Source organism: Dyadobacter pollutisoli (assembly GCF_026625565.1).
Taxonomy (GTDB): Bacteria; Bacteroidota; Bacteroidia; order Cytophagales; family Spirosomataceae; genus Dyadobacter; species Dyadobacter pollutisoli.
In genome coordinates this window covers 7,150,042-7,207,712 of record NZ_CP112998.1, presented here as the reverse complement: position 1 = coordinate 7,207,712, position 57,671 = coordinate 7,150,042, and the positions used below count along the sequence as shown (strand labels likewise).

45 protein-coding genes, 2 tRNA genes and 2 pseudogenes (1 of these 49 running past the window's edge) are annotated in these 57,671 nt (G+C 42.3%); 37 read left to right on the top strand and 12 right to left on the bottom strand.

Annotated features, from left to right (window positions below):
- Positions 1-253, top strand: partial view of a DUF6984 family protein gene (locus ON006_RS29955; protein ID WP_244822192.1) — the 3' portion only. 86 nt of this gene lie to the left of the window's left edge; 253 of the gene's 339 nt are visible here — the last part of the coding sequence; the start codon falls outside the window, past its left edge; its stop codon occupies positions 251-253.
- An 11-nt stretch (positions 254-264) separates the two neighbouring features.
- On the opposite strand, the gene ON006_RS29950 is transcribed toward ON006_RS29955, so the two are convergent.
- Together ON006_RS29950 and arfB are read right to left on the bottom strand one after the other, a co-directional pair.
- Positions 265-1,506 carry an MFS transporter gene (locus tag ON006_RS29950; RefSeq protein WP_244822193.1) on the bottom strand — a complete coding sequence of 414 codons (1,242 nt, stop codon included), beginning with the start codon at positions 1,504-1,506 and terminating at the stop codon, positions 265-267.
- Positions 1,507-1,536: 30 nt separating this feature from the next.
- Positions 1,537-1,944, bottom strand: coding sequence for an alternative ribosome rescue aminoacyl-tRNA hydrolase ArfB (gene arfB, locus ON006_RS29945; protein ID WP_244822194.1), 408 nt, complete (start codon positions 1,942-1,944; stop codon positions 1,537-1,539).
- Positions 1,945-2,062: 118 nt separating this feature from the next.
- Here arfB and ON006_RS29940 point away from each other — a divergent pair, with 118 nt between their 5' ends.
- Both ON006_RS29940 and ON006_RS29935 read left to right on the top strand, forming a co-directional pair.
- The gene (locus ON006_RS29940; RefSeq protein WP_244822195.1) at positions 2,063-3,358 is read left to right on the top strand and encodes a DUF6600 domain-containing protein; all 1,296 of its coding nucleotides are present in this window, start codon (positions 2,063-2,065) and stop codon (positions 3,356-3,358) included.
- A 140-nt stretch (positions 3,359-3,498) separates the two neighbouring features.
- Positions 3,499-4,518, top strand: a complete 1,020-nt coding sequence (locus ON006_RS29935; RefSeq protein WP_244822196.1) for a GntR family transcriptional regulator — start codon at positions 3,499-3,501, stop codon at positions 4,516-4,518.
- A gap of 75 nt (positions 4,519-4,593) precedes the next feature.
- Here ON006_RS29935 and ON006_RS29930 read toward each other — a convergent pair whose 3' ends face one another.
- From ON006_RS29930 to ON006_RS29910, 5 genes are all read right to left on the bottom strand, one after another.
- Positions 4,594-5,877 (bottom strand): sugar isomerase, encoded by a 1,284-nt coding sequence (locus ON006_RS29930; RefSeq protein ID WP_244822197.1) that lies wholly within the window; start codon positions 5,875-5,877, stop codon positions 4,594-4,596.
- A gap of 80 nt (positions 5,878-5,957) precedes the next feature.
- Positions 5,958-8,081 carry a bifunctional aldolase/short-chain dehydrogenase gene (locus ON006_RS29925; RefSeq protein WP_244822198.1) on the bottom strand — a complete coding sequence of 708 codons (2,124 nt, stop codon included), beginning with the start codon at positions 8,079-8,081 and terminating at the stop codon, positions 5,958-5,960.
- Positions 8,082-8,353: 272 nt separating this feature from the next.
- Positions 8,354-10,465 (bottom strand): prolyl oligopeptidase family serine peptidase, encoded by a 2,112-nt coding sequence (locus tag ON006_RS29920; protein ID WP_374760226.1) that lies wholly within the window; start codon positions 10,463-10,465, stop codon positions 8,354-8,356.
- Positions 10,466-10,480: 15 nt separating this feature from the next.
- A complete protein-coding gene (locus ON006_RS29915; RefSeq protein WP_244822199.1) occupies positions 10,481-12,367 on the bottom strand; it encodes a CocE/NonD family hydrolase in 1,887 nt (628 codons plus the stop codon).
- 9 nt (positions 12,368-12,376) lie between these two features.
- On the bottom strand, positions 12,377-13,294 hold the full coding sequence (locus tag ON006_RS29910; protein ID WP_244822200.1) for a PE-PGRS family protein: 918 nt from the start codon (positions 13,292-13,294) through the stop codon (positions 12,377-12,379).
- A gap of 92 nt (positions 13,295-13,386) precedes the next feature.
- Here ON006_RS29910 and aspS point away from each other — a divergent pair, with 92 nt between their 5' ends.
- The 20 genes and pseudogenes from aspS (at position 13,387) to ON006_RS29815 (ending at position 36,228) form a co-directional block, all read left to right on the top strand.
- Positions 13,387-15,144 carry an aspartate--tRNA ligase gene (gene aspS, locus ON006_RS29905; protein WP_244822201.1) on the top strand — a complete coding sequence of 586 codons (1,758 nt, stop codon included), beginning with the start codon at positions 13,387-13,389 and terminating at the stop codon, positions 15,142-15,144.
- A gap of 201 nt (positions 15,145-15,345) precedes the next feature.
- On the top strand, positions 15,346-17,697 hold the full coding sequence (locus ON006_RS29900; protein WP_244822202.1) for a polysaccharide biosynthesis/export family protein: 2,352 nt from the start codon (positions 15,346-15,348) through the stop codon (positions 17,695-17,697).
- Between the two features lie 14 nt (positions 17,698-17,711).
- Positions 17,712-18,749, top strand: coding sequence for a GumC domain-containing protein (locus tag ON006_RS29895; protein WP_267609930.1), 1,038 nt, complete (start codon positions 17,712-17,714; stop codon positions 18,747-18,749).
- A 101-nt stretch (positions 18,750-18,850) separates the two neighbouring features.
- A complete protein-coding gene (gene rfbF, locus ON006_RS29890) occupies positions 18,851-19,621 on the top strand; it encodes a glucose-1-phosphate cytidylyltransferase (RefSeq protein ID WP_244822204.1) in 771 nt (256 codons plus the stop codon).
- 6 nt (positions 19,622-19,627) lie between these two features.
- Positions 19,628-20,710 (top strand): CDP-glucose 4,6-dehydratase, encoded by a 1,083-nt coding sequence (rfbG, locus tag ON006_RS29885; RefSeq protein WP_244822205.1) that lies wholly within the window; start codon positions 19,628-19,630, stop codon positions 20,708-20,710.
- Entirely contained in the window at positions 20,703-21,599 is an 897-nt protein-coding gene (locus tag ON006_RS29880; protein ID WP_244822206.1) for an NAD-dependent epimerase/dehydratase family protein, read from the top strand. The genes rfbG and ON006_RS29880 overlap by 8 nt, the downstream gene beginning before the upstream one ends.
- Before the next feature lie 3 nt (positions 21,600-21,602).
- Positions 21,603-22,925 (top strand): lipopolysaccharide biosynthesis protein RfbH, encoded by a 1,323-nt coding sequence (rfbH, locus tag ON006_RS29875; protein ID WP_244822207.1) that lies wholly within the window; start codon positions 21,603-21,605, stop codon positions 22,923-22,925.
- A gap of 4 nt (positions 22,926-22,929) precedes the next feature.
- Positions 22,930-23,949, top strand: coding sequence for a GDP-mannose 4,6-dehydratase (locus ON006_RS29870; protein WP_244822208.1), 1,020 nt, complete (start codon positions 22,930-22,932; stop codon positions 23,947-23,949).
- Positions 23,950-23,986: 37 nt separating this feature from the next.
- Positions 23,987-25,102 (top strand): glycosyltransferase, encoded by a 1,116-nt coding sequence (locus ON006_RS29865; RefSeq protein WP_244822209.1) that lies wholly within the window; start codon positions 23,987-23,989, stop codon positions 25,100-25,102.
- 35 nt (positions 25,103-25,137) lie between these two features.
- Positions 25,138-26,589 (top strand): lipopolysaccharide biosynthesis protein, encoded by a 1,452-nt coding sequence (locus ON006_RS29860; protein WP_244822210.1) that lies wholly within the window; start codon positions 25,138-25,140, stop codon positions 26,587-26,589.
- A gap of 26 nt (positions 26,590-26,615) precedes the next feature.
- Positions 26,616-27,575, top strand: a complete 960-nt coding sequence (locus ON006_RS29855; RefSeq protein WP_244822211.1) for a glycosyltransferase family protein — start codon at positions 26,616-26,618, stop codon at positions 27,573-27,575.
- Between the two features lie 643 nt (positions 27,576-28,218).
- A pseudogene (locus tag ON006_RS32385) lies at positions 28,219-28,527 on the top strand (acyltransferase); the annotation flags it as partial.
- A gap of 141 nt (positions 28,528-28,668) precedes the next feature.
- Positions 28,669-28,821: pseudogene (locus ON006_RS32380) on the top strand (DapH/DapD/GlmU-related protein); the annotation flags it as partial.
- Positions 28,822-28,837: 16 nt separating this feature from the next.
- Entirely contained in the window at positions 28,838-29,731 is an 894-nt protein-coding gene (locus ON006_RS29845) for an NAD-dependent epimerase/dehydratase family protein (protein WP_244822212.1), read from the top strand.
- Complete coding sequence (locus ON006_RS29840; RefSeq protein ID WP_244822213.1) at positions 29,713-30,846, top strand: glycosyltransferase family 4 protein; 1,134 nt, start codon at positions 29,713-29,715, stop codon at positions 30,844-30,846. The genes ON006_RS29845 and ON006_RS29840 overlap by 19 nt, the downstream gene beginning before the upstream one ends.
- A gap of 42 nt (positions 30,847-30,888) precedes the next feature.
- Positions 30,889-31,698 (top strand): glycosyltransferase family 2 protein, encoded by an 810-nt coding sequence (locus ON006_RS29835; protein WP_244822214.1) that lies wholly within the window; start codon positions 30,889-30,891, stop codon positions 31,696-31,698.
- A gap of 35 nt (positions 31,699-31,733) precedes the next feature.
- A complete protein-coding gene (locus ON006_RS29830) occupies positions 31,734-32,315 on the top strand; it encodes an acyltransferase (protein ID WP_244822215.1) in 582 nt (193 codons plus the stop codon).
- Complete coding sequence (locus ON006_RS29825) at positions 32,312-33,076, top strand: glycosyltransferase family 2 protein (RefSeq protein ID WP_267609929.1); 765 nt, start codon at positions 32,312-32,314, stop codon at positions 33,074-33,076. Before ON006_RS29830 ends, ON006_RS29825 begins: the two co-directional genes overlap by 4 nt.
- A 300-nt stretch (positions 33,077-33,376) precedes the next feature.
- A complete protein-coding gene (locus ON006_RS29820; RefSeq protein WP_267609928.1) occupies positions 33,377-34,348 on the top strand; it encodes a hypothetical protein in 972 nt (323 codons plus the stop codon).
- Between the two features lie 2 nt (positions 34,349-34,350).
- Positions 34,351-36,228, top strand: coding sequence for a right-handed parallel beta-helix repeat-containing protein (locus ON006_RS29815; protein WP_244822218.1), 1,878 nt, complete (start codon positions 34,351-34,353; stop codon positions 36,226-36,228).
- 8 nt (positions 36,229-36,236) lie between these two features.
- On the opposite strand, the gene ON006_RS29810 is transcribed toward ON006_RS29815, so the two are convergent.
- Positions 36,237-37,664 (bottom strand): glycosyltransferase, encoded by a 1,428-nt coding sequence (locus ON006_RS29810; RefSeq protein WP_244822219.1) that lies wholly within the window; start codon positions 37,662-37,664, stop codon positions 36,237-36,239.
- Here ON006_RS29810 and ON006_RS29805 point away from each other — a divergent pair.
- The 6 genes from ON006_RS29805 (at position 37,632) to ON006_RS29780 (ending at position 45,942) form a co-directional block, all read left to right on the top strand.
- Entirely contained in the window at positions 37,632-38,762 is a 1,131-nt protein-coding gene (locus ON006_RS29805) for a glycosyltransferase family 4 protein (protein WP_244822220.1), read from the top strand. The genes ON006_RS29810 and ON006_RS29805 overlap by 33 nt on opposite strands.
- Before the next feature lie 86 nt (positions 38,763-38,848).
- Positions 38,849-39,934, top strand: a complete 1,086-nt coding sequence (locus ON006_RS29800) for a glycosyltransferase family 4 protein (RefSeq protein WP_244822221.1) — start codon at positions 38,849-38,851, stop codon at positions 39,932-39,934.
- A 453-nt stretch (positions 39,935-40,387) separates the two neighbouring features.
- The gene (locus ON006_RS29795) at positions 40,388-41,389 is read left to right on the top strand and encodes a sugar transferase (RefSeq protein ID WP_244822222.1); all 1,002 of its coding nucleotides are present in this window, start codon (positions 40,388-40,390) and stop codon (positions 41,387-41,389) included.
- A 41-nt stretch (positions 41,390-41,430) separates the two neighbouring features.
- A complete protein-coding gene (locus tag ON006_RS29790) occupies positions 41,431-42,852 on the top strand; it encodes a capsule assembly Wzi family protein (protein ID WP_244822223.1) in 1,422 nt (473 codons plus the stop codon).
- A 72-nt stretch (positions 42,853-42,924) separates the two neighbouring features.
- Positions 42,925-44,346 carry a capsule assembly Wzi family protein gene (locus tag ON006_RS29785; RefSeq protein ID WP_244822224.1) on the top strand — a complete coding sequence of 474 codons (1,422 nt, stop codon included), beginning with the start codon at positions 42,925-42,927 and terminating at the stop codon, positions 44,344-44,346.
- Between the two features lie 108 nt (positions 44,347-44,454).
- Positions 44,455-45,942, top strand: a complete 1,488-nt coding sequence (locus tag ON006_RS29780) for a capsule assembly Wzi family protein (protein ID WP_244822225.1) — start codon at positions 44,455-44,457, stop codon at positions 45,940-45,942.
- Positions 45,943-45,947: 5 nt separating this feature from the next.
- On the opposite strand, the gene ON006_RS29775 is transcribed toward ON006_RS29780, so the two are convergent.
- Positions 45,948-46,337 (bottom strand): HIT family protein, encoded by a 390-nt coding sequence (locus tag ON006_RS29775; RefSeq protein WP_244822226.1) that lies wholly within the window; start codon positions 46,335-46,337, stop codon positions 45,948-45,950.
- Between the two features lie 134 nt (positions 46,338-46,471).
- Here ON006_RS29775 and ON006_RS29770 point away from each other — a divergent pair, with 134 nt between their 5' ends.
- Complete coding sequence (locus tag ON006_RS29770) at positions 46,472-47,182, top strand: 3-keto-disaccharide hydrolase (RefSeq protein WP_244822227.1); 711 nt, start codon at positions 46,472-46,474, stop codon at positions 47,180-47,182.
- On the opposite strand, the gene ON006_RS29765 is transcribed toward ON006_RS29770, so the two are convergent.
- Both ON006_RS29765 and ON006_RS29760 read right to left on the bottom strand, forming a co-directional pair.
- Positions 47,177-51,166: an AAA domain-containing protein gene (locus ON006_RS29765; RefSeq protein WP_244822228.1), complete on the bottom strand. Its 3,990-nt coding sequence runs from the start codon at positions 51,164-51,166 to the stop codon at positions 47,177-47,179. The two genes, ON006_RS29770 and ON006_RS29765, sit on opposite strands and share 6 nt — an antisense overlap.
- Positions 51,167-51,190: 24 nt before the next feature.
- Positions 51,191-52,264, bottom strand: coding sequence for a TerC/Alx family metal homeostasis membrane protein (locus ON006_RS29760; protein WP_244822229.1), 1,074 nt, complete (start codon positions 52,262-52,264; stop codon positions 51,191-51,193).
- Between the two features lie 299 nt (positions 52,265-52,563).
- Between ON006_RS29760 and ON006_RS29755 the strand changes: the two genes are divergently transcribed.
- From ON006_RS29755 to ON006_RS29730, 6 genes are all read left to right on the top strand, one after another.
- A tRNA-Gly gene (locus ON006_RS29755) sits at positions 52,564-52,636 on the top strand.
- Positions 52,637-52,707: 71 nt separating this feature from the next.
- A tRNA-Leu gene (locus ON006_RS29750) sits at positions 52,708-52,793 on the top strand.
- Between the two features lie 264 nt (positions 52,794-53,057).
- Entirely contained in the window at positions 53,058-54,527 is a 1,470-nt protein-coding gene (locus ON006_RS29745; protein ID WP_244822230.1) for a hypothetical protein, read from the top strand.
- 8 nt (positions 54,528-54,535) lie between these two features.
- Entirely contained in the window at positions 54,536-55,417 is an 882-nt protein-coding gene (locus ON006_RS29740; RefSeq protein ID WP_244822231.1) for a DNA adenine methylase, read from the top strand.
- 146 nt (positions 55,418-55,563) lie between these two features.
- Positions 55,564-55,833: a helix-turn-helix domain-containing protein gene (locus ON006_RS29735; RefSeq protein ID WP_244822232.1), complete on the top strand. Its 270-nt coding sequence runs from the start codon at positions 55,564-55,566 to the stop codon at positions 55,831-55,833.
- Positions 55,834-55,835: 2 nt separating this feature from the next.
- Positions 55,836-56,105 carry a hypothetical protein gene (locus tag ON006_RS29730; protein ID WP_244822233.1) on the top strand — a complete coding sequence of 90 codons (270 nt, stop codon included), beginning with the start codon at positions 55,836-55,838 and terminating at the stop codon, positions 56,103-56,105.
- Positions 56,106-56,116: 11 nt separating this feature from the next.
- Here the strand turns inward: ON006_RS29730 and ON006_RS29725 are convergent, their stop codons facing one another.
- Positions 56,117-56,878, bottom strand: a complete 762-nt coding sequence (locus ON006_RS29725; RefSeq protein WP_244822234.1) for a hypothetical protein — start codon at positions 56,876-56,878, stop codon at positions 56,117-56,119.
- An 89-nt stretch (positions 56,879-56,967) separates the two neighbouring features.
- Here ON006_RS29725 and ON006_RS29720 point away from each other — a divergent pair, with 89 nt between their 5' ends.
- Positions 56,968-57,603 carry a hypothetical protein gene (locus tag ON006_RS29720; RefSeq protein WP_244822235.1) on the top strand — a complete coding sequence of 212 codons (636 nt, stop codon included), beginning with the start codon at positions 56,968-56,970 and terminating at the stop codon, positions 57,601-57,603.
- Positions 57,604-57,671 lie beyond the last annotated feature (68 nt).

Sequence of the window (57,671 nt, the reverse complement as noted above, 5' to 3'; positions counted from 1 at the left end):
TCCGGTCAACGAAAATGTCGACGAATATGAAGGTGGTAAAATGGGCAGTATCAGCCTCGGTGGGAACGTGGATGGCTATGAAGGCGACCTCATTCAGGTCGAGTACATTGACATTGACGATGTTCCCGTGGTGATCACACTAACCAAAGACAACGACAATCACCTCCTGGATCTCGATTTCTGGAAAACGGATTTCTCTAAACTGCTTGAATACCCTACTCCCGACAAACTGATTTTTGGAATAACAGAATAGAGATTAACGTGCTAGGATTCCTCGTAATCCAGCTCTTTTCCATAAGTTTCCTCCATTTTCCAAAGGGATAAAAGCGCCAGCGAAAAACAGATCGCCCCTACAATCGCACCGGATTGAAGGACTCCGTTTCCGGGTTTCAACAATTGGAACAATGGTAATGTCAGCAGCACCGTCGCTCTCACATTGTTAGCAACTGAGGTAGTGACGGTTGCCCTCAGATTCGTCCCGAATTGCTCGGCAGTGGTGGTCAGGAACATCGCAATGTAGCCGATCGAGAAACCGAGCCAGACATAACAAATGTAAAGTATAGTAGCAGAATTGATCCCACCATATAAAAGCCACACTACCCCGGCAAGCGTCATACTTATCATTAACAAAATGGCTTTTCGCCTCGACCTGAGCCATTGACTGAGAATGCCGCTAAAAAAGTCGCCCGTGACCACACCTATGTATGTATATAGCACGCAGCTGCTCGCCTGCACATCGCCTGCGATCCCCAACGCTTTGGCAAACTCATTACCGAATGTGGAATAAATACCGATCACCATGTAAGTCGGCAAGCCAATGCCCATACAGCGAATGTAGCGGACAAACCGCGACCAGCTGGTAAAGATCGTCCACCACGGTACTGATTTTGCACCGCGTTTTTCAAGACTTTTATTAAAAACAATGGATTCCAAAACATTGACTCGTAATATCAGCAGGATCACTCCCATACCTCCGCCAATGAAGTAGGCAACCCGCCAATCGGTGAGTTTTACGGCGAAAAAAGCAGCGATAGCACCAGCCAGTCCCACACTCGCCATCACGGATGCCCCATAACCTCTTAGTTCTTTGGGAAGAATTTCGGCTATCAATGTGATTCCCGCACCTAGCTCTCCTGCCAGCCCCAGGCCTGCGATGAACCTTAAAATTGAATAAACCTCTACATTATTAGCAAAACCACATGCAATGTTGGCCAGTGAATAAGTGAGAATGGAGCCGAACAATACCGACCGCCGGCCCATTTTGTCACCCAAAATACCCCACATAAAGCCTCCTATCAGTAAACCTGCCTGCTGCCAGTTATAAATATTTGCCCCAATCTGCGAAATTTCCTCTTCCGAAAGTCCGAGATCTTTTAAACTCGGTACCCTTACAATGTTGAAAAGCAGCAGGTCATAGACATCCACAAAGTAGCCAAGAGAGGCGACGATCACAGGGAGCGTGAGAACAGCACTTAATTTGGGTTGAGCAGGAGTGGCAGCAATCATATTTATTAAAATGAATCAGCAAGAGTTGAATTAGTCTTCAAAAGTTTTCCGCCGCAATGATTTGATGGTCGCATTACGCTGTTTGGATTGTAATCTTTCCAGCTTCGACGCCAATGTAGGACGGGTAGCCTTGCGACGTTTCGGAACGGTAAATGCCTGACGGATAAGCTGATCGAACTTTGCAATTACTTTATCCTTATTAGCCAGCTGCGACCGCTCGGTCTGGTGGTATAATACCAGCACTTTGTCATTCGTTAACTTGCCGGATAGCTTTTCGGCAATGACCTGCTTTTGCTCATCCGTCAAGACTTGTGACTTATCAACATCAAATCTCAGCTCTACTTTGGTTTCTACTTTATTGACATTTTGCCCTCCTGCGCCACCGCTGCGGGCTGTCTGGAAAACCAGTTCATTATGCAGGATTTCAGGATTGATCATGATTTTTTAAAATTTTGTTAACACCTGTTAATGTCAGATAATGTCCTTAAACCTACATTAAAAAGTTATGTCCAATAAACGATTTTTAAAAACAGAAAACAATTTAATCATATAGGTCATGAACACCATGCGTACAGTTCGGATACTCGGCTTGTTCTTTTTAATGCTTTCCGGTGTTTCGATTTACAATAAAGCCCAGGCGCAGCCCGGCATTAGCATTTCCTTCCAGACATTTTATAATGAATTGGCTCCTTACGGAAGGTGGGTCCGTAACCCGCAATATGGTTCGGTTTGGATCCCCGACGTTTCCAATGGTTTCCAGCCATATTCTACCAATGGCTATTGGGAAGTAACAGAATACGGAAACACCTGGGTATCGGATTACGACTGGGGCTGGGCTCCTTTCCACTATGGCCGGTGGTCATATGATGATTACAATGGCTGGTTTTGGGTACCGGATTACGAATGGGGGCCTGCCTGGGTAAACTGGCGTACCGGTGGCGGATATTACGGATGGGCCCCGCTGGGACCTGGCGTTAACATCAATGTATCTATCAACATTCCCTCATTCTGGTGGGTGTTTGTACCGCAACGTTACATTACAAGCCCGCGCTGGCATAACTACTGCGCACCGCGTGGCCGTGTAACGCATGTATATAATCAAACTGTGATCGTGAATAACTACTATCGCAGCAATAACCGCACCTATGTATACGGCCCGAGACGTGATGAAATCGAGCGAGTGACCAGGAGAAGCGTTCCGGTCCGTACCATAGATGCCAGCCCGAGAGGCCGCGGAAGAGTCATAGTTGCCGAGTCAGGTCGTGGAAATGACCGTTATGATTCCCGTGACAATGGTAGAAGAGATGAGCCAACCCGTCGTGGCTCAGTGATTGACGCAGGACCGGACCGCGGCAGAGGTAATGCTGACTATAACAGCAACCGCGAACGAAACGATCGCAACAGTAATGGACGGATTGGTGATAATTCTAATGACAATTTCAGAAGAGATAATCCCTCGAATGAACGTTCGCGTGATGCTCAACGGAACGCTTCGGAAGATCGGGACAACAACCGTTTCAACCGTAACAGGGATGCTGCGCAACCATCACCTTCCGACAACCGGAACAACAGGTATGAAGCTCCCCGCCAGCCTGAACGCAGCAGAGAATCGAGCGTACCGACCTACGAACCGGAGAGAAACAATCGGTCAAATCGCTCGGTGGAACAGGCAAATCCTGGCCGTGACAGAGGTTCTTACGAGGCGCCGCGAGCTGAACGTGTGGAAAGAAGAGCTCCGGAAAGAAGCCAGCAGGAATCCCGTGGCAATTCTCAAAACAACAGATCTTCACAAGAAAATCAGGACCGAGGTGGCCGTGGGGCAAGTGAAAGAAGCAGTCGTTCGCCCAGATAAATTCAGATTTTGAACTCAAAACAACCCGGAAGGATAGTAGTAATCCTTACCGGGTTGTTTTTGTTTGTAACACCCATATTTTTCCTGTTTATCCGCAGAAAAAAGCATTATTTTAGCTTAGTCCTAAACCGGTACATTGAATGGAAATACAGTTTGACATAGAATTTAAGGAGAGTGCACCTAAGTACATGCAGATCATAAAATCGCTTCTACAGGCGATTAGCAAGGGTAAATTGAAAAGAGGCGACAAAATTCCATCCATTAACCAGCTCAGTGAAGAATACCTGCTCTCGCGGGACACGGTCGAAAAAGCCTATAAACATTTGATCAAAGACGGTGTCCTGATTTCCGTGCGGGGGAAAGGTTATTTCATCAATCGCGTCGACATTGAAACTTCCTTGCGGATACTTTTGGTCTTTAACAAGATAAGTAATTATAAAAAACAGATCTACAATGCGTTCGTTGAGAACATCGGCCGAAATGTGAATGTGGATCTGCACATTCACCACTCTAATACCAATATTTTCAAAAACCTAATCAAGAACAGTCTGGGCGAATACGATTATTATGTGATCATGCCTCACTTTTACGAAAAAGCTGAGGAGGCCATTGAAGTGTTAAAAATGATCCCACCGGAAAAACTGATCCTACTGGACAAGGACATTGAATTTAACAGCAAGAAACATTCATCTGTCTTCCAGAATTTTGAGAAAGACATTGTTTCCGCATTGAATGAGGCAGTGGATTTATTGAAGGTATATAAGAAGCTGATACTGATTTTCCCGACCATTATCCGTTATCCCAAAGAGATTATCAAAGGCTTCCGGATCTTCTGCATTCAGCATGAGTTCGAGCATGAAATTATGTATGATTTTCACGAAAACAGTACGGCTGTCAAGGATACTGCTTATGTAGTAATTGAAGAAAATGACCTGGTAAACCTGATCAAAAGATGCAGGGAGCAGCAATTGACGATTGGAAAAGACATTGGAATTATCTCCTACAATGAAACGCCACTAAAAGAAATCCTGCTGGACGGTATCACGACGATATCCACCGACCATGAGCAAATGGGGAAAACGGCGGCGGAACTGATCAGGGAAAACAGAAGGGCAATCATTAAAAATCCGTTTACGTTGATCAGGAGGAAGTCACTTTAAAGATGTACTTGTCAGCCTGAGCTGAATCGAAGGCACGTGCGTATGTGCCTTCCACTCCGCTCAGGCTGACAAAGGTTAAAGACCTGTAGCAACCGTCACCTTACCACGTTCGTTCATTAATTCCGACCGAACGCTGAGGTTTCTGAATAAGCCAATCGGATCAATGGCGCCTCCGCTCAGGCGCATGGACTCGCGTACCAGCGGGCGAACATCAGTTCTGAATGCATTTTGCAGGATTTGCTGAGCTAGTACCACATCATTCTGACTTCTTGCCAGTTCCAGTTTTTTACGATCCACAATCAAAGCCTGTGCGTAAGAAAGCAGGATGGCTTCTACGGATTGCAGCAAATCTTCCAGCGGATCTTTTACATTATGGCTCGCATCGATCATCCAGGCATAAGTATCGCTTGCTCTGTTCGCACGCTTCATTCCCTCCACGAGTTCAACAAAGATGAGGAACAACATATAAGGACGGATACTTCCTACGGTAAGGTCATCGTCGCCATATTTGGAGTCATTGAAGTGAAAACCAGCGAGGCGGCCTTCCATCATTAATGTAGCAACGATCTGCTCAATGTTCGCATTAGGCAAATGGTGTCCCAGATCCACCAGCACGTCGGCTTTCGGGCCTAGTTTCTGGCAGAAAAGTAATGAGCTACCCCAATCCTGAATGACGGTAGAATAGAAATTCGGCTCGTAGGCTTTGTATTCCACATATACCTTCCAGTCATCCGGCAATGCTGCATAAATTTCCTGCAACGACTCCAATGTATTTTGAAAAGACTTCACAAAATTGGACTGACCTGGAAAGCATGAGCCATCTGATAGCCAGATCGACAATGCTTTCGAACCAAGATCCTTGCCATATTTGATCACTTCAATGTTATGCTCAACAGCCTGCTTTCTCACTTTCGGGTCCACGTGTGACAGCGATCCGAATTTGTATGAATGCTCCTGATTTTTCTGATCCTGGAAAGTATTGGAATTAACAGCATCAAATTTCAAGTCCAGCGAAGTGGCCAGATTAATGATAGATTCTGCTTGCTGAGGGATGTCCCAGGGAATGTGCAACGAAATGGAGCCGCTCGACCGGTTCAATGCATGCAGCAGACCTACATCCTCTACTTTTTCTTCCAATGAACGAGGCTCGCCTCCGCCGGAAAATCTTCCAAAACGGGTTCCACCTGTACCCAATGCCCAGCTAGGAATAGCTACCTGAAATGCTTCCAATGCTTTTACCACATCATTGGCATTAATTCCCTGCTCTCCTAGTTGTTCCTTTATAAAGATGAATTGATTGTTGTGCTTCGACAACAGGCTGTCGTTATGCTGGTCAATTTTATACTGGTCGATTTTCATTTGGAAAGAGTTTGATATGAAAAAGACTTGCCAGGTTTTGGAAACCTGGCAAGTCCTAAAAAACCTGACAAGTCTTATAATTATCGCAAGAATGCTGCTGGCACACCACCATCCACATTGATTACGTTTCCGGTGCTTTTGTTCAATAAGCCACTCACGAAAATATATACGCCGTTTGCGATGTCTTCGGTATGGATCTCTGCATTCAGAACCGTTCTTTTTGCATAGTATGCAGGCAGTTCTTCTATTTTAATGCCGTATGCCTTGGCTCTTCCGGCCGCCCAACCGCTCTCCCAGATCTTACTTCCGGCGATTACAGCATCAGGGTTCACTACATTGACACGGATTCTGTCCGGGCCAAGTTCAGCAGCTAACAAACGCGTCATATGTTGCTGTGCAGCTTTCGCAGTTCCGTAAGCCACATTATTAGGACCTGAAACAATACCGTTTTTGCTGGCAATGTTAATGATATCACCGCCCAATCCTTGCTGGCGCATGATCGCAACTGATTCCTGCGAAACGAGGAACTGACCTTTTACCAAAACATCCTGCAAAATATCCCAATCCTTAATGGTAGTTTCAGCAAGTGGTTTTGAAATCGACAGACCTGCACAGTTCACGATAATATCTACACCGCCATATTTCAGCTTGGTAGTATGTAATGCAGCTTTGATTTGCTCAGGATCCAGAACATTAGCAATGGTTGTTGAAGAAAAGTCCTTGCCAAATTTCGCATCGAACTCCGCTTTGGTTTCCGCCAATGCTTTTTCATCAATGTCTGAAATAACCACGCAAGCGCCTTCCTGCAATAGTTTTTGAGCAATCGCTTTTCCGATACCACCTGAACCGCCGGTCACGAATGCTACTTTACGCGAAACCGATTTTTCTTTCGGCATACGCTGCAATTTCGCTTCTTCCAATAGCCAGTACTCAATGTCGAAAGCCTCTTGCTCAGGCAATGAAACGTAAGAAGAAATCGCTTCCGCACCTTTCATTACATTGATTGCATTGATATAAAACTCCGCTGCAACGCGGGCTGTTTGCTTGTCTTTCGCAAATGAGAACATCCCTACTCCCGGAAGCAAAATGATCACAGGGTTTGGATCACGTACGGCCGGGCTGTTATCATGCTTGCAACGGTCGTAGTAAGCTTGATAGTCAAGACGGTAGGCTTCGAATTGCGGTCTGATCTGATCCAGGATTTCCTGATCGGTAGCAGCCAATTTTTCAAATGGCAGATCCAGAACCAACGGACGGATTTTGGTACGCAGGAAGTGGTCAGGGCAGCTGGTACCCAATGGAGCCAGTTTGTCCAAATCATTGCTTGCAATAAATTCCAGTACGCGGGCATCGTCCGTAAAATGACCGATCATAGCCTGCTTGTCAGAAGCTAACCCACGCAGGTAAGGCGCGAGTTTTCCAGCGATTTCAGCACGACGTTCCTGCGACTCGCTTTCCAGACGTTGTCCGCCGAATACAGGACGGCTTTTACCGTAATTCTCGTTCAGATACTCCGATGCTTTTTCGATCGTATCCAGCGTATTAATGTAAGATTCGTAGGCAGTATCTCCCCATGTAAACAGACCGTGTCCGCCTAAAACGATACCACGGATTCCAGGATTGTCGGCAAGTGCCTGTTCCAGCTGTAAGCCCAGGTCGAAGCCCGGACGTTGCCAGGGCACCCACGCCAGTTCTCCTTTAAACAACTCTTTCGTGATTGCCTCTCCTTCTTTGGATGCGGCAATGGCGATCAATGCGTCGGGGTGCAGGTGATCTATATGTTTGAATGGCAACAAGCCATGCAATGGCGTATCAATAGAAGGAGCTTTCGATTTGAGATCGTAGATGCAATGATTGAAAAGCTCAACCATTTCATCTTCAAATTCCAGTCCACGGTATATATTCTTTAAACTATGCAGCCTGTCAACGTAAAGTCCGGCCAGTCCGCTTCTTGTCAAAGTGCCAATATCGCCACCCGAACCCTTGATCCACATCACTTCAACAGGATTGCCAGTCAAGGGGTCTTTTTCAATGGTTTTGCAGCTTGTATTGCCACCCGCATAATTTGTCAAACGAAGATCGGCCCCCAACAAATTGGAACGGTATAAGAGAAGCGCCACCTGATCATCCCCCAGAGAGGCGGCTTTTTCATCATCCCATAAATAGCTTACATACCTGTACTGGCTTACTTTAGAACTGCTCATATTTTTTTATTTGATTAATTATCACTTTTTGAGGTATAACGATCTTATTTCCAGAAAGGATTTGATCCGACAAATACTACTCTGAAACCTGCTACAAGATTAGAAAACTTAGCCATACGCACCGTCCTGTTGTGTCCTGCATGTAGAAATAAATTGAGATTTAATGTGAGATTTGGAAGTTTGCATAAAATGGAATGGTCCGAACAAGGCCTATTATGTTCAGACCATTTTAAGACGTTTTTACCTTAGTGTGTGCAAGAAGAAATATTATCTTACCTCCAAACCAACCCCATATTCCAAAACAGAAAAGCATAAATATCCGCTTGCGTTTCCAGCGCTTTTTTTGTGTTGCTGGCTCCATGTCCGGAATTGGTGTCTATGCGGATTAGTAGCGGGTTTGTGGATGATGCGCCTGCTTTGGCCTGCAATTCAGCGGCGTATTTGAATGAATGTGCCGGTACCACGCGGTCGTCGTGGTCGGCGGTGGTGATCATAGTCGCTGGGTAGCTGCCGTTTTCCTTGATGTTGTGCAACGGTGAGTAGCCATATAGGACCTTGAATTCCTCGGCGTTGTCACTGCTGCCGTAGTCTGCGATCCAGTTCCAGCCGATGGTAAATTTATGAAAACGCAGCATATCCATCACGCCTACCGCAGGCAATGCTACTTTGAAAAGCTCTGGCCTCTGGTTCATCACGGTTCCCACTAACAAGCCTCCATTAGATCCTCCCTGAATGGCCAGATATGCCGGTGACGTGTATTTTTCTTTGATCAGAAACTCAGCTGCTGCAATAAAATCGTCAAAAACGTTTTGCTTCTTCAATTTCATTCCTTGCTCGTGCCAAGCCTCCCCATACTCGCTCCCTCCACGCAGGTTGGCTTGCACAAATATCCCTCCCTGATCGAAAAACGGGATGCGGGTAGAGCTGAATGATGGTGGCAAACTAATATTGAACCCGCCATAACCGTACAAAATAGTCGGGTTCCGGCCATTCATTTGAATGCCTTTTTTATGGGTAATGAAGGCAGGAATTTTGGTGCCGTCTTTGCTGGGATAAAAAACCTGTGTCGTAACATAATCCTCAGGCTCGAAAGAAACCTCCGGTGCCCGAAATACAGTGCTTGTTTTTTGAGCTATATCGTATTTGAAGATCGTTGGCGGATAATTGAATGAGGTATAGGTGTAAAAAACAAACGTATCCTCTTTTTCTCCCCCAAAGCCACTGGCCGAGCCTAATCCAGGAAGTTTGACTTCGTGCTCCTGTTTTCCGGCAAAATCATACACGTAAGTCCTGGTAGTGACATCTTTCAGATATGCCACAAACAACTTGCCTCCTGCCGCGCCAACTCCTTGTAAAGGTTCCGGCTTTTCTGCGATAACGGTCTTCCACACTTTAGTCCCAGATTCGAACAGCACAACTTTGCTATTAGGGGCATTTTCATTTGTTTCGATGAGAAAGTCTTCTCCAATGTTCTCAACAACACCATAACTAAAATCGGTGATCTCTTCCTTGATGGCCTTAAAATTTGCAGTTCCTTTTTTCAATGCCCAAAGACCGTTCCCATCCTTTCCTTTTCCGCGGTCACTCACACTAAGGATTGCATATTCCTCATCTTCGGTGGTACCCACGGTATGAAAACGCTGCGGATTGGCGGGATCTTCAAAAATAAGCTCATCGTCCTGCTGGCTTGTACCAATTTTGTGATAATAAACCTGGTGGTTCTCATTTTTTGCAGCTAGCGCGCTACCGTCGGGTTTCGGATACCGGCTGTAATAAAAACCATCGCCCTGCCAGGCTGCGCCCGAAATTTTGACCCACTCCACTTTATCCGGCAACATGGACAGCGAAGCCATATCCATTACATTGTATTCCTGCCAGTCGGAGCCGCCTTTGGAAAAACCAAGCACCGCGTGAGCGCCGTCCTTCGACAAACTGAATACTGTGAGCCGAGTGGTGCCGTCGGCAGATAGCTTGTTCGGATCCAGAACTACCTCTGGCGCTCCGTCTAATCCTTTTTGACGATACAAAACCGCCTGGTTCTGTAAACCGTCATTTTTATAGAAATAGAAATATGCTCCCTTTTTCGAAGGCGCGGAATATTTCGGGTAGTTAAATGCTTTTTCCAGATCAGAAAAAATCTGTTGCCGGAATGGAATTCTGTCGAGGTAGCCGAACGTAACATCATTCTGAGCTTTCACCCAGGCAGCTGTTTCATCCGAACGGTCATCTTCGAGCCAGCGATATGGATCCGCGACTTTTATTCCGTGATATTCGTCTGTATGATCAATTTTCTCGGTTAGCGGATATTTTATTTTTTGGGCAGTACCGTTTCCGGACAGTACCGCAGCACCCATCACATTCATCAGAAAAATTTTAAAATTCATAAATAATGGCCTCCGCTATTTGATAACATCTACTTCCAGGGCACTGGCAGCATTCGTTTGATGGTAGACGGTTTGCTTCGCAGTTGTAAAATCGGCGTCTTGCGCCTTGTAAATATTCTCAACGTATTTCTGAGGATTTCTGTCAAAAAGCGGGAATGCCGTGCTTTGAACCTGGATCATGACCTTGTGCCCTTTTTTGAATGTATGCAAAACATCCTGCAGACGAAATTTAATGTCCGTAATTTTTCCTGCAACCAGTGCTTCCGGTTTCTCAAAGCTATTCCGGAACCTCGCCCGCATGACCTCGCTCCTTACCATTTGCTGGTACCCTGCCAATACCGTTTTGGCATCAGGCATATAGCTATGATTTTTTTCATCTCCCGGATATACATCAATCAGTTTGACAAAAAAATCTGCGTCGGTACCGGTGCTGCTGATTTTCAATAATGCATTGATTTCACCTCCAAGCGTAATGTCCTGATCCAGGACATCTGTTTCAAATACGAGCACATCTGACCTCGTAGCAGCAAAGCGTTGGTCTTCCGACATATATTCGAAGGGCGTAAAACCGGACATTTGCTTGTAATTCGCAGTGTAAGGAACCGGTTTCATCGGATCGCTCACATATTCACTCACCGACTTGGCTTCTTTTGGAGCATTAAAATCGAGCTTTCCGTTTGAATGGAAGTATAGTTTTTTCTTTTCAACAGAGGCAGCCGGCCATTTGTCGAAAGTCTTCCACTCTTTTTTCCCGGTGTCAAACAAATATGCTTCCGGCAAACCTGTTTTGCCGTCGCCAGCTTCTTTCAAAAAGTGTTTGAAAAATTTGGCTTCTATATTGTTCTGATAAAATGTTGCAATACTATCGCCGAAATAAATGTCATTATGTAACGTGTGACCAGTTTCGCGGCTCCAACGTCCATGTCCAAAAGGCCCTACCACAATGGTATTATAAGCAGAAGGATTATTTTTCTCGATCGTTTTGTAGGTATTCAATGGGCCATACAAATCCTCAGCATCAAACCACCCTCCTACGGTCATAAATGCGTGTTTAATACCTTTCAAATGCGGTAGAATGTCTCTTTTCTTCCAGAATTCGTCCTTGTTCGGATGATTGACGGTTTCTTGCCAGAAGAAGTTTTTGGAATAATAACGGTCAAAGTCTTTCAGTGAACCCATATTCAGGTTAAATGCAAAACCATCAGGCTCAGGCTGGATCATATCGCCAGCGAACCACGAAGAGGTCGTAGGCTTTGGCGGTTTGATACCAAATACCGGGAATGTAAGGTAGTAACCTTGGGTAAATGCGCCATTATGGTGAAAATCGTCGAAAAAGAAGTCGGCGATCGGTGCTTGCGGCGACGATGCTTTCAGCGCAGGATGTTCGCAGAGCGCGCTGGCCGTCGTATAAAAGCCGGGATAAGAAATTCCCCATTGCCCTACCCTTCCATTATTGTTAGGCACATTCTTCAAAAGCCATTCGATCGTATCATACATATCTGAGGCTTCATCCACATCACTTTTGCTCTTTTTCTGATCAATATGAGGCGTCATATTTGTCCATTCGCCTTCACTCATATAGCGTCCACGAACGTCCTGATAAACGAATATGAATTTGTCACGCATTAAGGCCGGGCTTGGGCCCAGTCTGGGAGGATAGTTGTTCTCACCATACGGCGCAACGCTATAACACGTCCGTTGCATCAGAAACGGGTATTTCTTCTCGGCGGAAGCATCCTTTGGAACATACACAATGGTATGAAGCTTCACACCGTCCCTAACCTGAATGTCATACTCAGATTTTGAATAATTTTCCCGGATAAACTTTTCATCACCGGTGTTTTGCGCATTTGCGGCACAAACGAAAAGCATCAATGCGATGCTAAGTAGATTTTTCAGCATGAGTCAATATTATTTTCTTTTGTAATAATTAAGGGTCACCGACGCGGAGTTAGACCTTTCACTTAATGTATAAAAGCCACTTCCGTCAGCAGCAAAGCAAATTCCCTCCCCTTGCGGTTCAAGCGCCACGAGCAGTTGTTTGGTAGCCGCTTTCATTAATGTCTGCCCAATGGATTCTCCCTGTGCACGCTTCCAGTAATAAGCCGCGAGGTATGTGCGGAGTACTATTTCACTTCCGTCTTTGGATACACTACCCGCCGTAACAATAGTCGCAGCTGGAACGGTGCCTATTTTCTCCGCAGTAATGGTTTCGTTTAAAGATTGAGGAAAAGCCAGACGGTAAATCCCGGTATTCTGAGATTCTTTTGAAATGATAAAAATGTCTTTGGAAACCGGGTCTAACAACAATGATTCTGCGTCCCTGGGGCCGTCGGGATAGCTGAAAGTTATTTTTTCAACATTACTTTGGTTAAAAGCGCCATTGATATCACTGATTTCCGGAACACGGTAAATGGTACTGGTAGAGGCAATGGGTGAATTGTTGTTCCCTATATCTCCGATGTAAAGGTAGTTCACACCATTGGTCGGTCCCGGGCCAATGGCTACATCCTCCCAGTCACGGTTTATCGTCCCAGGCACATTGAATTCCTTAATCGATTTTCCGTCTTTACTTATAAGATAAAGAGAATTGGGTCGCCCGGAATCCTGGTTGGTCCACAATGAGCCGCTCATGCTATAACTCGGAACCAGGCCAGAGGCTTCATCAATAATACCCGGAGTAATGGCAACTTTTTCAGGAGTAGTTTCAAACTGATCGGAACTGCCTGGGTCAGGTGCGGGATCAGGATCACAGGAGCAGGTAACACAAAAAATAAGCGTAGAAAGAAGAATACCAAACTGTCCGCCCCGCCTTTTATATAATTTCATAAAAAACACTTCATGTTAGATTTGCTAAAAATACGTACTTTTGCGCCATTTATTATCAGCCACTTTCATTATATCAGTATTAAAATAGTTATATGTTACGTACACATACCTGTGGGGAGTTAAGCTTAGAACATGTAAATCAAGACGTTGTATTGTGTGGTTGGGTTCAGCGCGTTCGCGATAAAGGCGGAATGATCTGGCTCGATTTGCGCGACCGTTATGGCTTAACACAGCTCCTTTTCGAAGAAGGAAAAACGCCCGCAGCTGTATTGGAAACTGCCCGCTCGCTGGGCCGCGAATTCGTGATTTCAGCCAAAGGCGAAGTCATCGAACGCCTTTCCAAAAACGATAAAATAGCAACCGGCCATATCGAGATACGCGTTTCAGAGCTCTCCATTCTGAACCCTGCAAAACTGCCTCCTTTTCTGATTGAAGATGAGACTGACGGGGGCGACGACATTAGGATGAAGTATCGCTATCTGGACCTACGCAGAAATTCTGTTCGTAAAAACCTGCAACTCCGTCACCAGGTTGCACGTCATACCCGCGCATACCTCGATGATCTTAATTTTATTGAGGTTGAAACCCCGGTACTGATCAAGTCAACACCAGAGGGTGCCCGCGACTTTGTCGTGCCAAGCCGGATGAACCCGGGAGAATTTTATGCGCTTCCGCAATCACCGCAGACTTTTAAACAACTATTGATGGTAGCCGGTTTTGACCGTTACTATCAGATTGTGAAGTGCTTCCGCGACGAAGATTTGCGCGCTGACCGTCAGCCTGAGTTCACTCAGATTGACTGCGAAATGTCATTTGTGACCCAGGAAGACATTCTGAATACGTTTGAAGGTTTGATCAGAAATCTGTTCAGCAAAGTAAAAGGATTTGATCTCCCGGAAGTACCGCGTATGACATATGCTGACGCTATGCGCCTTTACGGTTCAGATAAACCCGATATCAGGTTTGAAATGCAGTTCACCGAGCTGAAAGGAGAAGCGGTTGACCTTACGTCAGGTAAAGGGTTTGGTCTTTTTGACGACGCCGGACTGGTAGTGGGTATATGCGCGCCAGACTGCGCGGTATACACCCGTAAGCAGATCGATGAATTAACTGACTGGATCAAACGCCCACAAATTGGTGCGAAAGGCCTGATCTACGTGAGATACAATACCGATGGATCAATCAAATCGTCCGTTGATAAGTTTTACTCAGAAGAGGATATTAAAAAATGGGTTGAAGCGTTCAATGCTAAGCCAGGTGATCTTTTATTGATCCTTTCCGGGCAGGGAGATAAAACCCGCAAGCAATTGAATGAGCTGAGATTGGAAATGGGTTCAAGGCTTGGATTGAGAAATCCGGAGGAATACAGGGCTCTTTGGGTTCTGGATTTCCCTCTGCTCGAATTTGGCGAGACTGAAAACCGCTGGTTTGCAATGCACCATCCTTTCACCAGCCCAAAACCGGAAGATATTGATCTCCTGGACACAAACCTGGGCCTTGTGAGAGCCAATGCATATGATATGGTTATTAACGGCGTTGAAGTTGGTGGAGGTTCCGTCAGAATATTCGAAAAAGATCTTCAAAAGAAGATGTTTGAAATTTTAGGATTTTCTCAGGAAGAAGCTCAGGAACAGTTCGGTTTCCTGATGAATGCATTTGAATTCGGTGCGCCACCACACGCAGGAATCGCCTTCGGATTCGATAGGTTGTGCTCGATTTTTGGAGGTGCAGATTCGATCCGTGACTTCATTGCCTTCCCTAAAAATAATTCAGGAAGGGACGTAATGATCGATTCGCCATCAGTAATAGCAGACAGCCAGCTGAAAGAGCTAGCAATAAAAGTGGAATAATTAAATTTTTTATCAATATAATATCTTCCGGAAGAATAATTTAATTAAAATAAGATTTCGTAGTTTTGACGAACTTAAATTTTATAATTTAACTTGATGGTGCCTTTTATCGTGAGGGCACCATTGACTGTAATAATACACTGCATGCATTATAATTCCTGTTCGAAAAAGTACAGTAAAAGTATTTTCCTTATACTGTTAATGATTGTTAGTTTTCCAGTCCTTGCACAAAACCCGGCCCCCCAAACGGCTCCAACACAGCCAGCTTCACAACCTCAGGTCCCTGCATCCCAGATCTCAAACCAGCAGGCGGTAGAATTTTACAATCAAGCCAAAGGTGCAGGGATGTCCGATATGGACATTGAAAGGGCCGCTCTTCAGAAAGGCTATACGCTTGACGATATTTCTTCGATACGCCGACGCCTGCAGCAACAAACCTTAAAGGATAATACACAAAAAGACCCCAATCGGGACAAGGTTGATGATACCCGTGAACAGGAAGATCGGGATGAATTGGACGAAGAAACAAACAACGAGAGAGATTCCACGGCATTAATCAGATCACGTCAGGGAAGGCTTAACAGAACCTTCGGATCTTCATTTTTTGGAAGGTCAACGGTCACTTTTGAGCCGAACCTAAGAATTCCCACTCCAAAAAACTACGTATTAGGACCCGATGATGAGCTGGTTGTAGATATTTACGGTAATGCAGTAGACAATTTTCGTATGAAGATCAGTCCGGAAGGAACCGTTAAAATGCTAAACCTTGCACCAGTATATGTCAATGGTCTTACCATTGAGCAAGCAAGCGAACGTATTATTAACAGGCTACGCCAAGCATACTCTACGCTCAACAGGCCGGGATCAGGAACGTATTCCAGCATCACACTTGGCAATGTAAGAAGCATCCGGGTTATGGTCATCGGAGAAGCAATTAACCCCGGTAGCTATACAGTATCATCACTTTCTACTGCCTTTAATGCGCTTTATGTATCGGGCGGTCCTGGTCGCAATGGCTCTTACCGGAATATTGAAGTAGTTAGAAACAACAAGATCATACGTAAAATTGACCTTTACCGCTTCCTGATTGATGGTGATTTGAATGACAACATTTCATTACAGGATCAGGACATCATTTTAATACGGCCATACGATACCAGAATTGAAATTGATGGCGAATTAAAAAAAACAGGTGTGTTTGAAGCTAAGCCCGGCGAAACGTTAAAAGATATTTTGAAGTACACCGGTGGTTTTACCCCTGATGCTTTTACACAACTTATTCAATATCAGCGAAACACAGGCAATAACTTTGTAATAGGCAGTATTGATTCAAGTCAGGTCAATTCCTTTGTTCCGAAAAATGGGGATATATATACCGTTAAGAAAATACTTGATATTGTGGCAAATCAGGTAGAAGTACGAGGTGCTGTGACCAGACCGGGACTATACCCGCTTGACGAGCGTACCAAAACCGTAAAGGAACTAATCAACATTGCACAGGGAATTGGCCAGAGAGCTTTTTTGAACAGAGCATTACTGGAAAGGTCCAGCGGGGACACCCAGACAGGTCTGGTTGCAATTGACCTGAGAAAACTCCTGAATAACGAGATCCCCGACATCACATTGCTACCTGGCGACATTCTGACCATCAAATCGGTTGAAGATCTGAAAGAATTCACCTATTTGTCAATCGATGGCTCTGTAATCAATCCGGGCTCTTACTATTACTATAAAGATATTACGATTGCCGACCTTATCTTTCAAGCCGGTGGCTATACAGAAGGTGGTGTACCCTATCGCATTGAAGTCTCACGTCGTGTAAAAAATGATACAACCGGATTACCCGATAGTCAAAACGTCCGTATTTTTACGCTTAATGTTAGTGATAATCTGATATTGAATGAGGACGATCAGAAGTTCAAACTTTCTCCCTATGACATTGTTCTCGTGCGGAAGTCGCCGCGATATGAAGTGCAGAAGACGGTTACCATCGCAGGAGAAGTTATCTATCCGGGAACTTATACGATTGTTAATAACTTCGAACGAATCTCAGACCTATTCCCCAAGGTAGGCGGATTGAAAAAGGAAGCCTACATAGAAGGGGCGCGATTTTACCGAAACAGAGAATTGGTTGCACTTGATTTGAAAGCCATCGTCAATAAACCGAATATACCTGCAAATTTGCTTCTTGCAGATGGTGATACACTTTACGTTCCAAAAAAATCGGAAATGATCAGGATTCAAGGTGGTGTATATAACCCATCTGTGATGAATTTTGACAAGAACTTTGAATTCAGAGAATACATATCTCAGGCTGGTGGATTCACGGAAAGAGCTCGAAAGAGCCGGACATTTGTATCCTATCCAAACGGCAGAACTCATAGGACGACCCGTTTTCTCTTTTTCCGCTCTTACCCGAATGTCGAACCTGGATCAGTCATCACCGTTCCGATGAAAGAACCTCGAAATGAGCAACCGATGTCGCGGGGTGAAAGAATCGCCTTAATATCCTTACTCTCAACTTTAGCGATCACGCTAATACGTATCCTATAAGTATGCCTGATCAAATGAATATAAGAAAACAAGATGCTCTTGAAATCAGCATAGGGGACTTAATTAATTTTATTAAAAAGTATATTATTTTCTTAATGCTGACTGGTCTCAGTTTTGCGATCATTGGTATTTTATATAGCTTTTCGCTTACCAGACTATTTACAGCCCAAACTGTCTTATTACCGGAATACAATATGTCAAGCGGCAATTCATTTTTTAGTATGGCTGTCGGCGCCGAAAAGGGAGGGGCCGAAAAATTAGTTCCCGACCTGTATCCTAATATCCTTAAAAGTACACCTTTTGGCCAGTATTTACTTAAGCAACCTGTTACAGATGAATCTGGCAAAAGATACCCTCATCTTGAAGAATATCTTGGCAGATCCAAGCAGGTAAGCTTACTTTCCCGTGTCTTATCCGTATTTAAAACGGATTCACCTCAATCTGCCAAGGGTCCTACTCTGCTTCCTTCTCCAAACATTCTAATGATAAGCAGGGAAGAGCAAGGAAAAATATCCAGCGTAATCGGACTCATTAACATAACGGTGGATGACAAAAATGGAATTATTACATTAGAATGTGAAATGTCCGATCCGGTGGTTGCCGCCATTCTGGTGGAGGCGAGTAAGAAGTATTTGATCGATTATGTTGAAGAATACCGTACTTCCAAAACTACGGACCAAGTTACTTTTCTCCAGGAAAGAGTTCGTGAGTCGAAAAGTAGACAACAGATAGCAGAGTACGCGCTTCAAAGTTACCGCGATAGAAATCGTAGCTCGTTTCTTAATGTTGCACGTATTGAAGAACAGCGCCTACAAGCTGATTATACATTGGCCCAGTCCGTTTATTCTGATCTGGTCGTTAAACTGGAGCAGGCAAAAATTAAGGTAAAAGAAGAAAAACCAGTTTTCAAAACGTTAGAACCCGTGCAGGTTCCGACTAGCAAGAGTAGCCCAAAGCGACCTCTTACTGCCATTACTTTCGCCGTTGTCGGGACCTTTATGGCGTTACTTTACATTGTCTTCTTTAAAGAAAAGTACCATTTGAAGTTATAATAAACCTTTTGTGCCTAACTTTCGCCCGGAAGGGTACTTTGATTTCATCTTCTGGCAAACGACAAGTATAAAACAAAAGTCACACTATTAAATTATATAAAATGAAAGTTGTCTTACTCGCTGGAGGCCTGGGTACACGCCTGTCTGAGGAAACGGTATTACGCCCTAAACCAATGGTTGAAATTGGTGGAAGCCCCATTCTATGGCATATCATGAAAATATATGCATCTCATGGCTTCAATGAATTTGTTATTTGCCTCGGCTATAAAGGCTACGTAATCAAAGAATACTTTGCCAATTATTTCCTTCATCAGTCGGACGTAACGTTTGACATGAAGGAAAACAAAATGGAAATTCATAACTCGCAGGCTGAGCCCTGGAAAGTCACTTTGGTCGATACCGGTTTTGATACCATGACCGGTGGTAGAGTAAAAAGGGTCCAGAAATACCTTAACAACGAACCTTTCCTTCTTACGTATGGCGATGGTGTTGGTAGCATTAACATTAGGGAAGTCGTAGATTTCCATCGTCAGAACAACAAATTTCTCACCGTAACTGCTGTACAGCCATCGGGCCGCTTCGGTGCCCTCAATATTTCTGATAATAATAGTGTATTATCGTTTATGGAAAAACCAAAAGGAGACGGTGCCTGGATAAACGGGGGGTTTTTCGTGTGCCAACCGCAGATTTTGGATTACATTTCAGATGATAGCACTATTTTTGAGAAAGAGCCTCTGGAAAATATTGCTGCAGACGGGCAAATGATTGCCTATAAACACAGTGGTTTTTGGAAACCCATGGATACGCTACGGGACAAACAAGAACTTGAAAATTTGTGGGATTCTGGGGAGGCTCCCTGGAAAAACTGGTAAATCCTGATGATGAATTATCAACACTTAACACAATACTATAAAGGTAAGCGGATTTTTCTGACAGGGCACACCGGATTTAAAGGGTCGTGGCTGCTTTATTGGCTTCACCTGCTGGGTGCCGAGGTAAAAGGTTACTCTTTAGCTCCTGAAAATGAATTTGACCTTTTTCATTCTATTCAAGGTAGTCGGCTCTGCGACTCCGTCATTGCCGATATCCGCGACAGAGATCGACTAATCAGAGAAATACAGGCATTCTCCCCTGATTTCATATTTCATCTAGCCGCTCAACCCCTGGTTCGCCTTTCCTACGAAATTCCTTCTGAAACATTTGCCATAAATGCAATCGGGACGGCTCATGTACTCGATGCCGCACGTTTGCTGAAAAAACCCTGCAATGTCATTCTGATCACTACTGATAAAGTTTATGAAAATAAGGAGTGGCACTATCCGTATCGTGAAAACGATCGCCTTGGTGGTTACGATCCTTATAGTGCCAGTAAAGCATGTGCAGAACTGGTTATTGGCTCTTACCGAAATTCCTTTTTCAACCCCGCCGAATATGTAAAACATAAAAAGGCCGTTGCGAGCGCTCGTGCTGGTAATGTGATCGGTGGAGGGGATTGGGCGAAAGACAGGATCGTTCCGGACATTGTACGTGCTTTAAGTGCAGGAAAAGCCGTTTCTGTGCGTAATCCTAGTGCGATTCGACCTTGGCAGCATGTACTGGAACCTCTTGGAGGGTATTTGCATCTCGGTAGTAAAATGGTTGATGATCCTGAATTATTCTCAGACAGCTGGAATTTTGGCCCCCAACCCGAAGACAATCTGACTGTCGAGGATCTCGTAGCCATTGCCTTGAAAACCTGGGGCTCGGGAAATTATTATAAGCCTGAGTCGACTGAAGAACCTCACGAAGCTGGTCTGTTAAAGCTCGATATCAACAAGACTGTTAATGTGCTAAACTGGCGACCGAAATACAACGCGCAAATTTCCATTGCAAAAACTTTGGAATGGTATAAAAAGAACCAACTCAGTGTTTCCGGAAAAGAACTCGTCGAACAGCAAATAACGACCTTTATCAATGAATAAAACGAAGGTCGTTGTATTGGGTGCCAGTGGCTTTGTAGGCCAAAGTTTTGTCCGCAGTTTCAGTTTAGATCCGTCTATCGACTTATCTATAACTTCGCGGAATTTAAGTACAGGAGCACTTTTTTTTGATATCCTGCAACCTGAAACCTGGTCGGCATTATTGGAAATTAAACCAGATATTGTAATTGATGCCAGTGGTTACGGGATCGTAAAGAACCAGACAGATCTGCACATGCTATATCGGGTTAATTACCTTGACAAGCGAGACCTGATCGACTATCTTTTCAAATACCTGCCCGAATTGTTCTGGGTACAAATCGGCACCGCTTTTGAATACAGCCTTGAAAACGAAGCATTAGACGAAGATAGTCCGTGTTTCCCCAGGACGCACTATGGGATATCAAAGTTACTCTTCTCGAATTATCTTCAAATGGTTGTAAAACGGCAGTTTACTATTTTGAGACCTTTTGGTATGTTTGGAGCGGGAGAAGACATTTCTAAACTCTTTCCTTTGTTAATTGAAGCTCAGAAAAGCAGAAAGGAGATCGAACTGTCAGATGGCCTGCAGAAGAGAGATTACTTTTATGTGAATGATCTGGCCGATTTTGTTCTTGATCTGGTCAGACACAAAACAATATTCAAGTTAGAAAAAGAAATAATCAATGTAGGGACCGGAGAGGCCCGATCCATTCGCGAACTGAGCCAAATTATATCTGAAAAAATTGAGGGATTCGATCATGCTCTATGGAACTGGGGAGCGATTCCGCAACGGCAGGGCGAAAATCAAATTTTTTACAATGCCTCCGTCAAAGCAAAGAGACTTGGATTTATTAGTACCAACTTAGATGAGGCTTTTCAAAACACTGTTAATTACTATCACAACCTGTAAAAAATGGAGCAACTCCTGGATAAACTTACCAATATAGACAGCGAAGTATTACAACTCTTACTTCCAGTTTTACAGAAAAAAATCGTACGGGAAATTGTTCCAGGGGAAAATTACATTCCGGTTACCGGGAAAGTAATTGACGAACAGGATCTCTTGTATGGTATTGACTCCGTCATGGACGGTTGGCTGACTACCGGCAGGTTTGGGAAAAAATTCGAATTTCAGTTTGCCAAATATTTTGGTTCTAAGTTTTCCGTTTTGGTCAACTCCGGATCGTCGGCGAATCTCTGTGCATTTTATGCATTGACTTCGCCAAAGCTTGGCGAAAGGCAGGTAAAACCAGGAGATGAAGTAATCACGGTTGCTGCCGGATTTCCAACGACCGTGAACCCATTGATACAGTACGGGGCAATTCCGGTGTTCATTGATGTTGATATTCCGACGTATAATATCAAAGCAGAGCTCATTGAGCAGGCTATTACTTCCAAAACCAAGGCCATTATGGTGGCCCACTCGTTGGGCAATCCCTTTAATCTGGACATCGTAATGGAGGTTGCAAAAAAATACAACCTGTGGGTGATCGAGGATGATTGTGATTCGCTTGGTGCTACATACAGAGGTCGTAAGACCGGAACATTTGGCGATCTGGCGACCGTATCATTTTATCCGGCTCATCATATCACGATGGGCGAAGGTGGGGCTATTTTGATAAACAATCCAAAACTCAAAATGGTCGTCGAAAGTTTCCGGGATTGGGGACGGGATTGCTACTGCGAAACCGGAAAGGACAATACTTGCCGTAAACGATTTGAATGGCAATTGGGTGATCTACCATTTGGCTACGACCACAAATACACGTATTCGCACATTGGGTTCAACCTGAAAGTAACTGATATGCAGGCCGCCATTGGACTAAGCCAATTGCAGAAAGCGGATCAGTTTGTTGCTAAGAGAAGAGAAAACCACGCGCTTTTGTACAAAGCACTGGTTCCATTCCAGGAACACTTTATCCTGCACGAAGCAACACCACACAGCGAACCAAGCTGGTTCGGTTTTATGGTTACTATCAGAGAAGGCAGTCCGATAAATCGTAGTGATCTGACTCAGTATCTGGAAGAAAACCTGATAGGTACGCGATTACTGTTTGCTGGCAATCTCCTTCGTCAACCAGCGTACAAGGGGATTGAACATCGTGTAGTCGGCGATCTTACCAACACGGACATCATTATGAACGACTCGTTTTGGCTGGGCGTATGGCCGGGGTTGAACCAAATCCATTACGAATATATCGCGGAGACCATTAATAAATATATACAAAGTTTATAAACACATGCGCTATTTTATAACTGGCGGTTGCGGCTTTTTGGGTTCCAATCTCGCTGCAGAAGTCCTCAAAAAAGGTGACGAACTATTTGTATTTGATAATTTATTCCGATCTGGTTCAGAGCAAAATCTGGCGTGGCTTCGTCGGCAAGGGAATTTCAAGTTCTACAATTCGGATATCCGATCTTACAACGATGTAGAATATGCGATTAGGGATGCTCAGCCTGATGTTATATTTCATTTGGCTGGCCAGGTAGCCATGACCACTTCTCTAGTTAATCCACGATTGGATTTTGAGATCAATGTACTTGGAGGTAACAACCTGCTTGAGTGCGTTCGTAAATACGTACCCGAAGCTATTGTTACATATTCTTCCACAAACAAAGTTTATGGAGATTTCGACAATTTGGAATTCGTTGAGACCATGACCCGGTACAAGGCCGAGGGCTACGAAAATGGGTTTGACGAAACTTTGGCTCTCAATTTTCAGTCTCCGTACGGGTGTTCTAAAGGTGCTACTGATCAATATATGCTGGATTATGCCAAAATGTTTGGGTTGCGTACTGTTGTTTTCAGGCACTCATCTATTTTCGGTGGAAGGCAATTCTCAACGTTTGACCAGGGCTGGATCGGGTGGTTTGTAAAACAGGCAATCGACATTAAGACCGGAGCACTAAAAGACAATTTCACGATTTCCGGAAACGGTAAACAGGTTCGGGACATTTTGTTTGCCGACGATCTGATCAGCTGTTATTTCTCCGCTATCGAGAATATAGAGCAAACAAAGGGGCAGGTGTTTAACATTGGTGGCGGCATGAATAACAGTCTTTCTCTCTTAGAGTTATTCAGTGTTCTCGAAAATAAGCTTGACATCAAAATGTCTTATACCCAGCTACCCTGGCGTCAAAGCGATCAAAAGGTGTTCGTTGCTGACATTACCAAAGCAGCTTCGGTGTATAACTGGCATCCTAAGCTGGATAAGGAAACAGGTATTAACCGAATGATTGAATGGGTTTCTGGCAATTAATGTCGTTCTCCTTTGAACATATAACGTTTTATAGTCGATGAAAAAAAATGTTGTAGTCTATGGGTTAGCAATAGGCAGTTACAGAACCCAAAATCTCATAAAGGCACTTTTGGAAACTAAGGAGATAAATACCTTTTTCTTTAACTACGAGCAATTCTGGCGGAAAACATCTCCGTTTTTTACTGCATATTTGTTTTTTACTGAATTTATGGTCGTGTTGAAGTCACATATTGTGATATTCCCTGCGATGCGACACCAATTTACTTTCAGGTACAAACTGGCAAAATTGCTTGGAAAACAAATCATTACTGACTTTTACGTATCTTTTTACGATTCACAGGTAATTGATGCAAAAACTATTGATAGCAATAGTAAGGAGGCTCAAAAACATTTCGAACGGGATCTTAAGGCAATACTTTTATCCGACTGTGTAATATTCCTTAATGAAGCCGAAGCAGCTTATTACACCTCACTTGTAAAAGTAAATTTGTCCGACATTCATTATAAGATCGTTCCACTCTGCGTCGATAACAGAGAATTGGCTTACAATAAATATGCTCAGAGTGCCAAGGCAAAGTTTACTATTTGCTGGTGGGGAACTTACATTACACTCCATGGTTTAGATAAAATTCTGGACGCTGCTAAAATACTTTTTGACGAGGGGGTTGATTTTGAATTGTACCTATTCGGTGAGAGTGAAGAAAAGGCGATACCATATAAAAACAAAATTAGAGACCTTGGTATTGAGAAAGTTGTTACCATCAATAATAGTAAATCCTTTAATAATGGTAAGCTTGAACCATTTTTGATTCAGAATTGCGACCTGGCTTTGGGCGTTTTTGGCGACAGTTCCAAGGCCAGAACTGTTTTTACAAACAAGATAGCAGACGCTTTTGCAATGGGACTTCCTGTTTTAAGTAGTCATTCCACAGCGATGGAAGATCTATTGTCAAAGGATCAATCTGAAATAATTATCTGTGGCAACCAGCCAAAAGACATTGCGGAGGCCATTATCGCATTGGAGGGTGACAGAGCTAAACTTCTCGCAATCGGGAAAAGTGCGCGGAGGAGATTTGATACAACTTTTTCTTATAAAGTGTTTAAGAACAAGATATCTTCAATCCTGACTTCACCGCTTTGGCAGAGCCCATGACAATACCTGTTTCACAAGATTAATAGAATATCAGAATGCAGGTACAGCAAGAAATAAGGAACAGCACCATTGTCGTTTTTATCAGTAAATACAGCGGAGTTTTGATTGGAATACTGATTAATTCAACACTAGCCAGACTTCTGTCTCCCAAAGAATTTGGTGTTTTGAGTGTTGTAACTGTTTTCATTACATTTTTCAATATTTTGAGCGACATAGGCCTTGGATCCGGCATTGTACAAAATCAAAATCTTACGTACCGGGACTTATCGGACATTTTCAAACTGAGTGCGATACTTAGTGTAGTTCTTGCCTTACTGTTTTGCTTATGCGCTTTCGGAATTGCTTCTTTTTACGATAATCAGGAATACATACGAATCTGCCAAATGCTTTCAGTTCATTTGTTTTTCAGCGCGCTTGCAGTAATACCACGAAATCTTTTGGTGAAAGAAAAAGCATTTAAAACGCTGGGGTTCATTGACACCAGCGTGGCATTAGTTACCGGTCTCGTTGCGATTTTGCTGGCCTGGCATCAGTTCAGCTACTACTCCATGATCTGGCGTTCCATATTTTCCAGTATCCTTGTTTTTTCCTTATACTTTACCTTTTCAAACCTGAAACTCCACAAAGGAATGGCGCTGGCGGGTGCCAGAAAGATTGCGGGGTACTCGTCTTATCAGTTTGCATTTAACTTCATCAATTACTTTTCCAGAAATCTCGACAATATTTTGATCGGTAAATTTATGGGAAATGCCAGTCTTGGGATTTATAACCAGGCTTACCAGCTCATGATCTATCCGGTTTCGTATCTCACCAACGTCATTACGCCTGTCCTCCACCCTATTCTGGCCAAATTTCAGGATAATAAGACCGTGATATTTCAGGAATATTTGAAAGTGGTCAACATACTGGCCAAACTAGGTATTCCACTTTCGTTGTTTATCTATTTTTCGGCCGAAGAAATCATTCTGATCATGTTGGGAAACCAATGGCTAGGTGTAATTCCCATTCTCAGAATTTTAAGTTTTTCAGTCTGGGTACAAATGATATTATCCAGTAGCGGTTCCATTTTTCAGGCTTCGGGTCGCACCGATCTACTGTTTCTTTCAGGAGTCTTGTCGGCGGTCATGCTGGTCTGTTCCATTTTAGTTGGTGTTTTGTATTTCAAATCCGTTGAAACTACTGCCTTGCTATTGGTAATCTCTTTCTACATCAATTTCCTGCAGGCTTTTTACTTATTGATCAAAACTGTATTGAAGTCATCGCTGCTAACCTTCGCCCAAATTTTCCTGAGACAGGTTCCACAGGCACTTATTCTGATTTTGCTTTTGCTTGCCTTTACCCATTACGACGGCAAGTTCATTCAAATCTCAATCGTTCTGTCATTGTTTATCAAACTGACTTTGTTGTCTGCCACGTTTCTCATTTTCAATTTCTCGTTCTTTGAAACATTCATAAAGCGCTATCTTACAAAATCACTCAACAGATAGTCTTCAAACCCAAATTATGACTTGCAATGGCAATTGAATTGGCCCCTATTCTCCTATTTGTTTACAATCGCCCGGACCAGACAAGAAAAACACTGGAAGCATTGGCTGACAATAGTTTAGCGGATCAATCGCAATTATTTATTTATGCAGACGGACCCAAACGTGGAACGGATACCGCGGGTCTTCAAAAAATTGAGGGTGTACGAAATGTTATCGCTGAACGGCAATGGTGTAAGCATGTGACCATCATCAAAGCAAATAGTAACAAAGGACTCGCCAATTCAATCATCGATGGAGTCACTGAAAAGATCAATGAATACGGGAAAGTGATTGTATTGGAAGATGATCTTGTTACTTCCAAAGGTTTTATAAAATTCATGAACGATGCATTGGATAAATATCAAAGCGACGAAAAGGTGATGCAGGTTTCAGGTCATCAGTTTCCATTGAATATTCCTCCAAATCACAGTTCTTTTTTTCTGCCTTTAACAACCTCATGGGGATGGGCCACTTGGAAAAGAGCTTGGGATCATTTTGACTCTGATGCCAAAGGATATGAAATTCTTAAAAAAAATAGATCTTTGGCACAACGGTTCGATCTAAACAGTGTGTATCCCTATTCGAAAATGCTTGTTAGTCAAATGGAGGGTAAAGATATCGACTCGTGGGCAATTAGATGGTATTGGGCCGTTTTCAAGGAGAATGGCATTTCACTTTTCCCTGATAAAAGTTTAGTGCAGAATATTGGTTTTGGAATACTTGCCACTCATACTTCGGGGTCAGATGCCTTTTTAATCTCGGATTTTGACAAATCTTATTTCATTTCAGATTTACCTAAACAGCCTAAAATTGAGGAGAAAAATTTCTACTCATTGAAGCAAGCATTATATAAATCTTTTTATAAATCCAGCTCCAGTATCTTAGTTAAGGCCAAAATTGGTATAAAAATGGGGCTGATTTTTTTAAAATTTACTTTACGCAACTGATATTAAATCGAAAGTTCTTAGAAGCTTCCACCGAAATATAGTAATTGTGATGACGATTAAGACATTATTTCATACATATTGAGCTAATATCTATCCTTTCGCAAAAAAGTGGCCTTCGGCTTCCATTGGTAGCCGTCCAATCTGGCCGATGCTAGTTTTGACTTTTGGGCTCCTGGAAATGATGAAATACGTGTAATAATTGGCGAAGACTCAATGATCAGCGGTAATTATTACTTCGAAACAGCGACAGGCACGATGAAGATTGGAGGCCGGGTATTTATTGGGGGCGGAGCTTTTATTTGTATAGATTATATTGAGATCGGTAGTGATGTAATGGCCTCATGGGGTTGCACTGTTGATGACAACAATTCTCATTTGCTAATATCCAACGAAAAAAAAACGATGTCCTGGATTGGAAAAAAGGTATAGAAGAAAGAAGGATCGGGAACTACAAAGACTGGAGTAATATGAAACATAAACCCGTAATTATAAAGGATATGGCTTGGATTGGCTTCAATGTGATTATCCTTAAAGGAGTTACCATCTGTATAAGTGCAGTTGTTGTCGCAGGAAGTGTGGTTGCCAAAGACCTTTCTGATTGTACAATGTTGCGATTGATTAGGCCTGCAAATGATACGAAGATATGAGTAGTATTTTGAACTTGATTAAGAAGTTGCGGTACAAGTTTACATTTGGTAAGCTTCCTAAATATTTGCATCAGACTGGCGTTGACACGATCATGCAACCTGATGGGATTAAGTTATTCTTTCACACCAAAAGGGAGGAAAGAAATTACGTAACAATAGGTAAAAAATGTATAATCAATGCAGATTTCATATTTGAAACAGAAAAAGGAAAAATCACGATCGGAGATAATGTTCACATAGGTAACGCCAGTTTTATATGCCGTACCAGCATTTCTATTGGAAACGATGTTACAATGGCTTGGGGAATTACGCTGTATGACCATAATTCCCATTCTATTCATTGGGAAGAAAGAATGAATGATAATAACCAGTGCTACAAAGATTTAACGGAGTCCCACAATAACATTCTGAACAAAGACTGGACCAATGTGGTACAAAAACCAATACAAATAGGCAACAAAGTCTGGATCGGATTTGATGCAACCATATTAAAAGGAGTGACTATCGGCGAGGGAGCAGTAGTTGGTGCCAAAAGCGTGGTTACGAAAGATGTACCTGCCTGGGCTGTGGTTGCTGGTAATCCGGCACGGATAATTAAGTTTTTAAATAAATAAAATGAAGGTTCTCATTATAGGTTCCAAGGGTTTTATTGGCGGATACGTCGTAGCGTCATTTCAAAAAACCCACTTCGAGGTCTATGAATGCGATGTGGTGGTCGACTACGAAAAATCGAACTACTACCAGATAGACTCGACTAATGCAGACTATCAGAAGATATTCCAGGACAAAGCTTTTGATGCTTGTATCAATTGTTCTGGTGCCGCAAGTGTACCGGATTCTCTCAAAAATCCATTCCGTGATTTCACGCTGAATACTTACAATGTCGTCAAACTCCTGGATGCCATCAGAACCAACCAGCCAACCTGCAAATTTATAAATTTGTCCAGCGCCGCCGTTTACGGAAACCCTGAAAGTATCCCGGTTACAGAGAATGTAAAATTGAATCCAATTTCCCCGTACGGACTCCACAAAATGCAATCTGAGCAGATTTGCCGTAGTTTCCATACGTATCATAACGTTCCAACGTGCTCACTCCGAGTTTTTTCTGCATATGGTAGTGGACTTAAAAAGCAGTTATTCTGGGACTTATATCAGAAAGCTAAAAACACAAACTACATTGAATTGTTTGGAACCGGAAAAGAAACCCGGGATTTCATTCATGTCCAAGATGTTGTTGATGCTATCACTTGCTGCCTGCATCACGCTGATTTCCAAGGAGAAAGCATCAACGTCGCCAACGGAGAAGAAATTTTGATCGAATATGCGGTCTCTACTTTTCTCTCATTTTTCCCCGAGAAAAAAACGGTATACTTCAATGGTAAAGTAAAAGCAGGCGATCCGCTTAACTGGCGTGCAGATATTTCGAAAATTCAATCTATGGGTTATAAACCTTCAATAAGTCTCTATCAAGGACTTGAACAATATTTTCAATGGAGAAGCCTACAGTAGCAAGAAAGAAGATTGGATTACTCTTTCTGTCCTCTTACAGTGAGTGGGCAGGTGGGACTATTTATATTTTGAACCTCATAAGAGCATTAAACTTTTTACGTGACGATTTAAAGCCCGAGATACTGCTGTTCCATGGTTACGGGTCGCCGATGAACGAGGTCAGGGATATCAATTATCCCTACATCTACTTTCATCAGGCTAATAGCCCCAACAAATTAATGAAAGTATGGCTTAGAGCAAAAAGGTTAATAACCCGAAAATCTGCCTTCTACAATCTTCTTCCCGAAATAGTTTATCCCTACAACCCAAAGGCCTTTCTTGGCAAAACGCCAATTCACTGGATACCAGATTTTCAGGAACGCTACCTCCCGGAAATGTTCTCCGAAGCGGAAATTGCAGAGCGAAGGAGTGCCCAATCGGCAATTGCATCCAGCGGTGAGATTGTTGTTTTCAGCAGCAACGACGCCATGAAAGACTTTAACAAATTTTATCCTGACCACCATTGTGATTTAAGACTTCTCCGTTTTGCCAGTATCCTGCCGCGATTTGATCATTTGGATATCACAGATTTGAAAACTAAATTCGATATCGGTAAAACCTACTTTATGTCCCCAAACCAGTTTTGGAAACATAAGAACCACAAGATTGTATTGGAAGCAATTGCGCTCTTAAAGGACAAAAATCTTGATTTCCAGGTGGCCTTTACGGGCAGCAATAAAGATCACCGGAATAAAGAATATTTCCAGACACTTCAACATTTTATCGAAAAGGAGCAGATTCAAAAATGGATTAGATTTCTTGGATTTATCGACCGGGCGGAACAATTGTCTTTGATGAATCATGCTACTGCTATAATTCAGCCTTCTCTGTTTGAGGGGTGGAGTACTGTTGTGGAAGACAGCAAGGCACTTAACCAATATATTATCTTGAGCGATTTGTCGGTACACAAGGAACAGGCTAATGAGAACTGTATTTTTTTTAATCCGCGATCGGCAGAACAGCTTGCATTGATAATCGAGCGATCAGTATCAATACCGCCACTCCGAAAGCAAGAAGATTATTCAAAAAATATCCAGGATTTCGCCCATACTATCATACAGGTGCTTGATCTCTGATTCTCAATCGACATAAATTACTTCGAAAATATTAGATTGACCATGCTGCAAGATCTCAAATTATCTATTATAACTGTTGTTAGAAACGGAGCGAACTCAATTGAAGGCACAATAAAAAGTATCCTTGCCCAGACCTATAAAAATATTGAATACATTATCATAGACGGCAAATCTACGGATGGTACGCTCGCAATCATTGAGCAATACCAACATCAGCTTGCCTATTGGGTCAGTGAACCAGATCGCGGGATATATGATGCAATGAACAAAGGAATAAGGGTAGCGACAGGGGATTGGCTATTATTTATTAATTCAGATGATTTCCTGACTGAAAATACGATTATTCAACAGGTGGTTCCCTATTTAATAAATTGTGAAAGCGAAGTTGCTTACGGAAAAGTTGAATTTATTTATTCCTCGGGCAAAGAGGTTTCCTATGGTCTTGATTGGAAAATTATCAAAGATAAATTTATCAACATATCCATGCGCATACCGCATCAGGCTACGTTTCATTCAAAGGCTTTGTTTATAAAAGAACAATATGATATTTCATATAAGGTACTTGGCGACTATGACTTGCTGCTCGGATATCTTAAAACGCAAGACGCGATATTTATTCCTTTGACTATTGCTAAAATGTACGAAGGGGGAATTAGTAATCAGATAAGTAAATATACGTTGTTAAAAGAAACAAGAAAAGCACAGATAAAACATAAAATCTACAAATATATTCCATCGATAGAATGGTTTGCGTATGGCGCGAAACTTATTCTGGTCAATGCTGTGATACGAATTTTTGGAACCGTTGGAAAGGACAAAATAAAATATATTAAGAAGTATATTAGTTTTTAAGCTATCTAATTCAGCCAGTCAATATACCGAGCAAAATGTCAAAACTATTAATTTATATCCCTTTTTTTTGGAACTATTTACTGATTAAACTTTGCAATGGGAAGTTCAATTCGTTCCCAAAAATATCAGGTTTTATATTCGTCAGTGGAAGAAAGGGAACTCTTGAATTTGGCGAACGCGTTGTGATAAATTCGAGTAAGTGGGCAAATCCCGTTGGACTTGCTTCGCAAACACGATTTCGGATACTGCAGGGGGCATCTATAAAAATCGGAAACAATGTGGGGATATCCAGCTCAATATTTGTTGCCCATAACAGTATTGTGATCGAAGATAATGTAAATATTGGCGGTGGTTGCCAACTTTTGGACAATGATTTTCATTCATTAGATCCCATTTTAAGGCTAAGTGAACAGGATCAAGCACATATTGCATCCTCTCCTATTCACATAAAGAACAATGCATTTATTGGCACTCAATGCATCATTCTGAAAGGTGTAACGATTGGATGTGAGAGCATTGTTGCAGCCGGGTCTATTGTAACGAAGTCAATACCAGATCGTGAAGTATGGGGCGGCAATCCCGCCCGGTTTATTCGTAGGATCAGAAAAGAGATATGAAGATGAATAAATTCCCGAAGTTTTCCATTATTACCGTTTCTTATAACTCTGAGAAGTATATTGAAGAAACGATTAAGAGTGTCATTTCACAATCATATCCCAATATTGAATACATTATAATTGATGGAGAGTCCACAGACGGGACTATTGACATTATAAAAAAATACGAATCCCAGATTACATATTGGGCAAGTGAAAAAGATCAATCCATGTATGACGCCATTAATAAAGGATTGAGAAAATGTACCGGTGATTTTATTTGGGTTATCAATTCAGATGATTATATTCCCGAACAAGATACGGTTCAAAATATCTTGATACATATACAAAAATATCCCAATGAGCTCGGTTATTACGCGGATGTATTTATCAGGGAAGGTAGCAATATTCGATTGCGTAGGAGTTTACAAGTAACCAAAAAGCAATTACTACTATCCATGCACGGAACATTTATACCTCACCCGGCTTTAATTGTAACTAGAAAAAGCCTTGATTTTGTCCATGAATATAATCTAAAATACAAATACGCTTCTGATTTTGACTATATATTCCGGCTTTTAGACTCTGGAACGCTTCGACATCTGAAAATTCCAATCAGCGTTTTTAGACGGCATACTGAGAGTATTACCTCTTCGGGCAAACTTAACTACGATAGACTTGAAATCTTACGCGACTTCGGGTACAAGAATTACAACGTACTTGACCGAAGGTTGACCTATTTATTTATTTGGATAAAGTATAAAATAATTAATTACCTATAATTCATTTTGACTAAGTTTCTAACATACGTATATATAATTAGTTTACCCTTTACCAGTGCTTTTGCACTGACGGAGGTAATAACACCATCTTTGCTTATTCTGTTAGCTTTATCCTTTTTATTCTTCATTGGTTTTATATTAAGAACAACCAGTTTTAGAATCGATTATGTTGATATCGCGGTTCTACTATTCTGGGCATCCGTGGTTATCAGCTTTTTTTTGAACTCAGGATTATTCCTTTCAGGAAAGCCCTTAAATCACATGGTCGCGTACAGCTTTGTAATTTTGGCCAACTACTATATGCTCCGAAACATTATAACGGATCAAATTGTAAAAAAGGAGATATCATTTGAAAGAATAACTTATTTACTCGGAATTGGCTTATTGATTACCTCCATTTTGGGTTTGATTGAATTCGTCGCAAAAAATATATACTTTATTGATGTAGATCAATACATTCCTCGCGTTGCAGTAGAAGGTTACAAACCATTTGCATCTGGCTTTATACGGATCCGTTCTGTCATTATTGAGTCAGGCCACTTGGCTTTTTATTACGAAATTCTTGGCCCTATTGGCCTTTATGGTTTGAGAAAGAACAGGAAGCTGTTCGTTCTTACGTTGATAACCATGCTATTTTGCTTTATTTTCTCTTTTAGTACTGCGGGGTGGGTCATTGCAGGAGGGATCTCGGCTATTATCTTAATTGGAAGAACGATCCGTAAACTATTCCAGATAAACAGAAAGATAAAAATAGTGAGAGCTATATCCATTGCAACTTTCAGCATACTCATTGTTACCGCGTCATTCTCCCTCTATAAAACCGTTGGGTCCCAAATTATTGAAGCAACCGTTTACAATAAAGTAATTGCCTCAGGATCTGCCAATGACAGATCCGAGAGAGCTGTTCAGGTAGTTGAAACGATCAATAATGCCGATGCTCTACACCTAATATTCGGCTACGGACCGGCTGCATATGATTCCCTTCGTTATGACGCGGCTGCACTGGTTTTGTATTTCACTTTTCTGCTCGAAAGTGGCGCCTTGGGTTTATCACTATTTCTCCTTTTTATTTTGTTTAATTTCATTGATATTATTTCAATTAAAGATAAAACTTTAAGAACTATTTTCCTTTGCTCATTGGTAGCAGCACTAGTGCATTTCGTATCTATTTCCAATTACTGGTATCCCTGGTTTTGGGTTTTGCTTATTCTCAGCCAAATAGCCAAATCGAAATTAGATGAAGCGCCGTTAAAGGAGACAACCACATTATAGTTATGAAAAATATCGTCTTTTTTCTGCTAGTCATATTGAATTGTTCTTTTCCAGTGAATGCTCAAAGTGGTGTTACCAAAAAAAAGCCCACAAGTAAGCCGCTCGTAGTGCGACAGTCGTCAGGATTCGTAACACCCGAAGAATTTGGCGCAAAAGTCAACGACTCACAAGATGATACCGAGTCTATTCAGCATGCGATAGATTCCGGCAAAAATGTCACTTTCGCGAACGGTCAGTATTTGGTTAAGTCTCTAAAAGGACGGTCCGGCCTCACTCTGAAAGGCAGCGGACATACTGTTTTGAAAGCTACAATAAGCGGCGATGTAATTACTTTGATAGGTGTCTCTAATGTACGTATCGAAAATCTAAGTATTGATGGTGGTGGCCAAACGATCGACAAATTTTCCGGAATTAGGGGAGTCACTGGTATCAGAGTTAACAAATCCAGTCAAATTACGCTAAAGAGTATCTACATCAGTAAATGCGGGATTATAAATCAAGAAAATCCGCAAGTTGACAATGGATTTTCCGGAATGGGCATTAGTGTCCGATGTGATTTGGGCCCCGTAAGTAATATTCTGATTGAAAATGTATATGTTGAAGATATTGCAGGTGGAGGGATGAATGGAGGTGATGGGATCTACATTGCTGGGTACAACAATGATACTTCCGTTGTTACAAAAGCGGTAACGATTAAAAAATGTTTTGTAAAAAGAGTAGGGCGGCATTGCTACACGGTTGCAGGAGGAGTAGGCAAATATTCAATGCCTACCCAGGTGACAATATTGAATTGCTCGGGTGCACAGGCGGGATTAAGTGGCGTTGATATTGAAGACGGCAGAAATGTCACCATTCAAAATTCAACGTTTATAAATTGTGGAAACTATTACAATTTTTACGACTCCAATGTATATGGTGTTACTTATCGTTTGAGGAGTGGAATCGCGACATCCAATCACTCCGAAAACATTAGACTAAGCGGTGTTACTATTTATAATTGTTATTATGGGATCAGTTTTCAAGCTACTCGCCAATTAACTGTTGATAATACAAAAGTCGGCCAGAGCGAAAGTTCCGATATCTTTCAGGGCGGCGCATCGGGCGGCACTAGCATGTTGATTTCTGACTCGCAATTTAAAACTGCAAAACCGTGCATGCAATATTATCTGCCCAAGGGTGACGCAGGTCTGATCGTTAGAAATACTTCTTTTTCGGGAGAAGTGTTGATTTCTTCCATCAAAAATGGAACTTATAGAAATTGCACATTTGGAAAAGGAATAAAATTAGTAGCTGGTTCTAAAAGCATTCAATCTGTTAATTTTGAAAATTGTACCTTTAAGGCACTTTCTGATCATGCCGTTAAAAGCGCGAATATTTCCTATCTGGCGCAGGAAATCAGTTTCATAGGTTGTAAATTCCTGGGAAATGGAAAATTCGATGGGATAAACATCCCTTATAATGGTGCAATTGATTGGATCATTTCCAAAAGCTCCTTTAATAAACTTGCAAATGGAATTATGGTGACCAATGGAAATTCAAAAAATGTCTTTAATAAAATAGAAGACTGCAGATTCTCAGAAGTAGATAATGGTATTAATATTATTCAGGGAATCACAAAAGTCTCAATAAAAGGGAATTCATTTTCTTCGGTCCGGGATTGGGCTATTCATATATCGGAGCAACCTGATTCTCAATTGATCAACAATATAATTTCAGGAAATACGGGCGGAAAACTGGTTAACAACGGCATAAGAATAGACGCAAAATCCGAGGTAATCAAGTCAAACCAGATTATAAATAACAATTTCAAATCAGCCCGAACCAAAAAGTACTCAATTTCTAATAATCAGCCTAGCACTATTTTGAAAACCAACAATTGACCTCAGACTCAATTTATCATTATTTCCAGCATTCTGTGCAAGTCTCTCTTCTGTCTTTCAGAAACCTGCTTATAGCGTTGGATTGATGACACAGTAAGCTTCATGTAAACAGCCTGATCACAAAGCTGCAAAATACGGTTCTTTATTTCCTCAATTGAGTATGGATTGGCATATAAAACAGCATCCCCACAAATTTCAGGGATTGATGTAACCGGACTAGTCAGGACGGGTGTCCCGTTTTTCATCGCATCAAGTGGAGGATAACCAAAACCCTCATTAAGTGTCATATAAATGAAAGCGTAGGCATTTTTATAAAGTTTGTGCAAAAAAGATTCACTTACATATTTGTAAAATGTGAATCGGTCCTTATTCCTTATTTTATGCAAAAATACTTCCGGATGAGTAACACCCGTGATCACGACATGCTGAGTTATTTCCGGATTATCCGTGAACAAACTATCCAAAGCGAGAACGCTCCTCATATTATTCTTTAACCACCTGTTGCCGCTTACAAGCAAAAAGTAGTTGGTCTGGTGGAAGGCTGTAACTTCCTCATCTTGTCCCAACCCTTCAAATTCAGTAACATCCGGGCTATAAAAAACTTCAATATCCCTCTTGATCTCCGGGAAGTAGGTAAATATAGAAAATTTTGTATGATCTGAAACGGTGAAAATTGTGCAGTTCCCGAAAATCTTACGGCATCTGAGGAAATCTCTTTTGACAACGTGGTCATCCAGGAGCCCCTTGAAAAAAGTTCTGAATAAGCCTTTTATATCTTTGGCCGAATGATAATGCAGATCAGACATGCGCGGCCTGATCTCAAGGTTTCGCAATCCATGCACGGTACAATAGATTTGACAATCTGACTGGAAAGCTTCATACAATCCATGCCTTATCAAGCCGAATGGCAGGGCGGAATAAAACCGCTGTATCCCATAATCTGCTATGACAACAGGAATAGTATCAACCTCAATATCAATTAATTGAACATCAAACTGTGCAATAGCCTTCTCGATTTCTGCGTCCAGCTTCTGCGCTGAACTATAAATTGCGAATAATGAAAAATCTTTCTTTTTGAAGGAGCATAAAGACAGAAAGACCTTCTTTGCGTACTTCCCGCCCCCATGAAACTCGCCATCGGCATTTGGCTGAGAAGCTATCAAATCAAATAAAAAATTCACCTTTTCTTCTTCTAGAATCGTTCTTGTAAAATGGAAACTGTGCGTCTTATGGGTAAACTTACGAAAACAGCAGCAAATCCGTTCGCTTATAATTGGAAAGTTATAAGCGATCTCCGGCCAGCTGCTCAGTGAATAAAAACAGGACTGTCTTTTAATTTTGACGGCAGATGGATATCTTTGATCCACACTGCCTGTATACAAAAAGACAAGCGGGACACATACATGACCAATAAAAAAATACTTCTCCTTGCTCACTGTGGAGAAGACTTTTATAAAGCAAGAATACCTTTCGCGAAGTTTCTGACAGAAAACGGATACAAAGTTTACGTTGTCGTTCCAGAGGATAATTATACCCAAATCATTAGAAATGAAGGCTTAGAGGTTCTCACCAGTCGTCTTGAACGGGACAACGTTAACCCTGTGGATTTGCTCAAGGCAATTTGGAATGTGCGAAAATTTATTCAACACAATGGAATAGCACTTACGCACTCGTTCAAATTCGTCCCGAATCTTATCAACGTATTCTCCAATTTATTCTCAGGAAAAAAAGTAGTGCTTCATATTGCGGGACTGGGGATAGCCTTCGCAAATAATTCCTTGAAATATACGATCATTAGAAATATTTTCAGATTGCTGTTCTTCCTGCAATTCATCAGAGCCGATCTGGTAATCATTCAAAATCCAGATGATTATGATGATTTTCTATTCAAAAGGAAATTCAGGAACAAAATCAAAGTAGTTAAAGGGAGTGGCGTGAACACAACCAAATTCTCACCGACCGAAATGCCTCAGAGAGAAAGTAAAACGCGAAAACTGACTTTTCTTTGTACTACAAGATTGATATGGGAAAAGGGAATTAGAGAAATGGTCGAAGCTTTCGAGTCATTACCCGCTTCTTTGACGCATAACATTCAGTTAAATATAATTGGTGAGCCGGACAACAAAAACCCGAGGACGGTCAGTAGAGAGTACATTGACCGTTACCATTCAAGCAACTTAATCCATTTTCTAGGACGCCAGGATAATATTCAGGAGTTTTTACAAAAATCCGATATTTTTATCCTTCCCAGTTATTATCGCGAAGGCATTCCACGAAGCATTCTAGAAGCGTTGTCATGCGGCCTTCCGGTTATCACAACGAATGTTCCAGGTTGCAACCTAACCGTGATATCTGGCAAAAATGGTTTAATTATCGAGCCAAGATCTGCAACTGAAATTGCGTCAGCGATTCGGAACATGCTTTCCAGGCAAAATGATTGGCCAGAAATGGGAGAATTCAGCAGGAAGTTAGCGATTCGCGAATTCTCCGAAAACAAGATTTTTAGTGAAATTGTTAAGTTGTATGATTTGTGACCATCCCGAAACTTAATGGTCGACATTTCAATATCAGTTGAAACCATCGTCGATTTCCCTTTATATACGTTACTCGCCATAATCTGATGAAACAAAAAAAACTTTTGTACATCCTGCACGGCGTGCAGATAGGCGGAGTTGAAGTGGCCCTCCTTTCAGCAATACCTGACTTGAACAGGAAATACGAGGTCAGGATTCTGGCCCTTGGAAAAGTAGACGATCAGATCGTCTCAAATTTGACTGAAGACGAAAAAAAAAACTTGCACTCCTTTGATTTTAAGCCATATTTCTATCCGTTTGTTATCTTCAAACTTCTCAGATTCATTTCAGATTTCAATCCGGATATCATGATTTGTTCACTCTGGCGAGCATCCTTGATTGGAACGATTGCAAAGCAAGTTCATAAAAAGATATACTTTATTTCATTTATACATAATTCTGGATTCTTCCATTACTTCGATCGATTGTTTTCGACACTAGCTATCAGCAAAGCAGACAAGGTTTTGACGGACTCCGTAGCAACGTTCAATTTTGTCCTCTCCAATTCAAAACCACAAGCTCCCGTCCAAGTCATTTCGTTTTATACAAACGCCTCTCCCGATCAAAGGGAAATTGCATCCTTGGATACAAAAGAAGTACGTTTTCTGTTCCTAGGACGACTTAACCGGGTTAAAAACCTTACACTCACGGTAGATACCATTGCATACCTTCGATCAAGGAACATGAATGTTACCTTGGACATTTATGGTAAAGACGATGGCGAGCGCCATAGTTTAGAAAAACAAATCGAAACGTTGAACCTGAGTAGTTTTATTCGTTTCAAAGGCGAAATACATGCTGCAGAAAAGTTAAAACTCTTCAAACAATATAATTTTCTAATACAACTAAGTTCGAGAGAAGGAATGGCAATGAGCGTGGCTGAGGCCATGCAAAATGGTATGGTATGTATTGTGACGCCGGTTGGTGAAATCTCAAATTACGCCAGAGACATGGAAACAGCTATTTTTATAGACGTCTCAAGCAAAGAAAAATGGAGGCAGTCACTCGATAAAATAGAGGCTGTAATCAATGATGAAGTCATCTACAACCGGATCAGCAACAATAGCTACGAAAAATTCAGAAATGTAAAAACGTATTCAGATTCATTAATTGAGGAACTAGAAACACTTTGAAACGCGAGCTGCTACTACCTTTTGCGTATACACTACACAGGCGTATCAATACCACCCCTCGAAAAATAGTTAATTGTAGCCTCTTCAAAACACGACCAATAAAATAAGTATTGTTTTTTATTTGAATTATTCAACTACCAAAATATAAAAAAAGCCAGGTTGAATGTACAGTTAGAAGTGTAACTATTCTACTCGGCAGTATCTTGCATTATACTAAAATAAGAAGCCAAATATCCCCTACGCCAAACATTGTTTCGCCTAAGCACCTCCTGCCAATCACTTGACTAATAGACCGAAAAGAAGACAACATACATCGGTTATCCATATCATTTCATTTTTTGGTGAAAAATATGATAAAAACAACATGGTTAAATTTCTTTTTTAAAACTTTATTCATAAACTTGTGATTCGTAACACACAGCTATTTTTCTTTACTATTTTTAATACACACATATGAGAAACACTTACGTCTCTGATCGCAGGTATGTCCACCGGCTTTTAAGCAAAACTGCCGTTTCAGAAGAAGTTTTAATTGTAACGAGTTATGATTATTTTCTTCAGAAATATGATCTGGCCCTGTTGCTAAAAAGGTACAAGGAAATTATCTTGATTCCTCACTCCGATGATGATGATTATCTTCTTAATCACACGGTAAGGCCACTACTTGACAAATTTGAAAAGATACACCTAGTAACGAATCCCCAGTACGATAAACGAAACAGGGTGATCTATGAGCTGGTTGTCAGAAAAAATAAGTCAATCCGAATCACCACAGTTTACGATTTTTGCGAAAGAAGCCTCAAAAAGGTATATATTCCGGACAATGTGTCAGAAATAAATCCCAATCTTCTGAACATTCCTTCTTTTGGAAGAAGAGTGAGGTATCCAAAAAAGATCATCGACATCACGATATCCATCATTCTCTTTCTCTTTACTTTCCCGCTCTGGATCCTCAGTTATTTCAGGATAAAGCTTCAATCACCCGGCCCCGTGTTCTTTTATCAGGAGCGTGTCGGTATGGACAACAAGTCCTTTCATTGCATAAAGTTTCGGTCAATGGGACTTGACGCTGAACTGAATGGTGCCTCCTTTTCCAAAAAAAATGACTCCCGAACATTCTCGTACGGTTCTTTTATGCGGCAAAGTCGCATTGATGAGCTACCTCAGCTGATCAATATTTTTAAAAGGGACATCTCACTAATAGGACCACGTCCTGAAAGACAGGTATTTACAGAAACATTTGACGAAATTATCCCGTATTACAACATGCGGCATAACATCAAGCCCGGAATCACAGGCTATGCCCAGGTGATGTATTCTTATGGTGCCGGTGTATACGACGCACGCCACAAATTGATGTATGACCTCTACTATATCAAGAATTGGAACCTGTTTCTTGAATTAAAAATAATCCTTTTGACAGCCGTTGTAATTTTTGGAAAAAAGGGACGGTAGGAGCGTTTTCCGGACATATTTGAATCATTTATAATTCCTGAATGAGGAAATATTTTTTTCTGCTGCTGTTCACGGTAACATGCTGCTGCGACGCCTATCCTCAGGATTCCACTACTTTCTTTTCCGCAACTCTATCAGGTGCGGCCTCGTCCGCTAATGTACCTTTTTGGATGAATGTGAACGAATATGGCTCCATTCCCACCAAAGGATCATTCCTGTCCGCCAGGGCCAGCATTCATAAGATATATAATCCCAACAATCCCCGTTTTTTTCAATGGAGCGGCGGAATAGAGGGCATAGTGAATGCGGGAAAAAATTCTTCCACTTTTTTCACGGACCTGTTTATCGCCGGAAAGGCGGGGCCCGTTGAACTAAGCATCGGTCAAAGAAGGGAGTTCATGGGACTAGCCGACAGCCTCCTGACCACTGGCTCCATTGCAATGTCCACCAACTATCGGCCCTATCCCAAAATTCAGATTTCTACCCCTCAATTTGTGAGTATTATACCTGGAAATGACATTATCTCGTTCAAGTTCTCATATTCAGACGGGCTGCTCGGCTCCGCTGGGGTACATTACGGCAATGTGAGTCACGTCCCGGAAATTTATATGCATCAAAAATCCCTGTATTTAAAATTAGGAAAGCGTAGTCACATGCTTAATGTATATGCGGGGTTTAACCACCAGGCGATCTGGGGTGGCGAAGATAAAATCTTCACGGGAGGCTTGAAAAAGGGCCAAGCCTATGAGTATGTCGTTTTCGGAAAACCCTGGCTGGCGAGCAGAGTAGGAAATCACCTTGGTACTATCGATGTAGCCGCAGAATGGAAGGGCCGTAAATGGATGCTCTTTTTGTACCGGCAAAGCATATACGAAGACGGCTCGCTCGCCAATCTTTCCAATATCGCGGACGGCCTGAATGGAATCCGTTTGAAAAGAAGACGTCAGAGAGAAAAAGATCCGGCTTTGAAATTAAATACAATACTATTTGAATTTGTTTACACGAAAAATCAGGGAGGATCTATTTTTGACTTCAAAACAGGCACATTTGGTCGGGATAATTATTTCAACCATTATGTCTACGACCAGGGATGGTCCTACAAAAGCCGAACACTGGGTACCCCATTAATTTCGCCTCAAAACGTTATCAGGAAAAACTTAACATCCTCAGGAACATTGTATACTACTAACAATCAAATCATTGCCTATCACTTGGGCACAGATCTTTCCTGGAAAAAGGTCTACCTCCTTTTCAAAGGAACTTACTCCATGAACTTCGGTACATATACGAGTGAATATAACCCTTACCTGCACCAGACCTCACTCCTCGTAAAGGCAGAGACGACCATTTCTGATAAGAAAAACGACCGTATAAGTTTGGTTTTGGCGGCCGATATGGGTCAATTGTATCCTAATAATGCTGCAATTATGGTAGGATGGCGGAAATCCGGTTTTATCAAATAACTTTGGTAAAATTGAGTATTAATCAACGGATGAGAAATTTCTAGAACTTCAATGCCCCTCCATATCTTTCGGATGCGAGTCTGCCTAATTGTTTTCACTTTATGCCTCGCGTTACACACTCACGCTCAGGACTCTACTGTACTTTACAAAGCTTCGATCGTCGTTGCAGGCGCTACCGGACAAACACCTTTCTGGCAACATGCTAATCAGAATGGAAGCATTCCAATGGATGGAAGCTTCGCATTGGGGGATGTTGGTTTATACAAAATTTACAATCCAAATAATCCAAGGGTTTTCCAATGGCGGGGAGGAATAGAAGCTATCGGAAGCTATGGTAAAACAGGCCGCGGGTTTCTTTCCGACGCATTTGTTGCCGGCAAAGCAGGTATCATCGAAATTCTGGCAGGACAGCATAAAAATGTAATAGGATTGATGGACACAACCCTGACCTCGGGATCCCTGTCTGTGTCGGGAAACGCCCGGCCTCATCCCCGCATTCAAATTTCTATTCCCGATTATTTCCCTTTATACGCGGCCAACAATTTCGTTTCATTGAAGTTTTCCTATTCGGATGGCTATCTCGGCGGAAGCGACATCAATTATGGCAGTAGTAAGCACGTTTCAAAAACTTACTTTCATCAGAAAACATTGTATTTCAGGTTAGGGCAGAAGACGGACAGACTTCACATTTACACCGGCATCAACCACCAGGCCATTTGGGGAGGGGAAGACAAAATCATGCCGTTGTACGACTTGCAACCACCCAAAGCTTACTGGTACACTGTCTCCGGCAAAACGTTCGAACACCGAAAAATCGGTACACATTTTGGAACCATAGATCTTGCCGGAGAATGGAAGGGGAAATCCTGGTCATTCTTTTTATACCGTCAAAATATCTTTGAGACTGGTTCCCTATTCAAGGCTATCAATTTTGAGGACGGATTAAATGGCCTCAGCATAAAAAGGGTCAAACCATTGCCTGCCGGATCCACCTACTTTGCATTCCGCTCTTTCTTGCTGGAAGTAGTCGGCACTCAAAATCAAATCAACAATTCTCCGCTTTCCGGGCTTGCACTTTACGAGCGCGGTAATTATTTCAACAGTTACATTTACCAGAGAGGTTGGTCCTATTATGGCAACGGAATAGGTACACCCTTAGCCTCCGCTACTGGCACTACAAATAGTGATTTACCAAGAAATGCTAACGAATTTACCAATAATAACCGTTTCTGGGCGTTTCATACAGGTCTGACTGCAACCTGGCTAAACATGAAATTGACATTTAAAGGCACTTATTCACGCAACTCAGGAACATTCCTAAGCCAATATGAATCTGTTAGGCAGCAGGCTTCTCTTTTTCTGGCCGTCGAAAAAAGTTTAAAAATATTGAAGGGATGCAGTATATATTCGAGCATATCATCCGATATTGGCGACTTGTATCCTAATTCGTCCGGACTCGCACTGGGTATTCGAAAAAGCGGCTTTTTGGATTAAGTTACCAGGAGGTATCACTTTTAAGCACAATATGAATAGCGAAAAGTTATACTTATTTTTGTTAGCTAGGTACATTATACACATTACGACACAGTTTGAGGGCACGTTATGAGATTTTCAAATTTCCTTATCTTAATTCATTTCATTACATCCTCAACTGGCTTTGCTCAATCTGAGTCAAGGCAAACTGAAACTTATACTGACTCCACCACCAACTATGCAGAAATTGCCGGTTACGGAAGCACGAATGGACATATTCCGTTCTGGATGCAGGCCAATCAGTTTGGAACTGTACCGCTGCTTGGCCCCCTGGGAAGCGCGCGTGTCGGCCTAGAACATTACTGGGCGTTGCCGCCAACTACCAAGCGAAATGTATGGCGAGTAGGGGTTGGCGCCGAGGCTGTTGGAAATTTTAGCGAGAACAATAAAAAGGTCGTTTTTCCCCAATTGCACGCCACATTACGTTACAAAAACTGGGAACTCTATGTCGGCAGAAAAAAGCAGTGGGTCGGATTGGCTGACTCCACGATTGGATCTGGCTCCTATGCATGGTCCGGGAATGCGCTTCCAATTCCGAAAATTTATTTGGGAACCACCCGGTTTGTCTCTGTTCCTTTTACCAAAAACTGGATCTCATTTCAGGCTTTTTACTCGGACGGCTTATTTGAAAGAGGCAGACCCATTACAAGTGGTTTAAAATTTCATCAGAAAGCATTCTATCTACGGATAGGAAAAGCCACTTCTCGCTTAAAATTATACGGAGGATTTAACCATCAGGTTCAATGGGGCGGGAAATCAAAATACCTTACTGCTGAAGATGGTAAACTTCCAGATGGAATATCAAATTATTTCCATGCTGTCGCCGGAACCATCGGAGGATCAGGGCCTGACATTACTCATTTTGACAGCACCAGCCGGATTGGAAATCATCTTGGGTCAATTGATGCAGCTGTCGAGGTAGAAACTTTTGGTGCCAGCATTTTCCTTTACCGTCAGTTTGTTTATGAGGACGGTTCGCTGTTTTACTTCACAACCTTATCCGACGGCTTGTACGGCGCCCGAATCAGAAAAAAGAACTCTTACGGAGCCAATTTCGAAATTACCGAAGGTGTATTTGAAGTGTTATTTACCAAAAATCAGGGTGGCGACATTTTTATCATTGGCAACGGCAAGTACCGCGGACATGACAACTATTTCAATAATCAGCAGGTACGGGATGGCTGGTCCTATTACGACAGAACAGTAGGCACTCCATTCATACCTCCAACGTCCGATACCAAGTGGAAATGGCCTATGTATGCGGACAATTTTACCAGCAATAACAGGGTAAGGCTTTACCATGTTGGTATGAAAGGTACATTGTTCCGAAAAATCCAATGGCAGACTAAACTATCCTATTCCAGTAATTCAGGGACTTATCTCGAACGGTTCGTAGGCTCCCCTACTCAGTTTTCGGGCCTGATCGCCATGCAAACCAAGCTAGATGTCCTGGGTGGCCTTACGCTAAAAGGCGCTTATGCCGCCGATATCGGTGAGCTCTACAGAAAGACCCACGGCTTCATGCTGGCTATCCGAAAGGATTTTTCCTTTTATTAATGCATTTACAGGTTAGCACGGATCCTTTCAGCCAGCGACGCCAGTTCTTCCTGCGATATTTTTATTTTTTTACTAAAATCCGCGTCCGACATACTATTGAGCGGGAGTAAATGTACATGTGCATGAGGAACCTCCAACCCAATCACACTTACCCCTATCCGCAGGCACGGTACTGTTTTTTCAAGAGCGGGGACAATGCTTTTGGCAAAAAGAAACAAGCCGCTGTACATTTCATCATCCAGATCAAAAAGATAATCTATCTCCTTTTTTGGAATGACCAATGTGTGCCCAACTGCTATCGGGAACACATCCAGAAATGCCAGGTAGTCTTCATTCTCAGCTATTTTATGGCAAGGGATTTCTCCTTTTACAATTTTTGAAAATATGGACGACATAAATATGTGGGTTAAAATTGAAACATTGAAGACCGACAGCTAATGTCTTCACCTCTTAACTTTCGGCCAAAATAAGTATTTAGAAGCCTAAAAGTACTTAATATTGTGTTCCAAAAACTTTTAACAAATAAGACATGAATTGCACAAAATGGCAAGCCTTCGGCAAAGCATCTGTTATCGCATTGATTACTTTGGCTTTATGCGGAAACAATGCAGAAGCACAGAATAAAGGAAAATGGGTTAGCTTGTTTGACGGTAAAAGCCTCAACGGCTGGCATAGCTGGCAGTCCGACAAAGTTTTGCCTCAATGGAAAATTGAAGACAATGCAATCGTATTGGCTGAAAAAGGAGGAAAAGACCTCGTAACTGACAAAGAATACGGCGATTTCGAGCTGGAATTGGAATGGAAAATTTCCGAGGGCGGCAACAGTGGTATCATTTACCATGTGATTGAAGATAAAAAATATTGCTGCCCATACTCAACAGGTCCTGAAATTCAGGTTTTGGATGACGAGAAACACCCTGATTCAAAAGCTGGCAAAAATGGTAACCACAAATCAGGTTCGCTATACGATATGTTGCCTCCTACTGATATGACAGCTGTAAAACCTGCCGGAGAATGGAACAAAGCGAAGATTATCATCAAAGGAGGCCACGGCGAGAGCTGGCTTAATGGCAAGAAAGTCGTTGATTTCCCATCGGCAGGCCCGGAGCTGGAAAAGCTGATCGCTAACAGTAAATTCAAGACTTGGGAAGGTTTTGGTGTTTCAGCCAAAGGAAAAATCGCATTGCAGGATCACGGCAACAAAGTTTCTTACAGAAACATCCGTATCAAGGAATTATAATATATGCTGGTTCAGCGTGTCTGACCAGAATTCGCGGCTGTAAACACGCCTGAAAGGCCAGTTTTTCAGTTGCAAAAGAAGGGGTAAATAAGCGTGGGGTTCTTTGGACGATTTACTGTGATGATACAGATCGTCGTCCGTCAGGACCAAACCTTTATATACCCCTTCTTCTTTTACAGTAAGGTCGCCAAATGGAAGCTCTTTCTCGTAACCGTGTTTCTGGCTTAGCAACCTATCTTTCAGTAGCCAGTCTGTTCTGAACTGCCTTGTTGAAACCGGTACCGGCTGAAATTTGCCTTCTGAAACCTCCAATGCATATTCCAGATATGCCTTCAACATTTTAGGGCCTGCATTGGCTGTCTGGTCCGTTTGAAGCTGTAAGGGCCATAGGCTGGTCACGAAATAAATACGTTCTCTCGCCCTGGTAACAGCTACATTCAGCCTGTTTTCGCCACCTTGCATGTTGAGGCTACCAAACTGCATCGACAGCTTTCCCTTTTCATCGGGCGCATAACCCATTGAAAATATAATGATGTCCCGCTCGTCTCCCTGCACATTTTCAATATTCTTGACAAACAGATCCTTAGCCTCGACCCCGTCTCTTTCCAGTCCGTCCTGAATGGCTTGCTGCTGGTAAAAATTGAATGTCACTACGCCCAGGCTTTTGCCTGTTTGTCCCAGCTCCTTCACCAGTTCTATAACCTTTTCAATTTCGATCAGATTGGTATTATTCTTCCAGATACCATCTGTTTTGATATATTGGATCCCCGGCTCGCTATCGTTGATTTTACGAAAATCCGGGAGCAGTTTTAATGTGTCTTTATAAAAATTCCGGTTGGAAAAATCGATCAGATCCAGGGAGAGGCTCCGGTAATGTCCCGTGAGTTGATACTGGTCCAGTGATTGGGCTGCCAGATCCAGCAACGACTCTATTTCCAATGCCGCCGAATACTCTTCTTCCTCTCCTTTGTCTTCAAAGCGGATTTTATAAAGGTCACTGGGCGAAAGTTGCTTACTATCGCCTGTTACTACCACTTGCTGCCCGCGAAAAGCAGCCGGTAGCCCATACTCAGCATAGCATTGAGAAGCTTCATCAAAAATAACCAAGTCAAAAAGAGACTCCTGCATTGGAAAAATAGCCGATACTGCCTCCGGGGAAGCCATCCAGCAGGGAACCAGAGAAAATACTTCCTCCGTGTAATTCTCCAATAGTTTCCGAATGGGCCATATCTTACGCTTTTTCGCAACCTGGTGTCCCAGTTCCCGATAAGTAACCCGATTTCCCAGCCTGTTCTTTTCAATGTCCTGGTAAGTAGCTTCGCGCAATTTAATGCCGGCGATGTCGCTGCTCAACTTCTGCTTAATGAGTATACTTTGCTGCAACTGCTCTTCCCATTGCTTCATTTTAAGTGAGGTCACAGAGCGCAAGTGAGGATATTTTGTTTCTATATGTTCAATCCAGGCCAGCTTAATGTTATTTTCAAACAAGCTAACTATTTCCACCGAAGTGGCGAGTTTAAGTTTTTTGCTCTCCTCCGCAATCGCTTTTGTTACCGATTGCTCAGCGGCAGACATTTCTTTCCACAACCGGTCCATATCCACCAGAGAATCGAAATCCTTTCGTAATGATTGCAGCAATCTCTGGCTATAATCCTCCGGTTCGGCGATCAGGCATTGGATTTGTTCACGCAACAAAAATGGCGACATAGCCTGTTCAATACGGTTCCAAGCTTCCAGCCAGTGCATCAAATTTTCTAAAACTGACTTGAAACCACTGAAATCGGAGTCAGCGGCGATCCTTCTTAATATTGGAAACCAAGGCTCCAATGATGCCCGAACCACCGCATCAGCAGCAGCCTCTGCTTTTTGAAAAAATCGAATGTATTGCTGTTCCGGAGTTGAGGCCAGACTGTCTAAAAACTCAGCATCAACGCCCAGACTTACATTGCCAAGCCAACTTTCCAACTCCTTTCTGTTCCGTACTTTTAATTCCAGCTTGATCAGGTCATCTAGCGACAATCCCAAATCATTGGCGGCTGCAACCCTTTCAATTTCTTTCTTTTCCTTACTAAACATACCCCACCAAAGCCCCGAAACCGTTGATTGCTTGGAATCTATCGCTTTTCGTATCGACAATGTAAATGATGAAAGTTGAGCCGTCTCCAATAAAAACTCAATTCCATCCTCTCCCAGAAAGCCTTCCAGAGCATCTGTAGTTTGCCGGATGAATGCTAACCTTTCATGACTATTGGATGAAGAATGAATGTATTTTCTGAATAACGTCCACGTAGCCTGATCCTGAACAAGGCCGGCGATATCATTCAGCCGTTCCAGTATCTCCTTACGATTTTGGATAAAATCCTGCGAAAATGGTTGACTGGTTAGCTTATCAAATTTGTCCTTTTGCTGCTGAAATGCCTGCGGCCAATCAGTAAGCATGTTTTCCATGCTCCTTAATTCAGTAATGCCAAAATCAGCAAAACTCCTTCGTTTAGCCCATACATGATCGGGACCGAGGTGAACGATGTACTCGCTGAATGTTTTGAAACGTCTCCGGAAACTATCCCAGGTATCGAGCCGGAAAAACCGGTACTGTTCCTTCAAATTAGCTTGTGGTGCAGTCTGATCGCTCGTCAGGTACAGTTCTTTGATACTTACCCCGCATTCGGTCTGGTCGAATAATGCTTTTCGAAATGCATCCAGATCATTTACCGTCCGGTCGATAGCCCGGCTTTCCTGGGTAAACTCACGTTCCAGAAAAACTGCGTCCAGACTGTAATTTTGCTGTTTATACGCTTCTACCTTTTCTATTTGCGAAGCAAGTTGCCGGTAAAGTCCGGTGCGGTCATTCTTAAAATCATGAATCAAGCCAACAAAATCGTTCATTCCGATTGTTGCCAAACGCTGGTATACTACGTCCAGAGCGGCCCGTTTCTGGCATACCAACATCACTCGTTTCCCTCTCGAAGCAAAGTCAGCCATGAGGTTGCAGATCAGTTGCGACTTTCCGCTGCCGGGAGGCCCTTGTACCACGACCGATTTTCCTGACTTCACCGCCAGAATGATTTCCTCCTGCGACTCATCGATGGCAAAAGGTGTCAAGGTTTCTTCCTCCTTGACACTTCGATTGGGAAATGACGGAGCAACCAAATCATCAGTAGCATCTATTTCCTCCTCTTCCTCGCTGATCAATGGAATTGAAAATGGCTTTTCAGAGTAGCTCTCCAAAAGATTGTTGTAGTCGGGTACCAGGTACGAGCCTGCCTGAGGAAAAATCCCCAGAACCGCTTCGGGGAACAGCTTCAATTCACCATTGCGTTCGCTAACCGCCAGATCCGCACTTTTCTCGGAGCTGAAAGCCGTCAGCCTATCTTCAAAAAGCTGTTGATTGAAATTGATTTTGAATGGGGTCGTTTTCAGCCATTCGTATAACTGGGTCCTGAATTCCAGAAAATCTTTTGAAAAGTCTTCGAACGATTTTTCAAGCACATCATCCGAAATGACAGACTCATTGAAATGCGCATAAGCCAGCGCAAAACTCTGGTTTAAAGTGATATTCCCTTCCTCCCGCTCAGACAGGCACCATTGCTCCTTGTCTATTTTGAGCGTAACCGGGAAAAACAACAGTGGGGCATGAATGGGCGTGCCGTCAGAGAGCTTTCCTTTCACAAAAGGATAACCTACATATAAGTCCTGTGAACCCCGCTCCTCTTCAATGAAGCGCTCGGTTCTGGCAATTTTCCTGATCCGCTTGCTTACTTCATTCACTTTTTCATACCGTGCATCGATGACGTCGCAAAGTGCAATGCGATTTCTCCCCAGCACCAGCTGTCTGACCAGATCAACAGCGGGTTTCTCCAGGAGAAAATCGGTATCATTTAAATCAAGGAATTGCTCAGCTGATAACGAATTGAGCAACAATGACTTATTACGCGTACTTAAATTGGTAAGACGTTTTAAGTAAGCTTTGAGAATGCGATTCATAGATACTCAAACGATCCTTTACTCCTAACTATTGGATAGAACTTCCTCGTCTGCCATTTTTTTTTCGGGGAAGACGACCGACGCTAATATGCTAACTGCCAGAATGCCTATGATCACATATAAAGAGTAGACGGTCTCGAAGCCGACAGATTCCAGCCAGGTATGGGCCAACATTTTCCCCCCAATGAACATCAGCAATACACCCAATCCGTATTTAAGGAAACGGAACAGCCCCATGATGTTGCTCAAAAAGAAGAACATCGAACGAAGGCCCATGATCGCGAATATGTTTGAGAAGAAAACCACATAGGGGTCTTTTGTTACCGAAAATACAGCAGGTACCGAGTCAACAGCAAAGATAAGGTCGGTAAATTCTACGATCAGGACGACTACAAACAACGGCGTAACCAGCCATTTGCCTTTTTTCAAGACAAAGAAATGCTCTCTCACATATCTTGGAAAAACAGGCAGATACTTTGCCGCAAACTTCACTACAGGATGCTTTGCCGGGTCGATTTTTTCGTCTTCACCGCCCTCGAAGAATATCTTACCACCCTGATAAACCAGCAATAATCCGAAGATATAAATGATCCATTCAAATCGTTGCATTAAAGCCGATCCCAGGAAGATGAAAATAAAGCGCATGACGATCGCTCCCAAAACGCCCCAGAAAAGTACTTTTTTATAGTATTGTGGCCTTACACCAAACGAAGAAAAGATCAGGATAATGACAAAAATATTATCAACGGAAAGCGCGTACTCCAACAGGTAACCCGTAATGAATTCCAGGGACATGTTTTTCCGGTACACTTCAAGACTTGCTTCAAAGTTGCCTGGCACGAGTTGTAAATGCGGAGCAAATTTGTTTTTGATCGTTTCCAGGTCGGAATAATTATCCATTCCGTGCACCAGGTCTCCATGCGTATTGATGATCACATAAAAAACGAGTGCGAGTACAATCCACGCTATGGTCCAGGATGCTGCTTCACCGAATTTTACAACATGGTCTTTTTTATTAAAAACGCCAAGGTCTAAAAGGAGCATTACGCTGATCACCAATATAAACCCTCCAAAAAACAGTACCTCGTTAGAAAACATGAAAAAACTTATTATGATTAAAATAAAACGCTCAAGAAGCCAAGATTCAGGCGAATATGCCTCTAATCTAATCAATATCCCTTTGCAGGAGGCAAAGGTAAGCAAAATATAAAGCGGTAAGATTAAATTGGACGGGCGGCAAATACCTTGTTTGATCTAAAAAAATTATTGCCTAGTAAGGCTTGATTTACAATTTGTTAATGAAAAGATGGAGTTTTTTTATCAAATATTTCACATAAAAACTTGCGTCCAATGGCTCGACTGCATACATTTGCACCACGATAATCAAAATCGGTTATGCGAAAGTAGCTCAGCTGGTAGAGCGCGACCTTGCCAAGGTCGAGGTCGCGGGTTCGAACCCCGTCTTTCGCTCAGAGGATAAAGCACCGGAAACGGTGCTTTTTTTCTCATAGGTGCCAAGAGTTTCCCAACAAATGGCTAATGCCGGGGTGGTGGAACTGGTAGACACGCAGGACTTAAAATCCTGTGAGCCGAAACGCTCGTACGGGTTCGATTCCCGTCCCCGGTACTGATTACTAGAGAGTTACAGCATTCGCGGTAGCTCTTTTTTTATTATCCATAGTTTGTGCCAAACATTTGCCAAACAATGCATGAAAACTATCTGCGGATTTTAGGCATCTGATGAGCGCATCACTACCGTTTAATAAATTCAGACTAACTTATATCACAGAGGATTCAGTAAAAGATAGCATTTTTGGACGTAAATGAGTACGTTACGATTAAATATATTCATTGAATATTTCTATTACTAACTACCCTACCTCCTTATATAATGCCAGAAACAAAATTCCTGAATATCAAGGACATTAAGCTCGATCTAAACAATTACCGTACAATTCCACAAAAAAATGAGGAAGATGGAATTAATGCCATGATCGCAATTAAGCCCGAGCGATTCTACGCTGTTGTTGAAAGTTTAATCGAAGATGGATATCTACCCACGGAAAACCTCATTATTCTTAATGATGGTGGATACATAGTCAAGGAAGGTAATCGAAGAACTGCCGCTATGAAGTTAATCCATGGGATATATTCCGCCAATAATTTCGGCCTCCCAGAATCACTGAGAAAATTGATCAACTCCGTTAGCAGTGAATGGAAAAAGGAAAATACGCACGTCCCGTGTAGCATATACAAAGTAAGCGAAACGGCCAAAGTCGAAAAAATCGTTAATCTAACGCACGCGAAAGGCGAAAAAGCCAGTAGAGATCCGTGGACTTCTGTTGCGAAAGCTCGTCAAAACCGAGATCAAAAAAAGGGAGTCGAGCCAGCATTAGATTTGTTAGAAAAGTACTTGGAACATGGAAATAATCTCACAAATCAACAACGAGATCGATGGAGTGGCGATTATCCGTTGACCGTGCTCGAGGAAGCATTAAGACATATAGTACCTCGACTAAAGTTTGATACAGCAAACACTTTGATCACTGGCTATCCTAAACTTAGTCTCAGAACGGAGCTAGAAGGTTTGCTCAGAGATATTGGGTTACAAGCATTCGGCTTCAAAGAAATAAGGGCCGAAAAACCAGACTTTGCAGAACCGTATGGGATTCCGCCTCTCCCTGCAAAACCTACTCAGTCAGGACAGCAGCCGAGTAGTGCCTCTTCTGCAAGCAACGTCAATAAATCCTCGACTGTCGGGGCTAATGGCCCAAGTCAACCATCTAGCAGTACGTCTGCCGGATCGCCGGGATCTTCGGCAACTTCATCAAGTCAAGCAAGTACAACAGGCACACAAGCAAGCGGTGGTAATCAACCCCCACCACCGGCATTTGCCATTTATGATCAAAGAACCGTTACCCAAACGCTTAAAAAATTTAATGTTAAAGGAAGCGATCGACAAAAGCTCGTTTCGTTACGAGACGAACTGATGCTATTGAAAGTTAAGAAAAATCCGATAGCATTCTGCTTTCTTTTGCGAAGCATGTTTGAAATTTCTGCATCGATTTATTGCAAAGAGAAATCCATTCCAACTGAGGTTTCGCAGAAAAACGGCGATCTAAAACAGAGACAGTTAGCACAATTGTTAACTGATGTAACAACACACTTGACAGCAAACAATTCAAACAAGGGTATGGTAAAAACCTTACATGGGGCAAATGCAGAATTGACTAAGCCGACGGGGCTTCTTTCCGTCACATCAATGAATCAACTGGTACACAATACATCATTTTCAATTGCACCTCACGATATTTACACGCTTTTTAACAACGTCTATCCGCTGTTAGAGGCAATGAATTAACCCGTTAGATGAACAGAACACCATTACGATACCCAGGAGGAAAACAAAAGTTGACTCCGTTTATTGTTGAAATACTCGAATGCAATAGTATCGACGGACATTATGTCGAACCCTTTGCCGGCGGCGCTGGAGTTGCTTTGGAACTTCTCCTTTCTAGGAGAATAAAAAACATTCACTTAAATGACTCAGACATCCGCATATATGCTTTTTGGCACACCGTCAAACATCACAGCGACGAGCTTTGCAGACGCATTTCAGCGGCCTCGTTAGATGTTAATGAGTGGAAGTTTCGTAGAGAGATAGTCAAAAACCCATCAGATTTTGACCTCTTTGAGGTTGGGTTTTCTACGTTTTACCTGAACAGAGTTAACCGCTCTGGAGTTCTGAACGCTGGATTAATTGGCGGAGTAAATCAGAATGGTAATTACAAAATGGACGCACGCTTTTCTAGGAATGACCTCATCCGGCGAATAGAATTGATTGGAATTCACGCAGACGGGTTAAATATATCAAATCTGGATGCAGAGGAATACATCACTAAGTATATTCCCGAACTGCCGGAAAATTGTTTGATATACTTAGACCCACCGTATTATAACAAGGCAAAAGATTTGTATTTAAATTCATATTCCAAAGACGACCACGCTCGAATTGCTGAATGCATTCAGACAGAGATCCACCACCGGTGGATTCTATCTTACGACTCAGTTCCTACCATAGCCGATCTCTATCCTGAACGAAGAAGTTTTAGTTATGACTTACAATACTCTGCCGCACGAAATTACAAGGGAAAAGAAATTTTCATATTTTCCGATCGTGTGAATCTCCCAAAACGCTGCGGCCTAACATTTATTGACGACCAACTTCTTTCCTTGGCTGAATATCAGTAGCCTTCGAAGATGAACGCCTAGTAATGAAATACTCTATGCGAATTAGTCTACACGTCAATCAGTAAAGCTAATGCATTCATTCCCTTTAGAAGGCTAAGCGACTGATAGCATCGGCGTCTTTATTTGCCTTAATCTGCATTTATTTTATGCAAGTGATCTGTCTCGAAGAATCAGCATTCTACGAACTTATTGAACAAGTCGTCAGTCGTCTGAAGGAAAAGTCCGCTCAAACACAAGATAAGTGGATTGCAGGTGATGAGACAATGCGTCTGTTAAATATAAAATCTAAGGCAAGTTTGCAGAAACTTCGCGACGAAGGAAAGATCCGCTTTTCCCAGCCGCAAAAGAAAATCATTCTGTATGACCGTGACTCAATTGACACCTATCTCAACCAAAACGCTCGAAACACTTTTTAGCCATGGAGGAATACGACAAAATAGATCCTGACTATTTGAAAGGCTTCAATGAAGGCTATACGCTTGCTCAACATCTACCTGATCTTGCAGATAAGTTATCGAAAGTCAAAAATGAATCAGAACGAGGCAAAGGGTTTCAGGATGGTAGAAGGGAATATACACACGAACAAATGAGAGAACTTCGCCCCTCTTGGCTGAAAGCAGAACCATCGGAAAAGGTCAAACCTAGCCCTATTAAATCTCTCAACCGTGGCAAGGATCTGGACAAATAATGTCATGTCATTCAATCGCGATCCATTCCGCCCTTATTAGGTGATTTCACAGGCGACTTGCTGATGGCAGTTTCTGCCCCTTGTTTCATTTTGTTGTAGCCCAATGACTGCGTAAAATTTGCAGACATAGACAGGGGCTTATCTTTTTCTACAACTTCCTTTTTATTGTCACTAAACGCTTCTGCCGTAGGCATTTCCGCTGACTTATCTTTACCCCTGGCTAGGTCGGCTTCGTTTAGTGTTTTTGTGTAACCCAGTGACTGAGAAAACCGCGCGGACATAGACATCGGTTTTTCTTTCTGACTTTCCGTCCCCTTAGCTACCATGTTTTCTTTTTCAGCCTCCATCTTCTTGTGATCCTTTATCTGGGCATCAACAAAATCCTGGGATACTTCCAAATCTTTTGGCTTTCCTCTCTGAGCCTCCATTTCCTTTTTATCCATGCCTTCAAAAGTATTCGGATATAGCTCGTTAAGACTTTTCTCTCTCATCCCTTTGGACATTTTTGGGTCAATGCCTTTTGTTCGTTTTTCAACCGCCGAGAGGGTACTGGTTTTAATGCCTTCAATCTCTTGCTTAAGATCTGCGATTGTTTTCTGAGGATTTGCAGGCGTGCCCTTACCATACCCAGGAGGATCAAGACGGTTTTGTGGGCCTTTGTCTCTTTCGGCGTTATTGATTTGAATTTCGATCTGCTGAATCTGGGCCTTCGCATCGCGCATTAATTTGTCGAGATCGTCGTATCCTGGAGGATAGATATTGTCGTTATCCATGGTCTTTTGGAAGGTATTTACTTGACTGATAGATGAGTTATGCTAATATAATCAATATTGCAAATGTCCCAAAAACTGGATGGTCGAAAATGGATTGGCGCGAAAAAACTATCAATGAAGTCTATGGTGGCAATGTCGAACGCTTTGAGAAGGCTTACGCACAAGCAGTCTCCGAAGGCAACCGGCACTGTGTAAGCTGGAAGGATTTTGTTTTAAATGAGACAGTCCTCCCCGACCTTAAAGAAGCGACAGAAGACCTTATTGAGCGCCGTTTAGGTTATCTGCCTCACGAAAGTGTAGCCATTACATTTGTCCCATTCCTGCGTGCATTTATCCAAAGCCATCGGACTGGCGTTTTAAGCGATCAGGAATTCCTGAGCAAAGCTGATCAGCAGATTAAACTGATCCGCAATTGGGATATGAGACACAATACGTGCCGTGTTTACGATGAAAGCATTTATCAAAATTACAAGGACAACTATGTTGTTTTCAGACAGGCAGTAAAAGAGCGCCTATCTCTTTTTCTTGGGTACGAACCTAAACTAGAACATTCCCTTATAGCAGAAATGTGGATGCATGATCTCATGACCGATGACACATTCGAATTCCCGGAAACGATCACTGCAATAGACTACAAGGCCATTACCCTGATTAAGTATCGCGAGGTGCTCTTGCAGTATGGGCAAGATGCTGCATATAGCTCCCCTCTCCATGGAAATAGCTGATTTACCGTTAAATAAGTTTTTCAGATTTTTGATTTGAACGATTTGTAGAACTAGTTATATAATTTATA

Coding starts and splice junctions, on each gene's coding strand:
- ON006_RS29835 (WP_244822214.1), top strand. CDS start 30,889: ATGCTGCAAGATCTCAAATTATCTATTATAACTGTTGTTAGAAACGGA.
- ON006_RS29845 (WP_244822212.1), top strand. CDS start 28,838: ATGAAGGTTCTCATTATAGGTTCCAAGGGTTTTATTGGCGGATACGTC.
- ON006_RS29720 (WP_244822235.1), top strand. CDS start 56,968: ATGGATTGGCGCGAAAAAACTATCAATGAAGTCTATGGTGGCAATGTC.
- ON006_RS29820 (WP_267609928.1), top strand. CDS start 33,377: ATGCTCCGAAACATTATAACGGATCAAATTGTAAAAAAGGAGATATCA.
- ON006_RS29770 (WP_244822227.1), top strand. CDS start 46,472: ATGAATTGCACAAAATGGCAAGCCTTCGGCAAAGCATCTGTTATCGCA.
- ON006_RS29870 (WP_244822208.1), top strand. CDS start 22,930: ATGCGCTATTTTATAACTGGCGGTTGCGGCTTTTTGGGTTCCAATCTC.
- ON006_RS29785 (WP_244822224.1), top strand. CDS start 42,925: ATGCGAGTCTGCCTAATTGTTTTCACTTTATGCCTCGCGTTACACACT.
- rfbH (WP_244822207.1), top strand. CDS start 21,603: ATGGAGCAACTCCTGGATAAACTTACCAATATAGACAGCGAAGTATTA.
- ON006_RS29860 (WP_244822210.1), top strand. CDS start 25,138: ATGCAGGTACAGCAAGAAATAAGGAACAGCACCATTGTCGTTTTTATC.
- ON006_RS29825 (WP_267609929.1), top strand. CDS start 32,312: ATGAAGATGAATAAATTCCCGAAGTTTTCCATTATTACCGTTTCTTAT.
- rfbG (WP_244822205.1), top strand. CDS start 19,628: ATGATGAATTATCAACACTTAACACAATACTATAAAGGTAAGCGGATT.
- ON006_RS29760 (WP_244822229.1), bottom strand. CDS start 52,264: ATGTTTTCTAACGAGGTACTGTTTTTTGGAGGGTTTATATTGGTGATC.
- aspS (WP_244822201.1), top strand. CDS start 13,387: ATGTTACGTACACATACCTGTGGGGAGTTAAGCTTAGAACATGTAAAT.
- ON006_RS29740 (WP_244822231.1), top strand. CDS start 54,536: ATGAACAGAACACCATTACGATACCCAGGAGGAAAACAAAAGTTGACT.
- ON006_RS29935 (WP_244822196.1), top strand. CDS start 3,499: ATGGAAATACAGTTTGACATAGAATTTAAGGAGAGTGCACCTAAGTAC.
- ON006_RS29900 (WP_244822202.1), top strand. CDS start 15,346: ATGATTGTTAGTTTTCCAGTCCTTGCACAAAACCCGGCCCCCCAAACG.
- ON006_RS29775 (WP_244822226.1), bottom strand. CDS start 46,337: ATGTCGTCCATATTTTCAAAAATTGTAAAAGGAGAAATCCCTTGCCAT.
- ON006_RS29920 (WP_374760226.1), bottom strand. CDS start 10,465: ATGAATTTTAAAATTTTTCTGATGAATGTGATGGGTGCTGCGGTACTG.
- rfbF (WP_244822204.1), top strand. CDS start 18,851: ATGAAAGTTGTCTTACTCGCTGGAGGCCTGGGTACACGCCTGTCTGAG.
- ON006_RS29805 (WP_244822220.1), top strand. CDS start 37,632: ATGACCAATAAAAAAATACTTCTCCTTGCTCACTGTGGAGAAGACTTT.
- ON006_RS29730 (WP_244822233.1), top strand. CDS start 55,836: ATGGAGGAATACGACAAAATAGATCCTGACTATTTGAAAGGCTTCAAT.
- arfB (WP_244822194.1), bottom strand. CDS start 1,944: ATGATCAATCCTGAAATCCTGCATAATGAACTGGTTTTCCAGACAGCC.
- ON006_RS29765 (WP_244822228.1), bottom strand. CDS start 51,166: ATGAATCGCATTCTCAAAGCTTACTTAAAACGTCTTACCAATTTAAGT.
- ON006_RS29895 (WP_267609930.1), top strand. CDS start 17,712: ATGAATATAAGAAAACAAGATGCTCTTGAAATCAGCATAGGGGACTTA.
- ON006_RS29865 (WP_244822209.1), top strand. CDS start 23,987: ATGAAAAAAAATGTTGTAGTCTATGGGTTAGCAATAGGCAGTTACAGA.
- ON006_RS29950 (WP_244822193.1), bottom strand. CDS start 1,506: ATGATTGCTGCCACTCCTGCTCAACCCAAATTAAGTGCTGTTCTCACG.
- ON006_RS29840 (WP_244822213.1), top strand. CDS start 29,713: ATGGAGAAGCCTACAGTAGCAAGAAAGAAGATTGGATTACTCTTTCTG.
- ON006_RS29930 (WP_244822197.1), bottom strand. CDS start 5,877: ATGAAAATCGACCAGTATAAAATTGACCAGCATAACGACAGCCTGTTG.
- ON006_RS29915 (WP_244822199.1), bottom strand. CDS start 12,367: ATGCTGAAAAATCTACTTAGCATCGCATTGATGCTTTTCGTTTGTGCC.
- ON006_RS29925 (WP_244822198.1), bottom strand. CDS start 8,081: ATGAGCAGTTCTAAAGTAAGCCAGTACAGGTATGTAAGCTATTTATGG.
- ON006_RS29735 (WP_244822232.1), top strand. CDS start 55,564: ATGCAAGTGATCTGTCTCGAAGAATCAGCATTCTACGAACTTATTGAA.
- ON006_RS29800 (WP_244822221.1), top strand. CDS start 38,849: ATGAAACAAAAAAAACTTTTGTACATCCTGCACGGCGTGCAGATAGGC.
- ON006_RS29745 (WP_244822230.1), top strand. CDS start 53,058: ATGCCAGAAACAAAATTCCTGAATATCAAGGACATTAAGCTCGATCTA.
- ON006_RS29830 (WP_244822215.1), top strand. CDS start 31,734: ATGTCAAAACTATTAATTTATATCCCTTTTTTTTGGAACTATTTACTG.
- ON006_RS29815 (WP_244822218.1), top strand. CDS start 34,351: ATGAAAAATATCGTCTTTTTTCTGCTAGTCATATTGAATTGTTCTTTT.
- ON006_RS29940 (WP_244822195.1), top strand. CDS start 2,063: ATGAACACCATGCGTACAGTTCGGATACTCGGCTTGTTCTTTTTAATG.
- ON006_RS29855 (WP_244822211.1), top strand. CDS start 26,616: ATGGCAATTGAATTGGCCCCTATTCTCCTATTTGTTTACAATCGCCCG.
- ON006_RS29790 (WP_244822223.1), top strand. CDS start 41,431: ATGAGGAAATATTTTTTTCTGCTGCTGTTCACGGTAACATGCTGCTGC.
- ON006_RS29780 (WP_244822225.1), top strand. CDS start 44,455: ATGAGATTTTCAAATTTCCTTATCTTAATTCATTTCATTACATCCTCA.
- ON006_RS29880 (WP_244822206.1), top strand. CDS start 20,703: ATGAATAAAACGAAGGTCGTTGTATTGGGTGCCAGTGGCTTTGTAGGC.
- ON006_RS29910 (WP_244822200.1), bottom strand. CDS start 13,294: ATGAAATTATATAAAAGGCGGGGCGGACAGTTTGGTATTCTTCTTTCT.
- ON006_RS29725 (WP_244822234.1), bottom strand. CDS start 56,878: ATGGATAACGACAATATCTATCCTCCAGGATACGACGATCTCGACAAA.
- ON006_RS29795 (WP_244822222.1), top strand. CDS start 40,388: ATGAGAAACACTTACGTCTCTGATCGCAGGTATGTCCACCGGCTTTTA.